Origin of the sequence: Yoonia vestfoldensis SKA53, from assembly GCF_000152785.1 — a bacterium.
GTDB lineage: Bacteria > Pseudomonadota > Alphaproteobacteria > Rhodobacterales > Rhodobacteraceae > Yoonia > Yoonia vestfoldensis_A.
Map to the genome: position 1 here is coordinate 56733 of NZ_CH672414.1, position 48599 is coordinate 105331.

The 48599-nt window shown below is 59.6% G+C and carries 51 protein-coding genes and 1 tRNA gene (1 of these 52 only partly in view); 21 read left to right on the top strand and 31 right to left on the bottom strand.

Annotation, left to right across the window (positions count from 1 at the left end):
- The 6 genes from SKA53_RS15465 to SKA53_RS00320 form a co-directional block, all read right to left on the bottom strand.
- Positions 1 to 88: the 5' portion of a hypothetical protein gene (locus SKA53_RS15465; protein ID WP_007204019.1), read on the bottom strand. It extends 80 nt beyond the left edge of the window; only the first 88 of its 168 coding nucleotides appear in the window; it begins with the start codon at positions 86 to 88; its stop codon lies beyond the left edge, outside the window.
- A gap of 4 nt (positions 89 to 92) precedes the next feature.
- A complete protein-coding gene (locus SKA53_RS00300; RefSeq protein WP_007204020.1) occupies positions 93 to 290 on the bottom strand; it encodes a DUF6447 family protein in 198 nt (65 codons plus the stop codon).
- Between the two features lie 47 nt (positions 291 to 337).
- The gene (locus SKA53_RS00305) at positions 338 to 541 is read right to left on the bottom strand and encodes a DUF6447 family protein (protein WP_007204021.1); all 204 of its coding nucleotides are present in this window, start codon (positions 539 to 541) and stop codon (positions 338 to 340) included.
- A 68-nt stretch (positions 542 to 609) separates the two neighbouring features.
- The gene (locus SKA53_RS00310) at positions 610 to 1491 is read right to left on the bottom strand and encodes a SapC family protein (RefSeq protein ID WP_007204022.1); all 882 of its coding nucleotides are present in this window, start codon (positions 1489 to 1491) and stop codon (positions 610 to 612) included.
- 228 nt (positions 1492 to 1719) lie between these two features.
- Positions 1720 to 3621 (bottom strand): beta strand repeat-containing protein, encoded by a 1902-nt coding sequence (locus SKA53_RS00315; RefSeq protein ID WP_007204023.1) that lies wholly within the window; start codon positions 3619 to 3621, stop codon positions 1720 to 1722.
- 91 nt (positions 3622 to 3712) lie between these two features.
- Positions 3713 to 4114, bottom strand: coding sequence for a helix-turn-helix domain-containing protein (locus SKA53_RS00320; RefSeq protein ID WP_131494560.1), 402 nt, complete (start codon positions 4112 to 4114; stop codon positions 3713 to 3715).
- 13 nt (positions 4115 to 4127) lie between these two features.
- Between SKA53_RS00320 and SKA53_RS00325 the strand changes: the two genes are divergently transcribed.
- A complete protein-coding gene (locus SKA53_RS00325) occupies positions 4128 to 5333 on the top strand; it encodes a site-specific integrase (RefSeq protein ID WP_007204025.1) in 1206 nt (401 codons plus the stop codon).
- A 75-nt stretch (positions 5334 to 5408) separates the two neighbouring features.
- Here SKA53_RS00325 and SKA53_RS00330 read toward each other — a convergent pair whose 3' ends face one another.
- Both SKA53_RS00330 and SKA53_RS00335 read right to left on the bottom strand, forming a co-directional pair.
- The gene (locus SKA53_RS00330; RefSeq protein ID WP_007204026.1) at positions 5409 to 5795 is read right to left on the bottom strand and encodes a type II toxin-antitoxin system VapC family toxin; all 387 of its coding nucleotides are present in this window, start codon (positions 5793 to 5795) and stop codon (positions 5409 to 5411) included.
- A complete protein-coding gene (locus SKA53_RS00335) occupies positions 5792 to 6031 on the bottom strand; it encodes a type II toxin-antitoxin system Phd/YefM family antitoxin (RefSeq protein ID WP_007204027.1) in 240 nt (79 codons plus the stop codon). The genes SKA53_RS00330 and SKA53_RS00335 overlap by 4 nt, the downstream gene beginning before the upstream one ends.
- Before the next feature lie 124 nt (positions 6032 to 6155).
- On the opposite strand from SKA53_RS00335, the gene SKA53_RS00340 reads away from it, so the two are divergent.
- The 4 genes from SKA53_RS00340 (at position 6156) to SKA53_RS00350 (ending at position 9864) form a co-directional block, all read left to right on the top strand.
- Positions 6156 to 6791 carry a hypothetical protein gene (locus tag SKA53_RS00340; RefSeq protein WP_007204028.1) on the top strand — a complete coding sequence of 212 codons (636 nt, stop codon included), beginning with the start codon at positions 6156 to 6158 and terminating at the stop codon, positions 6789 to 6791.
- A 136-nt stretch (positions 6792 to 6927) separates the two neighbouring features.
- A complete protein-coding gene (locus tag SKA53_RS15080; protein WP_110549045.1) occupies positions 6928 to 7077 on the top strand; it encodes a helix-turn-helix transcriptional regulator in 150 nt (49 codons plus the stop codon).
- Positions 7077 to 7961, top strand: a complete 885-nt coding sequence (locus SKA53_RS00345; RefSeq protein ID WP_242601224.1) for a primase C-terminal domain-containing protein — start codon at positions 7077 to 7079, stop codon at positions 7959 to 7961. The genes SKA53_RS15080 and SKA53_RS00345 overlap by 1 nt, the downstream gene beginning before the upstream one ends.
- A complete protein-coding gene (locus SKA53_RS00350) occupies positions 7954 to 9864 on the top strand; it encodes a DUF927 domain-containing protein (RefSeq protein WP_007204030.1) in 1911 nt (636 codons plus the stop codon). Before SKA53_RS00345 ends, SKA53_RS00350 begins: the two co-directional genes overlap by 8 nt.
- Before the next feature lie 211 nt (positions 9865 to 10075).
- Here the strand turns inward: SKA53_RS00350 and SKA53_RS00355 are convergent, their stop codons facing one another.
- The 7 genes from SKA53_RS00355 to SKA53_RS15365 form a co-directional block, all read right to left on the bottom strand.
- Positions 10076 to 10444 (bottom strand): HGGxSTG domain-containing protein, encoded by a 369-nt coding sequence (locus SKA53_RS00355; RefSeq protein ID WP_007204031.1) that lies wholly within the window; start codon positions 10442 to 10444, stop codon positions 10076 to 10078.
- 1594 nt (positions 10445 to 12038) lie between these two features.
- The gene (locus SKA53_RS00360; protein ID WP_007204032.1) at positions 12039 to 12308 is read right to left on the bottom strand and encodes a hypothetical protein; all 270 of its coding nucleotides are present in this window, start codon (positions 12306 to 12308) and stop codon (positions 12039 to 12041) included.
- Positions 12309 to 12312: 4 nt separating this feature from the next.
- A complete protein-coding gene (locus SKA53_RS00365; protein ID WP_007204033.1) occupies positions 12313 to 12510 on the bottom strand; it encodes a DUF6447 family protein in 198 nt (65 codons plus the stop codon).
- A 50-nt stretch (positions 12511 to 12560) separates the two neighbouring features.
- The gene (locus SKA53_RS00370; RefSeq protein WP_007204034.1) at positions 12561 to 12764 is read right to left on the bottom strand and encodes a DUF6447 family protein; all 204 of its coding nucleotides are present in this window, start codon (positions 12762 to 12764) and stop codon (positions 12561 to 12563) included.
- A 71-nt stretch (positions 12765 to 12835) separates the two neighbouring features.
- Positions 12836 to 13717, bottom strand: a complete 882-nt coding sequence (locus SKA53_RS00375; protein ID WP_040482713.1) for a SapC family protein — start codon at positions 13715 to 13717, stop codon at positions 12836 to 12838.
- Between the two features lie 79 nt (positions 13718 to 13796).
- Positions 13797 to 16526: a beta strand repeat-containing protein gene (locus SKA53_RS00380; protein WP_007204036.1), complete on the bottom strand. Its 2730-nt coding sequence runs from the start codon at positions 16524 to 16526 to the stop codon at positions 13797 to 13799.
- 178 nt (positions 16527 to 16704) lie between these two features.
- On the bottom strand, positions 16705 to 16983 hold the full coding sequence (locus tag SKA53_RS15365; protein ID WP_131494557.1) for a hypothetical protein: 279 nt from the start codon (positions 16981 to 16983) through the stop codon (positions 16705 to 16707).
- A gap of 103 nt (positions 16984 to 17086) precedes the next feature.
- On the opposite strand from SKA53_RS15365, the gene SKA53_RS00385 reads away from it, so the two are divergent.
- The gene (locus SKA53_RS00385; protein WP_007204037.1) at positions 17087 to 18292 is read left to right on the top strand and encodes a site-specific integrase; all 1206 of its coding nucleotides are present in this window, start codon (positions 17087 to 17089) and stop codon (positions 18290 to 18292) included.
- Between the two features lie 260 nt (positions 18293 to 18552).
- Entirely contained in the window at positions 18553 to 18849 is a 297-nt protein-coding gene (locus SKA53_RS15810; protein WP_431607682.1) for an HGGxSTG domain-containing protein, read from the top strand.
- 240 nt (positions 18850 to 19089) lie between these two features.
- On the opposite strand, the gene SKA53_RS00395 is transcribed toward SKA53_RS15810, so the two are convergent.
- From SKA53_RS00395 to SKA53_RS00405, 3 genes are all read right to left on the bottom strand, one after another.
- Positions 19090 to 19166: transfer RNA gene (locus tag SKA53_RS00395), tRNA-Arg, on the bottom strand.
- A gap of 60 nt (positions 19167 to 19226) precedes the next feature.
- Positions 19227 to 20627, bottom strand: a complete 1401-nt coding sequence (locus SKA53_RS00400; protein WP_007204039.1) for a sensor histidine kinase — start codon at positions 20625 to 20627, stop codon at positions 19227 to 19229.
- A gap of 15 nt (positions 20628 to 20642) precedes the next feature.
- Positions 20643 to 22061 carry a dihydrolipoyl dehydrogenase family protein gene (locus SKA53_RS00405; RefSeq protein ID WP_007204040.1) on the bottom strand — a complete coding sequence of 473 codons (1419 nt, stop codon included), beginning with the start codon at positions 22059 to 22061 and terminating at the stop codon, positions 20643 to 20645.
- Between the two features lie 308 nt (positions 22062 to 22369).
- Here SKA53_RS00405 and rpmH point away from each other — a divergent pair, with 308 nt between their 5' ends.
- The 3 genes from rpmH to yidD are packed head-to-tail and all read left to right on the top strand — an operon-like array spanning position 22370 to position 23131.
- On the top strand, positions 22370 to 22504 hold the full coding sequence (gene rpmH / locus SKA53_RS15085; RefSeq protein ID WP_007204042.1) for a 50S ribosomal protein L34: 135 nt from the start codon (positions 22370 to 22372) through the stop codon (positions 22502 to 22504).
- Between the two features lie 25 nt (positions 22505 to 22529).
- Entirely contained in the window at positions 22530 to 22913 is a 384-nt protein-coding gene (rnpA, locus tag SKA53_RS00415; RefSeq protein ID WP_040483032.1) for a ribonuclease P protein component, read from the top strand.
- On the top strand, positions 22910 to 23131 hold the full coding sequence (yidD, locus tag SKA53_RS00420; RefSeq protein ID WP_007204044.1) for a membrane protein insertion efficiency factor YidD: 222 nt from the start codon (positions 22910 to 22912) through the stop codon (positions 23129 to 23131). The genes rnpA and yidD overlap by 4 nt, the downstream gene beginning before the upstream one ends.
- Here the strand turns inward: yidD and SKA53_RS00425 are convergent.
- Positions 23128 to 23667: a DUF3833 family protein gene (locus SKA53_RS00425; protein WP_007204045.1), complete on the bottom strand. Its 540-nt coding sequence runs from the start codon at positions 23665 to 23667 to the stop codon at positions 23128 to 23130. The genes yidD and SKA53_RS00425 overlap by 4 nt on opposite strands.
- Positions 23668 to 23754: 87 nt before the next feature.
- Between SKA53_RS00425 and ttcA the strand changes: the two genes are divergently transcribed.
- The 4 genes from ttcA to SKA53_RS00445 all read left to right on the top strand — a co-directional run bounded on the left by ttcA (position 23755) and on the right by SKA53_RS00445 (position 27486).
- Positions 23755 to 24606: a tRNA 2-thiocytidine(32) synthetase TtcA gene (ttcA, locus tag SKA53_RS00430; protein ID WP_007204046.1), complete on the top strand. Its 852-nt coding sequence runs from the start codon at positions 23755 to 23757 to the stop codon at positions 24604 to 24606.
- A 161-nt stretch (positions 24607 to 24767) separates the two neighbouring features.
- Positions 24768 to 25676 (top strand): ROK family protein, encoded by a 909-nt coding sequence (locus SKA53_RS00435; protein WP_007204047.1) that lies wholly within the window; start codon positions 24768 to 24770, stop codon positions 25674 to 25676.
- Entirely contained in the window at positions 25669 to 26805 is a 1137-nt protein-coding gene (locus SKA53_RS00440; RefSeq protein WP_007204048.1) for an N-acetylglucosamine-6-phosphate deacetylase, read from the top strand. Before SKA53_RS00435 ends, SKA53_RS00440 begins: the two co-directional genes overlap by 8 nt.
- A gap of 72 nt (positions 26806 to 26877) precedes the next feature.
- A complete protein-coding gene (locus SKA53_RS00445; protein ID WP_007204049.1) occupies positions 26878 to 27486 on the top strand; it encodes a LolA family protein in 609 nt (202 codons plus the stop codon).
- A gap of 61 nt (positions 27487 to 27547) precedes the next feature.
- Here SKA53_RS00445 and SKA53_RS00450 read toward each other — a convergent pair whose 3' ends face one another.
- Positions 27548 to 28135 carry a transglycosylase SLT domain-containing protein gene (locus SKA53_RS00450; RefSeq protein WP_040482714.1) on the bottom strand — a complete coding sequence of 196 codons (588 nt, stop codon included), beginning with the start codon at positions 28133 to 28135 and terminating at the stop codon, positions 27548 to 27550.
- Positions 28136 to 28333: 198 nt separating this feature from the next.
- On the opposite strand from SKA53_RS00450, the gene hspQ reads away from it, so the two are divergent.
- Entirely contained in the window at positions 28334 to 28660 is a 327-nt protein-coding gene (gene hspQ / locus SKA53_RS00455) for a heat shock protein HspQ (RefSeq protein ID WP_007204051.1), read from the top strand.
- Positions 28661 to 28731: 71 nt separating this feature from the next.
- Positions 28732 to 29502 (top strand): peroxide stress protein YaaA, encoded by a 771-nt coding sequence (gene yaaA, locus SKA53_RS00460; RefSeq protein ID WP_007204052.1) that lies wholly within the window; start codon positions 28732 to 28734, stop codon positions 29500 to 29502.
- Here the strand turns inward: yaaA and SKA53_RS00465 are convergent.
- Positions 29499 to 30674 (bottom strand): acetyl-CoA C-acyltransferase family protein, encoded by a 1176-nt coding sequence (locus SKA53_RS00465; protein WP_007204053.1) that lies wholly within the window; start codon positions 30672 to 30674, stop codon positions 29499 to 29501. The two genes, yaaA and SKA53_RS00465, sit on opposite strands and share 4 nt — an antisense overlap.
- 129 nt (positions 30675 to 30803) lie before the next feature.
- Here SKA53_RS00465 and SKA53_RS00470 point away from each other — a divergent pair, with 129 nt between their 5' ends.
- The 5 genes from SKA53_RS00470 to selD are packed head-to-tail and all read left to right on the top strand — an operon-like array spanning position 30804 to position 37527.
- Complete coding sequence (locus SKA53_RS00470; protein WP_007204054.1) at positions 30804 to 31463, top strand: ABC transporter ATP-binding protein; 660 nt, start codon at positions 30804 to 30806, stop codon at positions 31461 to 31463.
- Complete coding sequence (locus tag SKA53_RS00475) at positions 31460 to 33841, top strand: ABC transporter permease (RefSeq protein WP_007204055.1); 2382 nt, start codon at positions 31460 to 31462, stop codon at positions 33839 to 33841. The genes SKA53_RS00470 and SKA53_RS00475 overlap by 4 nt, the downstream gene beginning before the upstream one ends.
- The gene (locus SKA53_RS00480) at positions 33831 to 34856 is read left to right on the top strand and encodes a lipocalin-like domain-containing protein (RefSeq protein WP_007204056.1); all 1026 of its coding nucleotides are present in this window, start codon (positions 33831 to 33833) and stop codon (positions 34854 to 34856) included. The genes SKA53_RS00475 and SKA53_RS00480 overlap by 11 nt, the downstream gene beginning before the upstream one ends.
- Positions 34849 to 35406, top strand: a complete 558-nt coding sequence (locus tag SKA53_RS00485; protein WP_007204057.1) for a pyridoxamine 5'-phosphate oxidase family protein — start codon at positions 34849 to 34851, stop codon at positions 35404 to 35406. Before SKA53_RS00480 ends, SKA53_RS00485 begins: the two co-directional genes overlap by 8 nt.
- A 24-nt stretch (positions 35407 to 35430) precedes the next feature.
- Positions 35431 to 37527, top strand: a complete 2097-nt coding sequence (selD, locus tag SKA53_RS00490) for a selenide, water dikinase SelD (RefSeq protein ID WP_007204058.1) — start codon at positions 35431 to 35433, stop codon at positions 37525 to 37527.
- Here selD and mnmH read toward each other — a convergent pair.
- The 10 genes from mnmH to SKA53_RS00540 all read right to left on the bottom strand — a co-directional run bounded on the left by mnmH (position 37514) and on the right by SKA53_RS00540 (position 48582).
- Positions 37514 to 38566, bottom strand: a complete 1053-nt coding sequence (gene mnmH, locus SKA53_RS00495; RefSeq protein ID WP_007204059.1) for a tRNA 2-selenouridine(34) synthase MnmH — start codon at positions 38564 to 38566, stop codon at positions 37514 to 37516. The two genes, selD and mnmH, sit on opposite strands and share 14 nt — an antisense overlap.
- A gap of 56 nt (positions 38567 to 38622) precedes the next feature.
- Positions 38623 to 39564, bottom strand: a complete 942-nt coding sequence (locus SKA53_RS00500; protein ID WP_007204060.1) for an aldose epimerase family protein — start codon at positions 39562 to 39564, stop codon at positions 38623 to 38625.
- The gene (locus tag SKA53_RS00505) at positions 39564 to 41465 is read right to left on the bottom strand and encodes a beta-galactosidase (protein ID WP_007204061.1); all 1902 of its coding nucleotides are present in this window, start codon (positions 41463 to 41465) and stop codon (positions 39564 to 39566) included. Before SKA53_RS00505 ends, SKA53_RS00500 begins: the two co-directional genes overlap by 1 nt.
- A gap of 40 nt (positions 41466 to 41505) precedes the next feature.
- Positions 41506 to 42327: an SMP-30/gluconolactonase/LRE family protein gene (locus SKA53_RS00510; protein WP_007204062.1), complete on the bottom strand. Its 822-nt coding sequence runs from the start codon at positions 42325 to 42327 to the stop codon at positions 41506 to 41508.
- The gene (locus tag SKA53_RS00515) at positions 42324 to 42929 is read right to left on the bottom strand and encodes a 2-dehydro-3-deoxy-6-phosphogalactonate aldolase (protein ID WP_007204063.1); all 606 of its coding nucleotides are present in this window, start codon (positions 42927 to 42929) and stop codon (positions 42324 to 42326) included. Before SKA53_RS00515 ends, SKA53_RS00510 begins: the two co-directional genes overlap by 4 nt.
- A 2-nt stretch (positions 42930 to 42931) precedes the next feature.
- On the bottom strand, positions 42932 to 43834 hold the full coding sequence (locus SKA53_RS00520; RefSeq protein WP_007204064.1) for a 2-dehydro-3-deoxygalactonokinase: 903 nt from the start codon (positions 43832 to 43834) through the stop codon (positions 42932 to 42934).
- Positions 43831 to 44589 (bottom strand): SDR family NAD(P)-dependent oxidoreductase, encoded by a 759-nt coding sequence (locus SKA53_RS00525; protein WP_007204065.1) that lies wholly within the window; start codon positions 44587 to 44589, stop codon positions 43831 to 43833. The genes SKA53_RS00520 and SKA53_RS00525 overlap by 4 nt, the downstream gene beginning before the upstream one ends.
- On the bottom strand, positions 44586 to 46670 hold the full coding sequence (locus SKA53_RS00530) for an alpha-galactosidase (protein ID WP_007204066.1): 2085 nt from the start codon (positions 46668 to 46670) through the stop codon (positions 44586 to 44588). The genes SKA53_RS00525 and SKA53_RS00530 overlap by 4 nt, the downstream gene beginning before the upstream one ends.
- 7 nt (positions 46671 to 46677) lie before the next feature.
- A complete protein-coding gene (locus SKA53_RS00535; protein WP_007204067.1) occupies positions 46678 to 47526 on the bottom strand; it encodes a carbohydrate ABC transporter permease in 849 nt (282 codons plus the stop codon).
- Positions 47527 to 47625: 99 nt separating this feature from the next.
- A complete protein-coding gene (locus SKA53_RS00540) occupies positions 47626 to 48582 on the bottom strand; it encodes a carbohydrate ABC transporter permease (protein ID WP_040482715.1) in 957 nt (318 codons plus the stop codon).
- Between the last annotated feature and the right edge of the window lie 17 nt (positions 48583 to 48599).

The following is a 48599-nucleotide window of genomic DNA, read 5'->3' on the forward strand; positions in this document are numbered from 1 at the left end:
GAGCAAACGCCATCGGTGAATAGGTCGACAGCATGGCTGCCGCCTCGATCATACCGACAGCCAATATCGCGGCGGTGATTGTATTCATCGCGCTACTTTGCCTCGACTTTGGCAAGCTCAGCTTTCAAGGCGGTGGCATAACCGAAGCGGGCAGTCTGATATGCGGAAATTTCGTTTTTCAGATGTTGCATCTGCACGTGTAAAAATTGGATGCTCGCTAATTGCGCCTTTCCGTTCACGCTCAGACTTTCCGTATCGTATTTTATTCCGTCTAAAGTAATTTTTACCATTTCTTCATTTCATATTTTGTTATAAAAATAATGCTCGTTTTGCAGGATCAGGCATTTTGCATTTCACGGCTAAATGCAGCGGTATAGGCCATGCGGGCGGTGTCGCAGACAGCCCATTCGTTGTTCAACTGCTGAATCTGCGCATCCACAAACTGGATATTGGCAATATGCGCGCGCGCTGCCTCGCTCAGATCTGCAATCATGTATTGCTTATCGTCGATCGTGATTTTGGCATCCTTGGTGTCAATCATCTGTCTCTTTCATTTCTTCAGGTCTATTCGCAGAATACGGCTTCACAAGAACCGTCATCGAGGCTGATTTAATCGCGGTGTTTGGAATTCACAAAAGAGGACAGGTCAAAGTCGCCTTCGTCGGCAACGACATTAACCAGATTGCGGTCATTGTCTGTTTCCAAACTGTCCAGATTATCATTCGCTTTGTGCCGCTGCAAAATACCATCGACGTCGATTTGATCTGACATCTCTGGCATCCGGTTTTTCACCTCGTCCAATTTGCGCGCAATCAGGCCCAGCGTTTGAATGTTTCCCATGCTGAGCAATTGGCAATACGCCACAGGCAGACCACCGGCCTTTTGAACGCGGGCCAAGGCTTCGGGATCGAGGCTATTTAACCGTGCCTCATCAATCCGGAACAGGCCGTCCACACGGCGTTCGCCGTCGGGGCCTTGCACGGTCAAAGGCCAGGGTTGGAACAGGTCTTCGGCGGCCAGCGCCGCGCAGACACGCTGGGTCACGGCACGGTTGCGGTATATCTGCTGCAGGAAATTCAGCGCGTCCTTCACCGGTTGCGCAGCCTCGCCCGCCTCGTCGAAAAACGGCTGGTCGAAACCCTCGCCCGCGCCGACCAGACCGCTGTCCATGTCGATGCACAGATGGAGCTGATCGACCTCGCCCTGCGCCAGTGCGAAAGGATAACCGCGATAGGCGGCGGGGGTATAGGAGGCGACCCATGTGCCGTTGACCACGAACAGGTTGCGGCCAGGTTCCAGCCCCTGCACAGCATGGGGAACAAACGTGTCGTTTTGTTTCATGAAGGCAATAGGAAGACACATGCAGGCTTTGGCCAATTCCGTCACCACAAGCGGAGCGACAGCATCCGTAGCGGCAAAGGCATAACTGTTATGACGCCGCCAGGCTTGCGCGGCAAAGCCGGATTTGGTGATCAGTTCATAACGGGGCATGGTGTTCCTGACGCTTTAAAATGAAAAACCCCGCACTGACGCACGGGGCTTTTACTTACCATGAGAAGGACCAAAACTCAGAAAACACCGGCGCCCAATGCGTTTGGCAGCAAATGAATGCTCAGTGGCACCGTCGGCTTCAACATCAAACCTGATGCTTGGTAAGATTGGTTTTTGGTGTTTGCGCCCGCCCCCGAAGGGGGCAGGCATAACGTTCTACAAACCGTGTTATGCGATAACGTCGGTCGCAAAGAGTGGGAGCGTTGTCACACCGGTCAGCTGGATGAAGATACCATTTGCTTCAACGTGGGTAAGAGCGTCTGCAGTTGTTTCGACGTATACATACGTATTGCCATTAAACACCGCGAACGACACGCCCTCGACTGTTGTGTTGGCTGCGACCATTGCAGTGGCAATTTGAGCATCTGTAGAACCAGCAGCGAGTGCAGTAACTGCTGCTTGAACAGCAGATTGCTGAGCCGACACAATATCGGTATTGCCGAACTGAAGTTTATCAGTACCAGCCACGAAGTCAGTTATTATATCCGCAACAGCAGCACCGTCAGCACCAGCGTTGTCGCCAGCCGCAAATGCAAACGTATCTGCGCCAGCCCCACCAGTCACTGTGTCTGTACCATCACCGCCGGTGATTGTATCATTTCCAGCACCACCAATAATCACGTCAGCCTGACCCGAACCAGTGATCGTATCAGCCCCAGAACCGCCCGTGATCGCCACACCATTTGTCGCAAAGGTCGCTGCGCTCAAAGTGTTTGTCCCTGTAGAACCTGACGCGTCGAGGGTGAAGTTCGAGGTCGCCATGTTTCCTGTTGTAAAGGAGTGGTTACCAGCACCAAACAACTTAACGCTTGTCAAGGAACCAGAGGTTGCTGCCGACTGTACAATCTCAGCCGCATCCACAGAGGTCACTTCAAGATTTTCCACACCGGCAAGTGTCAGGTTAGACGCTGCGCCGTTGATGTCTTCGTTAAGGGTTGAGTCACCATCACTGTATGTGATCTTGACGGTATCAATCTGACCAACCGTCGTAGCGCCCTTAACACCGATCGTAGTGGTAGCGTTGCCAGCGATCATAGTCACCGCAGCAGCCTGCGTGGCTGTCAAATCTGTCACACCGGTAGCTGCACCGCCTGCAGTGATCCCTACAGCAGTAATGCCGGCAATATTATCCAAATCAACGGACACGCCATCAGCTACGTTCAAAGTTTCAAAGTTGGTGTACTTTGCACCCAAGGTGGCCGAGGCAAGTTGAGCTGAGGCCGCAACGACAAGCGTGTCTGTCCCTGCACCTGCGTTTACAGAACCAGTCGTCAGAACTGCGGCTGTGGTGAAGGTATCATTACCTGCGCTGCCGGTAGTTGCACCGGTCACAAGCGTGCTAAGAGTTGCAACAACACCGCCAGTGTTTGCCGATGCAGTCACGGTTGCAAAATCAGCGTCCAAAGTTCCGAGCGTCACTGTACCAGCACCTGTGATTGTCAGGGTCTGCGCAGCAGCATTGGCGCCTACGGTCAAGCCCGTCGTTGTAAGAGCTGTCGAAGCATTAATAGTTACCGCAGTTGGTGTACCGGTTGTGGAGATGGCGCCAGTTGTGTTAGCAGCACCCGAAGATGTTATCGACAAAGACGTCAGGCCAGTACCGTCAACAGCGATTGCACCAGCGGTCACACCGCCTGTAATTGTCAACTCTCCGCTTGTTGCCGCAGCAACGTAAGTAGCCGTAGTGGCACCATTTGTCGCAACACCATTGCCGGTTACCTGAATGGCGGTTGTGTCTGCAAGGTTTGTGAGCGTCAAAGCGTCTGTTGACAGATTGTTATTGATCAACGTGACGCCAGGCAAGTTTGCGCCCGAAAGTGTGACGCCCGCGGTTGATACAGCACGGATTTCAACAGTCTCAACATTGGTTATCGCAGCACCGTTTGTCGCGTCTGTAATTGCCGTGGTCCCTTGAGTTGTGATTTTCAGGGTATCACTTCCAGCAGCACCATTGATGTTATCCGCTGCGTTGAGTGTGGAGCTTGCCGGTGTCTGAGCATCAACCAAGCCGGAAACGGTATCATCGCCAGCCCCGCCAACGATCGTATCCAGACCTGCAGTGAGCGACACAGTGTGGGTTTCCAGAAAAGTGATTCCGGAGAGTCACTTAGCGACCAAAAGACCGCATGTGATCCATATGACCAAATCTATACCTAATTTATCATTTTGGGTTAGACGTTTTTGGGTCGGATGCCACCTCATCGAACGACCCATCTGCGCCCATGCCAGCGGTTATCGCAGCCTCAATTAGGTGCAGCTTGTTATCGGGCACCGTAAGGCGGAGATCCCCCTCGATAGTCAGGTCAATCATCACGCCTGCACTACGGAACACACTTAAAGCATACTCTAGGTCTCCGCTGGAGATGGATCCCGCGGCTGTCTCCGCACGGGCCAATTTAGACTTCGATATCCCCATATCCTGAGCAAAAGTCACCTGCGACAGACCTAATATTGACCTACCAGCCCTCAGGGCTGCTGCCAGCTTGATGGTATACTTGCGCCTTGGGTGAAGCACTGGTATTGATTCTGGACTATCTGACCAATTATTTGCTTTATCGCTCATTCGGAGGCCTCTTATGCCAAAAGCTAGACTCGACTCCCAGTTTGTATCTCATGCCGACTGCCCAGAAGGCAAACGCAAACAAACCTATTTCGACACGTCGACGCGAGGGCTCTGTCTGGAAGTGCGTATCTCTGGTGGGCGGACCTATTACCTGCGCTACTCCGATGATCGCAGCAAGACGCGCTATATTAAGCTGGCCGATGCTGGTGATGTGACCCTGCCTCAGGCTCGGACATTGTGCGAGAGGATGCGCAACAAGATCGCGATGGGGGTCGACCCGCTCAAGGAGAGGGCTGGCAAGAAACTGGTCCCGACCTTTGAGGCCTTCGCTTGGAATAGCTACATGCCGTTCTCGCAAGCCAACAAGCGGTCATGGAAAACAGACGAGACGTTGATCCGCACCCACCTCATCCCCACGTTCGGCAAGAAACATCTAGATGAGATCACCACGGAGGATGTTCTCAACATGCAGCAGGCGGGCCTGAAGGCGGGGGCAGCGCCTGGATCCGTCAACCGGCGGCTCATCTTGTTGCGGTATATGTTCAACACGGCATGGCGCGACTGGAAGATCGCCGGCGTGAAGGAGAATCCGACACATGGTGTTCGTCTACTCAAAGAAAACAACAAAAAAGAGCGGTATGTTAGGGCTGACGAGATGGCACGACTTTATGCCGAAATCTGCAGTTCGCAGAACACGATGCTCAAACATATTGTCGCCTTCCTCGTGCTAACAGGGGCGCGGCGAAACGAAGTCCTGCACGCGACGTGGCATGACATCAATATGACAACGGGGAAGTGGCGAATACCTGACACCAAGTCTGGCTATGCCCGCCATCTCCCCCTCAATGACGGGGCTATGGCGGTCCTGCACCAGATGCGGGGCGTATCACGCTCCCATTTCATATTTGGGAACCCAAAGACGGGCAAAGCCTATGTTCACATCTGGTATGCTTGGAACACCGCGCGCAAAAAGGCTGGGTTACCAGACGTCCGCATGCACGATCTGCGGCACACATTCGCCAGCCTGCTGATCAACAACGGGCGTTCCATTTACGAGGTCCAAAAGCTTTTGGGCCACACGCAGATCAAGACCACGCAACGCTACGCGCACCTGACCCAAGAGACGCTGCTGGACGCGTCCAACATTGGCACAGCCGCTATGGCCGCCACGCTGGGGATGGGGCCACATGGCGATGTCATCGAGGGTCGGCTGTGCTGAAGCTCTAGCTGTGCACCCTGCAACGCGACCCTGACAGCAGACGGGCTGGGCAGAGATGTCCGGCCTTTTTTGCGATCACACATCCCACACTGGCCCACCATAGGCCTTCAGCTTTGCATCGTTACTGACCAGCACAAAGCCCTCTGCCATCGCCTGTGCGACAAGAATCCGATCAAAGGGGTCCGCGTGGATTGGCGGCAGGGTTGGCACGCGCAGTACATGCGCACTCTCGATTGCCAGTTCCGCGTAATCATTGGCCACAAGCCCAAGCCGTAGCTCTGCAACGTCGACCCGAAAGTCATCGCGCCCCAGTGACGCCTTAATGGCCACTTCCCACAAGCTCGCCACGCTGAAGTACAGGCTATTTCCAGTGTCAGCGATCATCGCCTGTGCCTTTGCCGACAATCGATCAGGCGTATATGCAGCCCACAACAAGATGTGCGTATCCAAAAGCAGCTTCATGCCTCAGTGCCCGCAAACATCTGTGCGATCTCGTCGGCAGACATCTCATCAAAATCTACTGGCACTGTCCCTTTGCCCGCAAGAAAGCCAAGCCGCTTTTGCAGCTGTCCTTCCAGCATGGTCACCTTGACCATTGGCCTGCCAGACTTGGCAATGACAAACGCCTCGCCTTTTGCCGCGGCCTCAACCAATTTGGACAGATGCGTCTTGGCTTCGTGGATGTTGATGGTTTTCATATGTGGCGCCTTAGTTCTTTAAACTTAGTTTATAAGCGAATACTGAAACCTGTCAACAGCGTCGGGATGTACCCTTGCAATGCGCCAGTTAAACGACGCATCGGACACGAACCGCAGAAGCAGAATGGATTTGAAGATGCCAAAAAAGGTTTCGCCTCTAAACAAGCGAAAGGGGTTCGTGGGAATAGACCCTGACCAATCCCTTAATGAGATCTTGGAGTTGATCAGTGACCGGCCTTGTCCAGCAGTTTGTAGCAAATTCTACCCAGACCGTGGACATTTTTACATGCTACATCGCTGGCTAGCATGCCTTCTTTTGGAGGAGGGGCTTCACGAGAGGAAGGCCACCCCTGAACTCGAGTTGGCGCAAGAACATCTTTGCCATGCATTGCTGTGTCTCGCCAACAATAAGCAAGCTGATTATTTATCGCCTGACAGGAAATCTGGGCCGCGACATCACGATGATAATGTCCGCGAAGCGACCCTTTGTGCCGCGGCTCGGTTTAACTATGCACAACTCATTGGCTTGCATAAAGGCGTAGAACGTTGGTGGGCTACGATTGTCCGAAAAAGTGACCCTTTATACAAGCTACCAACGAATCTTGGGAAATTAATCGGAAACGTGGAACAGGGTAATAGTATTGCCGATAAATCGACCTTGTTATCATTTTATGCCTGCTTCATCGACGCCACGCCAAATGAAGCTGAGCAACACTCACTGCTCCTAAAGGAGCATGTCGAACGCATACTTCTGCCATAATAAAACCTAGGACATACGGATTCTCGTAGGTTTAACACGCTCTCATACTGCTCTCATCGACCAACTTCGAACATGGAGAGCGAACATGGCCCATCATAGGACCTTACCACCCGAACTAATCCTCAGTGCCGAGATAATGGCACGGGTTCCTTATTCTTCGAACCACCTGCGCCGCCTCGAAGCGCAAGGTGACTTCCCCAGCCGCGTACGCATCGGCGCCAATCGCGTCGCATGGCTGCGTGATGAAGTGGAGCAATGGCTCACCGAGCGGATGGAGGGACGGTGATGGAGTTCGAAATCAATATGCAGCTGCTTTCAACACCAGCGGATCTATCTCTGCGAGATAAAAAAGCACTTGCTGCAGCCAGTTGGGTCAGGATGGGTATCGACATCATCCTTGTGGAGCATGGCATACCCATTAAGGATACACGCTCGCGCGCCGAACGCATGTCCCCAGTCGACACCTACTTTTACGTCTTGGAACAGCCAGAGCAAATAAACATCGCGCTAAGAACTGGGCCCAAAACAGGTCTAGTAGCGCTGTCAGTGTATACCGATGCGCCCGGTGTTGGTCTGCATACACTGGAGGAGCGTGGTTTCTTTTGTCCACAGGATGACCCCCTTATTCGCCACGAAACTATTACGCGGGGGCAGTCGCAGGGACGGTTTCACACTGTATTGTTTTACAGTGGTAAAGATCAGTTCTTGGAAACTGGACTCGATGACCTGCCTGGGGTTTATGTACGTTCGTCAGGTGAGCTGATCTTGCTGCCTCCTCATGAACTCAATTTCGACAGTGAGTTCGGGCTTGTCGCAAGGTCAATATATGAGTGCGACGATATACTTGCACCGGTTGCTATACCGTACCTGCCTGACGGTCTGCGCAAAATGATCCGTGCGGCTGAGCGGCAAGCCCTGGCCGACAAGCGCAAGCCAAAGCTGCGTGGTGGCGTTCTGCCAGAACTCTACACGCCCGTCGCAGAGGGAGGGCGCAACAATGCGCTGGCGCGGCGGGCTGGCTTTCTTCTCGGTGTTCGCAAGCTGACAGAGGAGCAGACCCTAAAGGAGTTGCTTGATATCAACCAGCGATGCTGTCAGCCGCCGCTTGGACTTTGCGAAGTAAGAAATATTGCCCGCTCTATCGCAAAAAAGCACCACCGCCATGGATGACCGGACATCACTCGTCGCGCAGCTTCGAGCTGACAGCGAGGCCGCGCGGCAGGCTGCGGAAGTGGCTGAGGCCGCGCTCGAAGCGCAGCGCCAATACGCAGATTTCGGAGGGGCCTTACACATGCTCAAGGTGACTAGAGAGAAGCAGGCCATACCTGTCCGCTTATGCAACTTCACCGCAGAAATCGAGCGTGAGGTCGTCAAAGCTGACGGCCTCACAACCGCCCGACACTTTACGGTGTCGGGCAGAATGGAAACAGGGAATCCTTTGCCCACCATCGATGTCCCTGCCTCCGAATTCGACCGTCTCGAATGGCTCGCCACAGAGTGGGGGGCCAGTCCCCAGATTTTCGTGGGCAGCCGATACCGAGACCATGTTGCAGCCGCCATCAAAGAACGGTCTGATCCCGAGCTGGTACAGCTATGCCAGCACACAGGGTGGGCTAAGTTTGACGATGAGTTGCTGTACTTGACGGCCTCGGGTGGTATCGGGACCGAAGGGCTGAACGAAGAAGCAAGGTGCGAGCTGCAAGGGTCGCTAGCCGATTTCAGCCTGCCAGCGCCTGCTGATCCTCGCACCTTGGGTCTTGCGGATCTGTTGGGCGCATTCCGCGATGTACAGAAGGACGGCGTGGGGCTTGTACTGCTTGGCGGTGTCATGCGCGCCACGCTGTGCCATTTTATGCCCGCAACTTTGTCTATCTATTTGCAGGGCACGACTGGCACATTCAAGTCGGCCTTCGCCGGCGTGCTGCAAGGGTTTTGGGGCATAAAGTTCGATGGTGCAAATCTCCCTGCAAACTGGTCGTCTACTGGCAACGCGCTCGAGAAGACGGCCTTCTTGGCAAAGGATGCGCTACTCATCGTCGACGATTTTGTCGCCCGCGGTACACGGCACGAGGTTGCTAAAACTCATGCCAACGCAGAGAGGCTTCTGCGCGCGCAAGGCAATCAAGCAGGCCGCAGCCGCATGACGTCAAAGGCCGAACTCAGAAATGCCTTTCATCCGAGAGGCATCATTCTTGCGACCGGTGAAGACATCCCGAATGGGCATTCGTTGCAGGCCCGGCTTGTGATCGTCAATGTGGCGAGGGGGGCGATAGACACCACCGTATTGAGTGGGCTGCAAAAGCTCGCTCGAGACGGCGTCCTCGCCAAAGTCATGGCAAGCTTTGTCCAATGGCTGGCAATGGAGTCAAAGCGGAATGCGCTTCATGAATTCATAGGCATGGCGCTGGAAATCGATCGCGAGAATATAGGCGCCAGTGGACACGCAAGGACACAGGACAACTTGGCCAATCTTCTGATGGGGCTGCGCGTGTTCCTTGACTTTGCAGACGATGCTGGTGAGATCAGTTCCCAAGTAACCCAAGGGTTTATGGATATCGCCAAAGACGCAGCATGCACTCTCGCAGACCTCCAGGCAGCGATTGATCATGAGGCTTCAGACGCCCAACGCTTCGTGGATCTCATGCGTGCGGCCGTCTCCAGCGGCAAAGCACACATCGAGCGCAGCAGTGGTGGCAAACCTGACAATGCCAGGGCTTTGGGCTGGCGAGACGTGGACATCGGCCAGTCCGGCATACGCACAGAGGCGATGGGAACCAGGATTGGATGGGTTGATGGCGAAGAGCTATACCTTGATCCGACTGCGTCCCTCAGTGTGATCAAGGCGCTTGCATCTGGCCTCGACAACCATCTTGGGTCTTCCGAGCGCGCGATCGCCAAGAGCTTGCGCGAGGCTGGGCTGCTAAGCCGATGCGATAAATCACGCAACACAACTAAGGTCAGTGTGCTTGGTGCTAGGCGGTCGGTATACGTGTTTCGGATGGCAGATATCTTTGATTTGGACAGCGCGTCGGCCAGCCCCATCGGTTACGACGACGCCGATATACCGTTCTGACCTCGAACTGCCCCAGTTGCCACAGTCGCCACGGTAATATCATACCACCCCCTAAAAACTGTTTATCCAGACAATCAGATTTCTAGGAAGGTTATGTACATTACTGTGGCAACCGTGGCACTACCCCATAAGGTATTGTTATTACAAGTATATCCGTGAAATGATTAACTGTGGCGGACTGTGGCAACCGGGACAGGCTGGTATCGTCTAACTACTTGTCCGGTTTTGGTTCGAACATTTCCCGCCAATCCTTGGCCAAGAGGCCCCCTGCTATCGCTTCCCGTTCGATGTCCCTCAGCTCCGCACGGATCTCGCGCCCGACCTGCGCCCGCCGCTTGGCTTCCGCCTTGGCCTCGGTCGTGGACCGCCCGTGCTTGAGGTGCAGAGCGCTCAGTCTCGCCCGCCCTTCCGGCGTCTTGGCCCCTGTCGACTTGCCACCGTGCATACGGCAGCGCGCCTTGCCCGTGACTGCGGGATTCTTGCAGGGCGTACCGGCCCGTGTCTTGGCGCCACATGCCTGTCCGGGCCAATCAGGGCCGAACTGCCACATCTGCGCTGCCTCTTTAAAACTTATGCCCATGTGTTCACCTCCATTGCCAAGCAAGGTCCGAGGACCACGGACCCACATCCTCGCCCCCCTGCACCCCATCCAAAGATCCAAGGTCCGCGGTTCTCGAACCAACATCACAAGCAAGGGCAGCGCAGGGCTCGCGGATCTCGGCCTTTTAAGAACGGGCACCAGGTCCACCGTATAGGACCGCAGCGTCTCTCAGTGCGGCCGGCAACAGAACCAGGTTGCGAGCTGCGCGGATCGTAAACCTTGGACCTCGAGATCCGCTTGAGAGGGGAAGTGCTGCGGCCCTACACGACTGATATATTATAACATACACGCCGATCAGGCAAGCACCAGGGGACAAGATGCGGGGTTTGAGGTTCGATTACCGTGGTCCGCGGATCAGGATCGCGGCGGGGGACAGCGCGGCACGCGGCCATTGGTTTTCGCTCCTTCTAAGGAATCGCGCCAGCCAGCCACGACACCAGCTTAGCTTTTGCCACCACCCCACCAACGCAATGGGGGTAACTGGAGCCTTTCCATCCCTACGAAAACGCCGCCAGACGGACCCCCACCCCCCTTTTTTGGGGGGGCCTTGCTGTAGGCAAGCACCTATCTAGTTTGGTCGCCAAATTCTGTTGGCTGTTTTTTCATTTGGCTTGTTGTTGGCATACAAGTCATCACCGTCTGCTCCGGACTGCCCCGCTGTATCGGCACAACGCAGCGAAGCATGACCAAGGACCGAGGTGCGAGGTGCGGGTGCCGCAGGCCGTGGACAAAGGACCGAGGGCCGTGACGCCTTGGCCCACCACACCGTGGAATGTGGGCCTCTCCTGTCGGGTCTTTGGCCTTCGACTACGGTCCGTGTAAAGTGGCACTTGGTCCTTGGTCCTTGGTCCTTGGCTGACACACCGTGCAACGCGGACCTGGGACCTCGGTCCCCACTTCCTGCTTCGTGCAACGCGCACCTCGGTCCTTGGATCCCCCCAATCAACACAACCCCTCTGCGGCTCCATCTGCTTGTAATACTATAACAACTATGCTTCCGCAGCAAGCATGCGGTGCGGCCAAGGTCCGTGGTGCATGCCGCACGCTGGGACATACAGGGCGCTGTGAGGAGGCCTGATTGCTGGATAGCTTGGGATGGGTAGCTCACTGCGGCCAGCGGGCTTGAGCGGAGTCACAGGCGGGCTGTGCGGGGGCTTGGCGCGTGGGGCGCCCATCTGAACGCAGGCCGCACAGGAGGGCCTAGGGCGGGGCGTAGAGGGGCTGTGCCACTGGTGGGCCAGTCACCGCGGGCAATCGGCGCGGGGACTCTCAGGGGGGCAGCCCTCTAGCGTGCTGGGTGGGGTGTTGGTGCTTGGACCGGGGACATCGGCATTTGGGGGGCGGGCCTTGGACCTCGGACCACGGGGCATGAGGGGTGGGCCTTGGGCCTCGGATCTTGGGGTTAGCGGACCATGGGTCATGAATCTCGGACCTTGGTCCTTGGTCCTGTGAGCCTAGACCCGACGATACAGCTGAGCCTCGCCTACAAACGCCGTACAGCGCCCTGAGGCCGGAGACCCAGCGTCAGACGCGCAGACTCTCCAGAAATAGCTCCAGAGGGCAGATGCACAGATCAGTATGCGCTCCACTGCGAACACTTTGGCGCGGGCCGGTCGCCTGCGACACTGGAGCCGTCAGCGGTACAGGCCCGCACACGGCCAGCATACGCGTGAATGAACCACAGTTTGTCCTCTAACAGCGGCATGGTCAGCAGCGCGTCTGTACCAGTCGCAGGCGTAGGCGCGGGCTGGGTCTGCGCAATCGCCATCGGTGAATAGGCGGACAGCATGGCTGCCGCGCCGATCATGCCAGACGCCAATATCGCGGCTGTGATTGTATTCATGGCGTTACGCTGCCTCGATTTTGGCAAGCTCGTTTTGCAAAGCGGCGGCATAACCGGCACGCGCTGTTTGATACACGGCAATTTCGTTCTTAAGCTTCTGCATTTGCACTTCGAGGAATTGCAGGCTGGCCAATTGGGCCTTGCCGTTCACGCTCAGGTTCTCGGTGTCATAATCGATGCCGTTTACGGTGATTTTGGCCATGGTGCTCTTTCTATCTGTCTATGAGGGTATTCACTGCGCGTTTTGCAAGATCAGGCTTTAGCCAATTCGCGGCTGAACGCAGCAGTATAAGCCATGCGTGCCGTATCGCAGACGGCCAACTCATTATTAATTTGCTGAATCTGCACATCTACGAACTGGATGTTCGCGATATGTGCGCGCGCTGCTTCGCTGAGGCCAGCAATCGCATATTCTTTCTCGTCGATGGTAATTACAGGTTCTTTAGTTTTTTTCATTTAGCTCTCTCAATTTATGTGGTTTTGTTCACGACCTGCGGTGCGATCTGGTCGCTTTGCTGCCATGACGGTTAATCGTTTTGCTTGGGATTCACAAACGCTGATAGATCAAAATCACCTTCGTCTGCAGCAATATTCACGACATTATCGTTTTCGATCGGTTCTAAGGTCTGTTCTGGCTCGGAGGATTTATGCCGCTGCAAAATGCCGTCGACGTCGATTTGATCTGACATCTCTGGCATCCGGTTTTTGACTTCCGCCAGCTTCCGCTGAATCAGGCCCAGCGTCTGGACATGCGACATACTGAGTAATTGGCAATACGCTACGGGCAGGCCACCGGCGGCATGAACGCGATGAAGCGCGTCAGGATCGAGGCTGTTCAACCGCGCCTCGTCGATGCGGAACAGACCCTCGATATTGCGTTCGCCATCTGCAGTTTGCACTTTCAGGGGCCAGGGCTGGAACAGGTCTTCGGCTGCAAGGGCTGCACACACACGCTTGGTGACAGCACGGTTGCGGTGGATCTGTTGCAGGAAATTCAGCGCGTCCTTGACCGGTTGCGCGGCCTCGCCTGCGTCGTCGAAAAATGGCTGGTCGAAACCCTCGCCTGCGCCCACCAGACCGCTGTCCATGTCGATGCACAGATGGAGTTGATCGTCTTCACCTTCTGTCACCGCGAACGGGTACCCACGATACACAGCAGGGGTGTAGGGTGCGACCCATTTGCCGTTGACCACGAACAGGTTGCGGCCCTGTTCCAGCCCCTGCACGGCATGGGGGACGAAGGCGTCTTTTTGTTGGATGAAGGCGATGGGGAGACACATGCAGGCCTTGGCCAGTTCCGTCAATACTAACGGCGCAACGGCATCAGTAGCAGCAAAGGCAAAGCTACTGTGACGCCGCAGCGCTTGAGTAGCAAAGCCTGATTTGGAGATCAGCTCATGACGGGGCATAGTCTTCCAATTTATCAGTTCAAACGAATAAGGGTCGCCCTTGGGGGCGACCCTAGAAATGTTATAACTAGTCTACAAATTATGCAAAATTTGCAGCGACCAGGTCAGTAGCGTTTGTCACATCAGACAAAATAGCAATCAAAGTGATATCGCCGGCATCGATAAGAGCACCACCTGGATCAGTCTGCGTGTAGATGTGTGTCTGATCGTCGCCCTGAACGGCGATGATGGTTTTCGCACTATTATCGTCAGTTGACAGATAAACTGCTGTACCAAACACCAAGTCGAAGTTAGCGGCACCAGCCGTACCGAAATTCAGCCCAGCAATGTTACCAGCGTACTCCACTCGCTCTACGTGAAGGTCGTCCAGGGCGCCATCACCCGTAGCATTAGTCGCGCTATCGAAGTTTGCCGCCGTAAACGCAGCGCCGATAAAGGCGCTAATATCCATCACATCCCCACCCGTACCAGCGGTAAAGCCTACAATGGTATCTGCGCCACCAGCCGATGCCGATGCAGCTGTAGCAGTCAGAACAACAGTGTCCACGCTTGACCCAAGAGTAATCACATCGTCACCTGCACCACCGGTAACTGTCAAAGCACCAGTACCAGCCGTGATTGTGTCAGCTTGAGCGGTACCAACTACGGTGTTAGCCACGGTACTACCAGTCACATTGACGCCAGAGACTGTAACACTAGACGCATTGACATTCTCAAAGCCAGTTTGCGCCGCAGAGTTCGCTGCACCCGACACGTTAGTGATCTGGTCGGTAGTGCTAGCCAGATTGATTACGATGTTCGAAGTCGATGCTCCACTGATGACGAGCGTATCAGTGCCAGCTCCAGCAGCGATCGTGTTACCAGCATGGCTTGTGGTGACCAAGTTAATGCTGTCGTTCCCTGCACCCAGAGTGATGACGGCACTACCATCGCGGGCAAGCGAGGTAAGTGTGATCGCACCAGTTACACCCGAGGCATTGAGGACGTCGAGCGACGTTGTATTGGTTGCTGACGAGATAGTAATATCGCCTGCACCAGTCAGTGTCAGATTATCAAGGGTCGTTGCCGAAAGAACTGCCACCGTGATGTCGTCAGCGCTGTCGTTGGTTGCGAGCGTGAGGTTATCGTAGTTGGCAGTCAGGGCCGCATTAAAGTCAGCAGCACCAGCCTCATCCGAGAAAGTTACTGTCAGATCAGTATCGCCAGTTATGCCACTCAAGATTACCACATCAGTGTCTGCAGCAGTTGTATCCTGGAGGATTACAGCGGCGCTCGACGCAATATTGCTAACGGTGATATTCTCGTCAGTGGCATCGAGATCAACGGTAACCCGCTGAAGGCTTGTGGCGTTCCGAAGGTCAATAGAAGATGCTGCGCCTGTCGTCAGTTCGAGTGTCAGACGTTCTACGTCGATATTGACCTCACCTGCTGCGCCTGTGAAGTTCGTCACAACCAACGTGTCTGTGCCGCCATTGCCGATGATACTGTCATCGCTGTCCAATGAGCTAGTACCGAGAGTAAAGGTATCGTTTCCGGAACCGCCAGTAATGATCTGATCGCCCTCGTCGTTTGTGACGGTCAGGGTCAACGCGCCTGTGAAGGCCGATGCATCAATCTTTGATGTTGCAAGAGGCGACGCCGCCTGCTCTTCCATGTCAACGGCTGTCAATGTCAGAGCCTGGCTACCCGTGATCACGATGTTCTGGGCAGTGGTGGCCGAGAAGGTTGCGACGGACGACGCAACAGTACCAGCAGTGGCGATGTTGATTGTCTCATACTCGTTTGCGGTAACTGCCAGAACTGTCTCACCTGACAAAGTCAAGTTGAGCACATCTGTGGAACCACCAACACCGGCCTTTTGGGTCACGGTAAGGCTTACACCATCGTTGGCGTCGTTCACTTCTGTTTCGGTGCTGTCCGTCATCGTGATTGACTGAGTTGAACCAGCGTTAGAGACAGTAACCAGCTCTGCATTTGTGCCGTCGTTGGTGTCGGCAACGCGAATATTGATAGATGCCGTTGCAAAAATGCTTGCATCAACGGTATCATCGTTCGCACCAGTACCGGTGTTGCGGAGCTCTACGACTTCAATACCAGTGATGCCAGCCACGTCAGCAGCGGTCGTCATCGAGTCATTAATCCGCAGTGTATCTGTACCTGTGCCACCCGTGATTGTGTCGAGCGACGTGATATTCGCCATGTCCACAATAAAGGTATCGTTTCCCGTACCACCAGTAACAGCGATGTTTACGGCGCCGTAGCCACCCGTCACAGACGTGCCTGTGAAGGCGCTCATGTTCAGAGTTGTTGTAACGTCGTCGATGTCAGTCAGCGTCAAGGTGCCGGAGCCTGTAACGTTCACAGTAGTTGCAGCGGCCGTTGTCAGCGTTGCGATAGTCGAGACGCCGGAGTTTGCTATGTTCACTGTTTCGATACCAGCGAGCGTAACGACACCGTTGGTTGCGTCGGTTGTTGTGAGGCTCTGAACGTCTGCTGTTCCGGCAATAGTCGACGTATTGTATGCAACGATAACGTTACCGGCAGAATTGTAGGACAAGGTCAGGTTTGCGATATTATCGGTATTCGTGAAAGTTACACTGGACGACGAACCCGTCACGCGCAGATCGGTCTCACCGGTCACGCTCCCGAGGTTCAAAGACAAAACGTCCGTCGCAGTGGCGCTGTTCGAGGATGCACTGATCGTCTCGACGCCAGTCACCACGAAACCACCGAGTGTAGCTGCTGCCGACGAGAACACTGCCAGGACGTCTGCACCCGCGCCACCAGTAACGCTGTCGCCAGCATTCAAAGTCGTGTTGCTTGCCGAGATCGAGTCCGCACCAGTCCCACCAACAATGGTATCAAGACCTGTAGTGAGCGACCAAGCTCGACAGTTTCAAAAGTTAAGTATTATTTGACATCGAGCAGTCCTTAGACCCCCAATATTTTATCGGACCTAATTTATACCTAGTCCATCAGGTGTGGTTTTATGGCCTGTGTTCAGGTGGGGTATACTCAATCACTTCATCCGTGGCCACATCCGCATACATTGCCGCTGCAATCAAATGCAGTTTGTCATCGGGCAGAGTGAGACGGAGATCGCCCTTTATTGTCAGGCCAATAACCACGCCTGCGCGGCGAAATACGCTTAATGCATAGTCTGAACCTTCACCGGCTATGGATCTCGCGGCTGTTTCTGCTCGCGCTGACCTGGACTTCGAGATGCCCATATCATGAGCAAACGTGACCTGAGAAATACCTAACATTGACCTACCGGCCCTGAGGACTGCGGCCAGCTTTATGGTGTACTTGCGCCTCGGGTGAAGCGTTGGTGTCGTATCTCATTTATTACTCATTTGGAGGCCTCTTATGCCAAAAGCTACACTCGACACCCAGTTCGTATCCGACGCCTTCTGCCCAGAAGGCAAACGCAAAGAGACATACTTCGATACGTCGATGAACGGCCTATGTTTGGAGGTGCGTATCTCAGGTGGGCGGACGTTTTATCTGCGCTACCGCGACACCCGAGGTAAAACCCGCTACGCGAAACTGGCTGACGCACAGCATGTGACCTTGCATCAGGCCCGGACGCTTTGTGGCCGCATGCGGAACAAGATTGCGATGGGCATCAACCCTTCGGCTGAGAAGTCCATCAAGCGGCAGGTCCCTACTTTTGGGGATTTTGCGCAGGACCGCTACATGCCGTTTTCACAGGCCAACAAGCGGTCATGGAAAACAGACGAGACGTTGATCCGCACCCACCTCATCCCCACGTTTGGCAAAATGCATCTTGATGAGATTAGTACCGAGGATGTTCTCAACATGCAGCAGGCAGGCTTGAAGGCGGGGGCAGCGCCTGGGTCGGTCAATCGTCGGCTGATATTGTTGCGTTATATGTTCAACCTGGCATGGCGCGACTGGAAGATCGCAGGCGTTACAGAAAATCCGACACACGGCGTTCGTCTGCTCAAGGAGAACAACAAGAAAGAGCGGTATGTCAGGGCTGAAGAGATGGCCCGGCTATATGACGAGGTCTGCGGCTCACAAAATATCATGCTCAAGCACATTGTCGCCTTCCTCGTGCTAACAGGCGCACGGCGCAATGAAGTCCTGCACGCGACGTGGCATGACATCAACATGACAACGGGAAAGTGGCGCATACCTGAAACTAAATCTGGCTATGCACGGCATGTCCCCCTCAATGACGGGGCTATGGCGGTACTGCAACAAATGCAGGACGTGTCACGGTCGCAGTATATTTTCGGAAACCCAAACACGGGCAAACCTTATGTCCATATTTACTACGCGTGGGACATAGCACGCAGGAGAGCGGGGCTGCCAGACGTCCGCATGCACGATTTGCGACACACGTTTGCTAGCCTGCTCGTCAATAATGGCAGTTCACTCTATGCAGTACAAATGCTTTTGGGCCATACGCAGATCAAGACCACGCAGCGTTACGCACATCTGACGCAAGAAACATTGCTGGACGTATCCAATATTGGGACGGCCGCAATGGCCGCCACGCTCGGGAGGAGCCTACACTCCGATATCATTAAAGGCCGGCACTGCTGAAGCGTCGTAACCTACAGTGCGACCATTGCGGCAAGCGGGCCAGGCAGAAATGTCTGGCCTTCTTCGCGATCAAACATCCAACACCGGCACACCAGAGGCCTTCAGCTTTGCGTAATTGCGGGGGATCGCGCAGCCATCGCCTGCGCCACACGGATCCGATCATGCGATCAGCATGGATGAGAGGCGACATGATGAAAGCTAACAAAGTATCACTATTTCTGGTACCATACGGCGATGTTGGCAGGCGGGAGATCTGAGCCGTGGCAGAACCCTTCACCACCAGTTTCGGCGCTGTAGCTGCGCGCTGTCAGGCCAAGAGCAAGCGCAGCGGTGTGCAGTGCTGCAAGCCTGCGATGCGCGGCAAGGCCGTGTGCAGGACGCATGGGGGCGCGTCTACGGGTGCAAGGACCCAGCAAGGCCGAGAGCGTTGCGCGCAGGCCAAGACCATACATGGCCGGGAAACACGTAAGATCAGGCGTAAACGGGCAGAGACGCTCAGGGAGCTGCGTGCGCTTGAGGGGGCCATGCTGGCCCTTGGTATGATCCACACACCGTGACCAGTTCCATATGCAGCAGAACGCCTCACCGTTCGTGTGGAATCGTTTGTATAGGTGAAAAGGGGTGTCGTGTTGCGTCAGGGGGGTACCCCTAGGGTGGGGTCTGGCGGTGTGCATTTATTTTTGTGTTGGAGTGGGGTACTGACGCAAGCGCAAAAGCACTTTTGGGGACAAAACTGGGGACAAGGAAGGTCATCAGCCCAATTATTCGTGTAATACCATGCATTTAAGTAATTTTACTGGCGGACTGGGGAGGATTCGAACCCCCGACCCCTTGATTCGTAGTCAAGTACTCTATCCAACTGAGCTACCAATCCGCGTGAGGCTGGATTTAGACTCAGGGGCTGGATGATGCAAGGGGCAAAACGGAATTCTTGTTATTGCGCGGTATCGGCCAGGGCAAGGTCGGCTTTGGGCAGCTGGATCACAAAGGTCGTGCCCCGTGCGCCGGTGTCTCGCAGTTCCAGCCGCCCGCCATGGCCGCGGATCAGATCGGCCGCGATCACAAGGCCCAGACCCGCGCCACCCTTGCGCACGCCGCCCTGGAACGGCTGGAACAGGTGTTCGCGGGCTTTCTGGGGCATCCCCGGTCCGGTATCGCGCACGGTTAGCCGCCAGATCAGTTCATCTTCGTCCGCGTGCAGGCCGATCTCGCCGGGCTCTCCGGTGGCCATGATCGCCTGACGGGCATTGCGCACAAGGTTAAAGATCACCCGGTACAATTGTTCGCCATCCGCGCGCAGGGTCATCGTGGCGGGGATGTCTTCGGCAAAGGACAAAGGGTAATCGCCCGCAGCGAGCCTTTCGCTGTCGATGACATCCTCGACGATGCGCGACAGGTTCACGCGGGTCAGCGCCGGTGCTGGTTCATCGACCCGCCCAAAGGCCAGCGTCGTTTCGCACAGGTTCACCGCGCGGGTGATGGAATTCACCAGCTTTGGGGCCATCCGTTTGACCAACGGGTCGTCGGACCCGCCGATCCGGTCGGTGAACAATTGCGCCGAGGTCATGATATTGCGCAGATCATGGCTGACCTTGGCAACAGCCCCGCCAAGCTGCGCCAGCCGTTCCTTTTGCCGCAATGCGCCGGTCAGTTGGGTCTGCATCATTTGCAGCGCCACTTCGGCGTCGCGCAATTCGCGCACGCGTGCGGTGGGGGTGATGATCTGGCGGGCATCTTCGGGGGCCTTGGCATAGCTTTGCATATGCGCCACGACGCCCTTGATCGGGCGCACCAGCAGGATCTGCACCGACAAAAACAACAGACCAGCCGTCATGACCGAGATAAAGGCCGACAGGATCAGGATATTACGCCCGTACTCGCGCATCGCCGCCTGCATCGGGCGTTCGTCCATTGTGATCTCGATCAGCTGGCCGCCGTCGCGCACCGGATTGCCGATCACGCGGATGATCCGGTCTTCTTTCTGGACCAGCGTACCCAAGGCATCCGCGATCAGCGTCACCCCTGACGGCGCGCGCATGTCATAAGTCGCGGCAATCGGCGCGGGCAGTTTCGACGACAGCGCCAATTGCCGGATTTCGTCACGCCGCAGCACGACGTTATAGACCTCGGCGTTTTCCAGCAGCTCTGCTTCCAATGCGGGGCTGATCATGGCGTCCACTTCGACAGCCAGCGACGCGATCTGCGCCCGTTCCAGCCGGGCGCGCAGGTAATCTTCGCGGAAACGCGCGACGGATGGCACGAAAATAAAGATTTCCGCGATCATCACAAAGATGATTGTCAGGATCAGAAATCGCCCTGAAAGAGAATTGACCATCGTCCCTCGCTGAGGTCAGGGCAACCAGCGCTGCACCAGACCGACAACCCGCTTTACCTTGGGGTTTTGAAAAAGTCTTGGGCTAAAATAGGCACCTGCCGCGCGTTTGTTAACCTCGCCCACGGTGGGATAAGGCAGAACAGTCTGTGCGATGGCGGACATTTTCATCCGGTTGGCGATAGCCATGGCCCAGATGCCGATCAATTCGCCAGCCAAATGCCCCGCCATCGACACGCCGACAGGGCGGCCGCTGACCACCATTACCTTGATCAGCCCCTTGGTCTTGCGTTCGGCGATCAGGCGGTCGTTGTGATGGAAATCGAACCGCACCACTTCGAGCCTTGATCCAAATTTCTTTCGCGCCTGTGCTTCGGTCAGGCCGACCTGTGCCAGTTCGGGATCGGTATAGCTCGCCCAGGGGATATGGTCGGTCCGTTGTCTGGACGGCAGCGCGAACAGCAGCGACCGGATCAGCACGCTGGCGTGGTAACCTGCGACATGGGTGAATTGCAGCCCGCCCGCCACATCGCCTGCGGCATAAACCCGCCGATTGCTGACGGATCGCAAGTTTGGGCCGACCTTCAGTCCTTGGCGGTCATAGGCAATGCCGCCTTTTTGCAGATCAAGGGTGTCGGTATTCACCTTGCGCCCCACCGCGATCAGCAGATGGGTGCCGGTGACATCGCCTTTTGCCGTCTGCACGGTGATCTTGCCGTCTTTCTGGCTGATCTTTTCGGCCTGCGCGTCTTCCATGATGACCACGCCTTCGGCGCGCAGGCTGTCCAGCACGATGGCGGCGGTTTCGGGATCATCCTTGCCAAAGGCTTTTGCGCCTTCAACCACGGTCACGTCACAGCCCAGCCGCCGGTGTGCCTGCGCCAGTTCCATGCCAATGGGCCCGCCGCCGATGATGATCAGGTGGTCGGGCTTTTCGCGCAGATCAAAGATGGTTTCATTCGTGTGATAGGGCACATCCGCAAGGCCCGGGATCGGCGGGACCAGCGGGCTGGACCCTGTCGCCACCACGAAACGCCGCGCGGTGATGATCGTGTTGCCCGCCTGCACTTGGGTTTTCGAGATGAAGCGCCCGTAGTCCTGAATGACATGCACGCCCAGCCCTGTGAACCGCTCCACGCTATCGACAGGCGCGATGGTGGCGATCACGTCGGCCACATGGTCCTTGGCGGCGGCATAATCGACCGTTGGGGCAACTGCGCCGATCCCGTATGGCGCGCCATGCCGCATCATATGGGCCTGCTTGGCCGAAGCGATCAGCGCCTTGGACGGCACGCAGCCGTAATTCAGGCAATCGCCGCCCATCTTGTGCCCTTCGATAAGCACGACGCGTGCGCCCATCTGGACCGCCCCCGCCGCGACCGACAGCCCGCCAGAGCCCGCGCCGATGATGCAGATGTCCGTTGTGATCCGGTTCATGGGTCAGATTCCTTTATTGCCGCACAGGACCGTCATCGGAACCGGGTAATGCCTACGATACCATGGCCGGCCGCGTGACCTGTGTGCTGCTTGATGGCGTGTTCCAGGGGGCGGGGATAGCCACTTCACGTGGCATTGATGCAAAGCAGGCGGATGTTTCAGTCTATGACCCAGAAAGTTGCGCGAAGTTGCAGGCTGGCACCGCAAGCGCGTTGACAGCATCCCATGCCCCCTCTAAGGAGCAGGTCTGACATGTAATACGGCTTCGAATCCCGTTCAGGATTTGGCCACCAACCGGAGGACACGCGATGAAGCGTACGTTCCAACCATCCAACCGGGTTCGCAAGAACCGTCACGGCTTTCGCGCGCGCATGGCGACCAAAGCAGGTCGCAAGATCCTGAATGCACGTCGCGCCAAAGGCCGTGCAAAGCTGAGCGCGTAAGCGCTCTTCTTTCGTCTTGAGCGTTTTGAAACCGCCGGCTGAGCCTGACACGGGCGCTCCGGCGGTTTGCGTTTGTCTGACGGTTCTGACCAAGCGCGCGGATTTTGTGCGGGCATCCCATGCGTTGCGGCAGGGCACGCCCGGTATCCACCTGCAAGCCCGCGAACGTGCGCGGGGCGAGGCTGCGGGGATACGCGTTGGTTTCACCTGTTCCAAGAAAGTCGGCAATGCCGTGGCCCGCAACCGCGCCAAACGCCGCCTGCGCGAAGTCGCGCGGCAGGTGCTGCCGGAACAGGGCCGTGATGGCTGGGATTATGTGCTGGTCGGGCGGCATGATGTGACCGCGTCCTTACCATTCGACGCGCTGGTCGCGGATCTGCGCCGCGCCTTGCGCAAAGTGCACGCATGACCCCCTTTGCTTACATCCTTTCCTTGCCAGTCCGCGCCTACCGGCTGATCTTTTCGCCATGGGTTGGGTTCAACTGCCGCTATCATCCGACCTGTTCGGCCTATGCGCTGGAAGCCTTGGAAAAACATGGCGCTATCAAAGGTGGATGGTTGGCGTTCCGGCGGATCCTGCGCTGCCACCCCTGGGGGCGCAGCGGGATCGACAATGTGCCGGATTAATCCAGCTTCTCGAATGAAATTGTGACCGTGCCGATATCAAACCCGAAGCGTTTGACATAGGCCAGATTAAGCAACCGGTCATCGGCCAAAAGCCACATCCAGTCGTCAAAGGTCACGCGCAGCGTCTCGGCGGTGCCATCCGCTGACGGCACCGGCAGGTCGATTTCATATTGCCAGTTGAACCTGTCGCCTTGTTCCAGCCCTGTCGCCGTGCCGATCACGCCGGGGGCGGTGCCGTCCCATGTGTCATCGCCGGTTTTCACCAATGTCCAGATACGCTGTTCGGTGGCTCCGTCCTCATATGTGAAATCTTCGACCAGCCGCAGGCGTTCGCAGTCCCAATCGCCCGCGATGGTCACAACAAAACTGCGCCGCACGGTGCCGAGGATGTCCTGAAACTGGCCGTGGGCGACCAGATCACCGTCAAAGAATTCCTCAAGGTTCAGCTGCCGGTCGCTCAGGGCAGGGTCGTCGAATGACGGCTTGCCCGTGCAGGCGGCCAGTAACATCAGGGTCGCGAGGGTTATCAGGCGCATTATTCACTCCGTCTTTTCATTGATACGTCCGGTGGACCTGTTCGGATGCCTCTAGGCAGCGTTCCTGCAATCTGGCATAGCGCAACTATGCTGGATGAAACCGAAATACACCCGCTGTTCGAGGGCGCGCCGACCACGACGGAGTTCAAGAAACTGCGCAAACGGATCGTGCGCCAGACCCGAGAAGCGATCACCCAATACGGGATGATCGAACGTCGCAGTGACGGGACCGTGCCGAAATGGTTGGTTTGTCTCTCGGGCGGCAAGGACAGCTATACCCTACTTGCGGTGCTTTACGAGCTGAAATGGCGTGGCCTTCTGCCGGTCGATCTGTTGGCCTGCAATCTCGATCAGGGTCAGCCCGGATTTCCCGCAACCGTCCTGCCGGAATTCCTGGCGCGCATGGGCGTGCCGCACCGGATCGAATATCAAGACACCTATTCCATCGTGATGGACAAGGTGCCAGCGGGGCGCACCTTCTGCGCTTTGTGTTCGCGGCTGCGGCGCGGCAACCTGTACCGCGTGGCCCGCGAAGAAGGCTGTTCCGCCGTCGTGCTGGGCCATCACCGCGACGACATTCTGGAAACCTTTTTCATGAACCTGTTCCACGGTGGTCGTCTGGCGACGATGCCGCCGAAACTGGTCAATGAAGAAGGTGATCTGTTCCTCTACCGCCCCCTTGCCCATGTGGCCGAAGTCGATTGCGAAAAATTCGCGCAGGCCATGCAGTATCCGATCATTCCCTGCGATCTGTGCGGCTCGCAGGATGGGCTGCAGCGCCAGCAGGTCAAGCAGATCCTTGATGGTTGGGAACGCAACAGCCCCGGGCGCAGGCAGGTGATGTTCCGGTCGCTGATGAATGCGCGCCCGTCGCATCTGCTCGACCCCAAGCTGTTTGATTTCGCCGCATTGACGCTGGATGCGCCCCACAAGGATTAGCCTGCGCCGCTGCCAACACCACGGCTTTTCAGCACGGATCATCCAAAGCTTGTCAGATTTGCCTGCTTTGTTTGCCGTGCAGGCCACGCTTGCCGCGCGGGCGGCTTTGCGTCATCACTCTTGCTCATGAATGCTGGTTTGCTTTGCATAGGTTTGGTCCGATGATGGCACTGGGCGTCGATCTGGGTGGCACCAAGATCGAGGCGCAGGTCTTTGCCGATGATTGGCACCTGCATGAGCGCAGGCGCGTGGCGACGCCCGCCAGCTATCCGGCCTTGGTGCATGCGCTGGTCGATCTGGTTGGCTGGGCCGATGGTCTGGCTGACGGCCCTGTCAGCGTCGGCATCGGTGCTGCTGGCATGATCAACCCGCGCAACGGGCGCGTGCTGGCGGCAAATCTTGCCGCCCATGACAAGCCGCTGCCCGCGGATCTGGTCGCTGCGCTGGGCCGGCCTGTCCGTTATCTCAACGACAGCCATGCGCTGGCCTTGTCCGAGGCGGTCTTTGGCGCGGGCCAGCCTTTTGCATCGGTTTTCGCGCTGGTGCTTGGGACCGGTGTTGGCGGCGGCCATGTACGCGACGGGCGCTTGCAGACGGGGTTTTCTGGTACTGGCGGCGAGGTTGGCCATCTGCCCGCCCCCGCGCATCTGGTGCAGGCGCATGGCTTGCCTGTTGTTGATTGCGCCTGCGGGCGGCGGGGCTGTATCGAGACGCTGATCAGCGGCGCGGGCCTTGCCCGCATGGCCCATGCGATGACGGGCGAAACGCTGAGCGCGCCGCAGATCATCGCGGCACGCGGCGATGATCCGCGGATGGCGCAGCTTTGGCAGGTCTGGTGCGCGCTGACAGCTGATCTGGTGCAGACGCTGATGCGCACGCTTGATCCTGATTGCATCGTGCTGGGCGGGGGGCTGTCGGATATTCCTGTCGTGGTCGATGATCTGACCCGCGCAGTGGGGCAGGCGGGGTTTGCAGGCTTTGACAGCCCGGTCATCCTGCGCGCGGCGGGCGGGGCTGCCAGCGGCGCACGTGGCGCGGCCTATGCTGGTTGGCAGGTGGCGGATGGCTGAGGGCTGGATCATCCCGACACAAGTGTTCGACAATGGCACGCTGCAATCGGGCCTGGCAGTGCAGGTTGTGGATGGGCGCACCACCGATCTGCGGGCTGTCGCCGCAGTGCCGCCCGATGCACCGCGGCAGGCCGTACCGGGTGTTCTGACCCCCGGCTTTGTTGATCTGCAGGTCAATGGCGGCGGTGGCGTTTTGCTGAACCACACGCCCACATGCGCAGGGCTGATGCGCATTGCCACCGCCCACCGGGCCTTCGGGACCGTTGCTGTGATGCCGACATTCATCACTGACGCACCCGAGGGTCTGGCCAAGGCGGCACAGGCCGTGATCGCGCTACAGGCGCTGGGCGGGCAGGGCGCGCTGCATATCGAAGGCCCCCATATCGCCGCGGCCCGTCGCGGCACCCATGCTGCAAATCACATCCGCCCGCTTGATGACATCACATGGCAGATCCTGTTCAAATTGCGCGCCGCCGGTGTGACCGTGATGATCACCCTCGCCCCCGAGATGGTGCCGGTTGACCAGATCGCCGCATTGGTCAGGTTGGGGGTGATCGTGTCGCTTGGCCATTCGGACGCGACAGCCGAACAGGCCAATGCCGCCTTTGCAGCGGGGGCGCGGTCGGTCACGCATCTTTACAACGCGATGTCGCAGATGCAGGGGCGTGCGCCCGGACTGGTGGGGGCCGCGATCAACAGCAACGCCTATGTTGGCGTGATCTGCGACGGGGTGCATGTCCGCGACGATATGGTGGCGCTGGCTTGTCGCGCGCGGCCTGTCGCGGGGCGGATGGTGCTGGTCTCTGATGCGATGCCGACCGTCGGCGGGCCGGATCATTTTGATCTTTACGGCCAGCGGATACAGCTGCGCGATGGGCGTCTGGTCAATGCCGAAGGCAATCTGGCAGGCGCCCATTCCACCATGCTGTGGGGTTTGCAGCGGTTGGTCGGGCAGGTCGGGCTGGGGCTGGAACAGGCGCTGCATATGGCGATCAGCGCCCCTGCGGCGCTGCTGGACAAGCCGCATCTGGGGCGCATCACGGGCCGGTTCGCCGCGGATCTGTTTGCGCTTGACGACGGGCTTGCGCTGCAACCGCTATCGGAAAACATCGGGCATGATATCGCCTAGCGCGGGTCTGTCTGCTGTTGTGGCGGATATCCAGAGGGTGCAAAAGCCCTTCATCCAACAAAGGTACCGCATATGAAAACGCGCATCATTCCCTTTCTTGTGGCCTTCGCCATGTCGGTCCATGGGGTCGGTGTCTCGGCGCAGCAGCTTAGCCTGCCGCAGATCTCTGACTACCTGAACCAGTTGCAGACCGCGCAGGGCGGGTTCACCCAGGTCAACGGCGACGGGACCCTGTCCACCGGCCAGATCTATATCAAGCGGCCGGGTCGTATCCGGTTCGAATATAATCCGCCGCAGGAATCGCTGGTCATGGCAGGTGGCGGGCAATTGGCGATCTTTGATCCACGCTCGAACACCGGGCCAGACAGGTATCCGCTTAGCCAGACACCTCTGAATGTCATCTTGCAGCGCAATGTCGATCTGACAGCGGCGCGGATGGTCACCGGCAGCGTGTCTGACGGCACGATAACGACAGTCACCGTGCAGGACCCCGACAATCCGCAATATGGCGATATCCAGCTGGTCTTTACCGCCAACCCGGTCGAATTGCGCCAATGGATCATCACCGATGATCTGGGCAATCAGACCACGATGGTGCTGAACGACCTGACGACTGGGGCGCCGATCGGGGATATCATGTTCAACATCGCCGCCGAAATGCGCAGACGCGGGTTCGAATAAGACGCGCGCGGCGCGCTCAACGAACTTTGTGCCATCATTGGTTCGGTCGCGCAGGCTTGGCTCAGCGCCGACGACAACTGCGCAATTGCGCGTCATACATCACAGCGCGGGAATCCACCTCGCTTGCGATGCGGATCAGCCAGCCTTTGGACCGCCAGGTGCCCCGCAGATAGCCCTGCCGGCCGTCGTGATAGGCCAGATACTGGTTGCGCGTATCATATAACGGCACGCCGGTTTGCTCTACTGTCTTGGTCATGTACCAGCCCATGAAATCTGTCGCATCGCGGATATCGTCGCGCTGCGCGCGCGACCTGCCGACATCGCGCTGATATTCGCGCCATGTGCCGTCCAGCGCCTGACTATACCCCAGCGCCGAGGATTGACGGCCAATCGGGATTACCCCCAGCGCATAAGTATGCGGCGGGCGGATATCGCCGATGAATTTGCTTTCCTGATAGACCATCGCCATCATCGTCGGCACGGGAACGCCATATTTCCGTTCAGCCGCTTGGAAAGCGCGGAAATAATGCGGCCTTTCGCGTGCGATGCTGCATGCGTCGTCAAGATTGCGCGGCGCCGAGAAATTTCCCGAGCCGCCGCAGCTGCCAAGAAACACCAAGAGTGCCAGTGCGCGGAGATATCTGCTCATTCGCCCGTCGCCATGTTTTGTTTTTTTACACTCTAGCGTGTTTGGACCGATCTGCAAATGCCTAAGGCGGGCCAAGACCATCACTTTTTCACTGGAAATGCGCATAAAGCCATCAGCAACCGCCGTGACCGTGACCTGTCGTCAGCCGTGGACTCTGGCGTGGGAAATCCCGTATAACGGCACAAAAGGGCCGAAATCATGCTGAAAAAGCAAGCAAAGTATCATCTGGGACAGATCGTCCGCCACCGCAAACATCCGTTTCGCGGGGTGATCTTTGACGTGGATGCCATGTTCGCCAATACTGACGAATGGTACAATGCCATCCCCGAAGACAGCAGACCTCTGAAGGATCAGCCCTATTACCACCTGTTGGCCGAGAACGAGCAAAGCTTTTATGTGGCCTATGTGTCCGAGCAGAACCTTGTCGCGGACCATTCGGGTGAACCCGTCGATCACCCCGATCTGGACGATATGTTCGGCCCGTTCGAGAACGGGCATTACCCGCATCAATTGCAACTGAACTGATCTGGCGTGCCGGTGCTGGTCATCGCGCGCAGGCATGTTACATCCTTGCGCAAAGCCGAAAGGACGCTGTTATGCTTGTTGTGATTTCCCCTGCCAAATCGCTTGATATGACGCCAGTGCAGATCCCTGCCAGCGCGCCTGCGTTTCAGGACGATGCCCTGCGCCTTGCGAAAACCGCGCGCGGGCTGAGTTTGGGTGAACTGAAAAGCCTGATGACGATTTCGGACGATCTGGCCCGCCTGAACCGCGACCGTTTCGCAGCCTTCGCCGCTGACCCCGCGCCTGAGGCGGTGAAACCCGCAGCCCTTGCCTTTAACGGCGACACCTATCAGGGGCTGGAGGCGAAAACCCTGTCCATTGATGATCTGCATTGGGCGCAGGACCATCTGGGCATCCTGTCGGGGCTTTACGGCCTGCTGCGCCCGCTGGACGCGATCCAGCCCTACCGGCTGGAAATGGGCAGCAAGTTGAAAACGCGGCGTGGTGCGTCGCTTTATGATTATTGGGGCGACACCATCGCAAAGGCGCTGAACGCGCGGGCGGCGGATGTGGGCGCCGACACGCTGGTGAACTGCGCCAGTCAGGAATATTTCGGCGCGGTGGACCGCAAGGCGCTCAAACTGCGCGTCATCACCCCCAGCTTTATGGAAGTCAAAGACGATAAACCCCGTATCGTCAGCTTTTTCGCGAAACGCGCGCGCGGCGCGATGGCGCGGTTCATCGTCGAAAACCGCCTGACCGATGCGGAGGCGATCAAGGATTTCACCAGCGGCGGCTATGCCTATGACGCGGATTTGTCGGATGGCGATACATGGGTGTTCGTGCGGGATTATCCGGCCTAAACCCGTTCAATCGCCAGCGCGATACCCTGCCCGCCGCCAATACACATCGTGATCAGCGCACGTTTGCCGCCGGTGCGGTCCAGCTCGTACATCGCCTTGACGGTGATGATCGCCCCCGTGGCACCTACCGGATGCCCCAGTGCAACCGCACCGCCATTGGGGTTCACGCGGGCGGGGTCAAAGCCCAGCTCCTTGCTGACCGCCAGCGCCTGCGCGGCAAAGGCTTCGTTTGATTCGATCACATCGAAATCAGCCGCGGCCAGCCCCGTCTTTTCCAGCAAACGCCGCACGGCGGGGACGGGGCCGATACCCATCACCTCGGGGCGCACACCGGCATGGGCATAGCCTAGAATACGAAACCGCGGGGTCAGGCCCGCTGCCTGCGCCGCATCTGCGCGCGCCAGCACGATCGCTGCGGCCCCGTCATTCAGGCCGGACGCATTGCCCGCTGTCACAGACCCGTCTTTTTCGAACACCGGGCGCAGGGCGGCGAGTGCCTGTGGCGTGGTGGCCTTGGGATGTTCGTCGCGGATGAAATCGACCATGTCACGTTTGACACGGACCTGCACTGGAGTGATCTGACTGTCGAAATAGCCCGCCGCAATGGCCGCTGCCACGCGGTCCTGGCTTTGCAGCGCAAAGGCATCCTGTTCGGCACGGCTGATCCCATGTTCGCGGGCGACATTTTCCGCCGTGATACCCATATGGCCGGTGCCGAACGGGCAATTCAGCGCCCCCAGCATCATGTCCTGCGTACGGATATCGCCCATCTTGGCGCCCCAGCGCTGGTCTGGGATGATAAAAGGCGACCGGCTCATGTTTTCGGCCCCGCCAGCAAGGCCGAAATCGGCATCCCCCAGCATCAGCGATTGCACCACCGAAATGATCGCCTGCACCCCCGACCCGCAGAGCCGGTTGACGTTCATCGCAGGCACACTGTCGGGGATCCCTGCCTGCATCGCGGCCACACGGCTGAGATACATGTCCTTTGGTTCGGTATTGATGACATGGCCAAAGGCCACATGGCCGATCTGGGCCGCTGCCACACCTGACCTTTGCAGCGCGGCCTTGGCCACCACAGTGCCCAGATCAATCGGCGTTGTCCCCGCCAGCGCGCCGCCGAACGTACCGATGGCGGTGCGTGCGCCGCCCAGAATGACGATGTCGGTCATGGATGCCTCCCCCTTTGTGTGGCGCAAGCTTAGCGCAACAGCGCGTGCGCAAAAGCCAGAACGTCGCGGCACGGCAGATTTGCCGCCGCAGGGCGTTTCCTTTGCTGTGTTGCGTGTTAATTCACGCGCATGACCTTGTTGATCGTCGACACCCTGACCAAGACCTATGCCACGGCCGATGGCCCGTTCCCGGTGCTGCGCGGCGTCAGCCTGACGTTGGAGGCAGGCGAAAGCCTTGCGCTGACCGGCGAATCGGGCAGTGGCAAAAGCACGCTGTTGCACCTGATCGGCGGGCTGGATCGCGCGGATGCGGGCCGGATCATGCTGGACGGGCAGGATATCGCCCGCCTTGATGACGCAGGCCGCGCGGCCTTGCGGCGCGGCACGGTCGGCGTTGTGTTCCAGCAGTTCAACCTGATCCCCAGCCTGAAGATTGCCGACAATATCGCGTTTCAGGCGCGGCTGGCGGGGCGGCATGACGCTGCATGGTGCGCGACCTTGGCTGATCGGATGGGGCTGACAGATCATCTGCGCAAATATCCCGAACAGCTGTCCGGCGGCCAGCAACAACGCGTTGCTATCGCGCGCACGCTCGCTGCGCGCCCGAAACTGGTGTTGGCGGACGAACCGACCGGTAACTTGGACGAAACCACCGCCGCGACGGTCATGGACCTGATGCTGGCACTGGTGGCCGAGACCGGCGCGGGCCTCTTGATGGTCACCCATTCACTTGTGCTGGCCGCCCGCCTGCAACGCCGCCTGCATCTGCGCGCGGGTCAGGTGGCATGACGCGGGCGGCTTTTGCAGCACTTTTGTCGCATTGGGTGCGCAATCCGGTGCAATTGTTCACGCTGCTGGCGGGGCTGGCGCTGGCGACCGGCCTTTGGTCCGGCGTGCAGGCAATCAATGCCGAGGCGCGCGCCAGCTATGATGCCGCCGCCAGCACGCTGGACGAAGGGCGCTATGACCGGCTGGTCGCGCGCGATGGCGCGGCCTTTGGGCAGGATGTGTTCGTGATGCTCCGCCGCGCGGGCTGGCTGGTCAGCCCGATGCTGACGGGCGATCTGGACGGGGTGCGGCTGATCGGGATCGACGCGCTGACAGCGCCTGCGGGCATGGGGCCGGTCAATCTGGGCGGGGATGTGGACCTTGCGGGTTTTCTGACGGGGGGCGATCAGGTCTTTGCCAATGCCGCCACTGCACCCCGGCTGGGTGCTGTCACGGTGCTGATCACCCCCGATCTGGCCGATGACACCGCCGTTGCCGATATTGGCACGGTGCAACGGCTGCTGGGCCGCGCAGGCCGGATCGACAGCCTGCTGGTGCTGCCTGACCAACCTCGCAACCTGCCGCCACTGGCCCGGATCGCGCCCGACCTGACCTTGCAACCCGCCCAAGGCAGCACCGATATCGCGGGGCTGACCGACAGTTTCCATCTGAACCTGACGGCCTTTGGCCTGTTGTCCTTTGCGGTGGGTATTTTCATCGTGCATGGCGCGATTGGCCTCGCGTTTGAACAACGGCGCGGCATGGTGCGGACCCTGCGCGCGCTGGGCTTGCCGCTGAACCGGTTGATCGGGCTGATGCTGGCGGAATTGCTGGTCTTTGCGCTGGTGGCAGGGGTGATCGGGGTCGCCTTGGGCTATGTGATCGCGGCGCTTTTGTTGCCCGATGTCGCCGCCACCTTGCGCGGGCTTTACGGTGCGGATGTGTCGGGCAATCTGCAACTGCGGCCCAGTTGGTGGGCCTCTGGGCTGGGGATCGCTTTCGCTGGCACGTTGCTTGCGGGGGGATCGGCGCTTTGGGGGATCGCGCGGATGCCGCTGCTGGCGGCGGCGCAACCGCGTGCGCTGGCGATGGCGGCAGGACGGCGGGCCAGCTTTCAGTTGGGGGCGGCACTGGTGTTGCTCGCCGTGGCCATTGTGCTGGGTTTCAACGCGGATGGATTGGTCACGGGTTTTGCCTTGCTGGGGACCTTGCTGATCGGGGCCGCCCTTGCCTTGCCGCCGGTGCTGAATGGCATGCTTGCCTTTGCCAGCGGGCGCGCGCGCAGTGTGACCGCGCAATGGTTTTGGGCCGATACCCGCCAGCAATTGCCGGGTCTGTCGCTGGCGCTGATGGCCTTGATGCTGGCGATTGTGGCCAATATCGGTGTGTCCACGATGGTGTCGAGTTTCCGGCTGACCTTTACCGGCTTTCTGGACCAGCGGCTGGCATCCGAGCTGTACATCAGCACCGATAGCGCCGAGCAGACCGCCGCACTGGTGGCCTTTGCCGAAGGTGCGGGGGCCGCGGTCCTGCCGATCCAATCCGCCGATCTGCAGATCGCAGGCCAACCGGCCGAGGTGTTCGGCACCCGCGACCATGCCACCTACCGCGACAACTGGCGCTTTTTGCAAAGCACGCCCGACGCATGGGACACAACATTCGCCGGGCAAGCGGTGGTGATCAACGAACAACTGGCGCGGCGCGGGGCGCTGGGCCTTGGTGATATGGTGACCATCGGCAGCCTGACCCTGCCGGTTGAGGGGATTTATGGCGATTACGGCAATCCTATCGGGCAGGTCGTGCTGGCGCTGGATGCCTTTGCGCAGGAATTCCCCGCCGTCGAGCCGCGCCGGTTCGGCCTGCGTGTGGCGGGTGATCCGGCTGATTTCGTGGCCGGTCTGACCGCCGCCACGGGTATTGGCGCGGGCCAGACCATTGACCAAGCGGAGATCAAGGCACTGTCGCTGGCGATTTTCGAGCGCACCTTCACCGTCACCACGGCGCTGAATATCCTGACGCTTGCGGTCGCGGGTTTCGCCATTCTGATGAGCCTGCTGACGCTGGCCGCGATGCGGGTGCCGCAACTGGCCCCCGCTTGGGCAATGGGCATGACGCGGGCCGCGCTGGGGCGGCTGGAACTGTTGCGCGCGGTGATGCTGGCGGTACTGACCGCGGCGCTGGCGCTGCCTTTGGGTCTTGCGCTGGCTTGGGTTCTGCTGGCGGTCGTGAATGTCGCGGCCTTTGGCTGGCAATTGCCAATGTATCTGTTTCCGCTGGATTACGCACGGTTGGGCGGGTTTGCGCTGCTGGCCGCTGTTCTGGCCGCTGGCTGGCCCGCATGGCGGCTGGCGCGCACGCCGCCCGGTGATCTGCTGAAGGTTTTTGCCAATGAACGCTAAAGCACTGATCCTGTGCCTGCTGCCGGTCACCTCACTGGCGCAAGGCTTTGCAGGGCTGGGGACGGAAGTGGACGGCTTTTCCACCCCCGCCCCTGACCCCGTGTTCGATTTCCCCGCCGATCACGGCGCGCATCCCGATTACCGGATCGAATGGTGGTATCTGACCGCCAATCTAGAGGATGCCGACGGCACGCCCTACGGGTTGCAATGGACGCTGTTTCGCTCTGCCTTGGCACCTTACGAGGCCGACGGCTGGGACAGCCCGCAACTCTGGATGGGCCATGCGGCGGTCACGACCGAAACCGCGCATTTCGTCGCCGAACGGCTCGCGCGTGGCGGGATCGGGCAGGCGGGTGTCGTGGCTGATCCGTTCAGCGCATGGATCGACGATTCGGCGCTAGAGGGCGATTGGCGGACCCTGCAGATGCGTGCGACGGGCAGTGATTTCAGCTATGATATGGCGCTGAGCGCGACCGGCCCTTTGGTGTTTCACGGCGATGGCGGCTATTCGGTGAAATCGGCGGCGGGGCAGGCGTCTTATTACTATTCACAACCGTTTTTCGATATTTCCGGCACGCTGAACCTGCCGACAGGTGATGTGCAGGTGACAGGCAGCGCGTGGCTGGACCGTGAATGGTCGTCGCAGCCTTTGGCGGATAACCAGACCGGCTGGGATTGGTTTTCGCTGTCGTTCGATGACGGGGCCAAGCTGATGGGCTTCCGGCTGCAACAGACGGATGGGATGCATTATACGTCGGCCACATGGATCACGGCGGAGGGGGAAACCACGCCTTATGCGGACGGCGCCTTGCAGGTGGAACCGTTGCTGACCAATGCAGCGGGCGTGCCGGTCCATTGGCGTTTGACCTTGCCTGCGCGCGGTGTCGATGTGACGGTGCAGGCGGTGAATGACGACGCATGGATGACAACCTCTGTGCCTTATTGGGAAGGGCCAGTGACCTTTGCAGGCACGCACCAAGGCCGCGGCTATCTGGAGATGACAGGCTATGACTGACTGGTTCACCACGCTGGACGGCTTGCGCACGCGGGCTTGGGGGATGCTGGCGCGTGGCGTGGCCGATGCGCGCCATCCTTGCCGCTTGCCCACGGTCTGCACGACCAGCCCCGATGGCTGGCCCGAGGCGCGCACGATGGTGCTGCGATCCGCCGATCAGGGCGCTGCGGTGGTCACGCTGCATACCGACCTGCAATCGGGCAAGCTGGCCAGCCTTCAGGTTAATCCGCGTGTGGCGCTGCATGTCTGGCTGCGCCCGCAAGCCTTGCAGATCAGATTGCAAGCCGAGGTGACGGTGCAAAGCGGGCCGGATGTCCGCCCGCTTTGGGATAAAATCCCCGATCATGCGCAGCAAAGCTATGGCGTGACCCCGCCCCCCGGTGCGCCCATCGGGGCGGCGCTGGAGTATGTCAAACAGCCTGACCCCGCGACCTTTGCCGTGTTGTCCTGCCGTGTGATGCAGATCGACCTTGTGCATCTGGGCGACCAGCACCGCCGCGCGGCCTATTCACGAAGCGATGATTGGGCGGGCCAATGGCTATCGCCGTGACGGCGCGCGCGCTAAGGGCGTTGCATGGATAAATACCCTTTCACCCGTGACCTTGTGCTGATTGGTGGCGGTCACACCCATGCGCTGGTTTTGCGCAAATGGGGCATGAACCCGCTAGCAGGCGTGCGGGTGAGCGTGATCAACCCCGGCCCGACGGCGGCCTATTCGGGCATGTTGCCGGGGTTCGTGGCAGGGCATTACAGCCGCGATGATCTGGATATCGATCTGGTCAAACTGGCGCGTTTCGCAGGCGCGCGGATGATCAACGGGGCCGTGACGGGCATTGACCGCACAGCACGCACCGTCACCGTGCCGGGGCGGCCACCCATCGGCTATGACGTGCTGAGCATCGATGTCGGGATCACATCGCAGATGCCCGCGCTGGACGGGTTCGCCGCATATGGCACCCCCGCCAAGCCTTTGGGTGCGTTTGCACAGGCCTGGGACGATTACCGCGCCCGCGCGAAAGCCCCGAAAATTGCCGTGATCGGCGGTGGTGTCGCGGGGGCGGAACTGGCGCTCGCTATGGCGCATGCTTTGCAGGGCAAATCCCCGAAACTGCATCTGATCGACCGTGGTCGCGCGCTGGCAGCCCTTGGCGACAAGGCGCGCCAAAAGATGTTGGTGGCGCTGGCCGGCTATGGCGTGGAAATCATCGAAAACGCGGAAGTGACGCAAGTCTTTCGCGAAGGCGTGTTGTTGCGCGACGGTCGCCTGATCCACAGTGATTTCACCACCGGTGCGGCAGGGGCCAAACCGCATGACTGGATCGCGGGCACGGAGCTTGATCTGCAGGATGGGTTCATCAGCGTGACCGCGCAATTGCAGACCAGCGACAGGGCGGTTTTTGCCGTGGGCGATTGCGCGCATATGGCCGCCAGCCCGCGCCCCAAGGCGGGGGTCTATGCCGTGCGGCAGGCACCGGTGCTTTTTGACAATCTGCGCGCAATCCTGTCCGGCGGGCGGTTGCGCGATTACAAACCGCAGCGCGATTACCTCAAGCTGATCTCTTTGGGGCAGAAATCGGCGCTGGCGGAAAAGTTTGGGACGGTCTGGCAAGGGCCATTGCTCTGGCGGCTGAAAGACCGGATTGATGCCAAGTTCATGGCACGCCTTGATGATCTGCCTGTGATGCCCCCCCCACAGCTACCGAAAATCGCGGCAATCGGCTTGCGCGCCGCCTTGGGCGACAAACCGATGTGTGGTGGCTGTGGCGCCAAGGTAGGGCGTGCAGCCTTGCAGCAAGTGCTGGGCGATGCTTTTGGCGATGATGCGGGCCTGGTGCAGACGGGGCAGGTGATCACCACCGACCATCTGCGCGCGCTGGTGGCCGATCCGGTGCTGATGACGCGGATCGCTGCCATCCACGCGCTGGGCGATATCTGGGCGATGGGGGCCACCCCGCAGGCCGCCACTGTGCAAATCATCCTGCCGCGCATGGAAAGCGCGTTACAGCAGCGGACCATGGCCGAGATCACGGCAACCACCACTGCGGTCATGTCCGAAGCGGGTGCGCGGATCGCGGGCGGGCATAGCGCGCTTGGCGACGAGCTGACCATCGGGTTCACGATCACGGGGCTGGTGGACAGGCCGATCACGCAGGCGGGCGCACGGGCAGGCGATGCGCTGATCCTGACCAAACCTATCGGCAGCGGCACGATCATGGCGGGTGACATGGCTGGGCAGGCGCGCGGGGCGGATGTGATCGCCTGCCTGGACCTGATGGTGCAATCGCAGGCGAAGGCCGCCGCGATCCTGCACGCGGCCCATGCGATGACCGATGTGACGGGGTTCGGCCTGTTGGGTCATTTGCGCGGGATCTGCGACGCCTCTGGCACGGGGGCTGTGCTTGACTGGGCGCAGGTGCCGGTGATGGCGGGGGCGGCGGTGCTATCGGCGCGTGGTGTGCGCTCGACGCTGTTTGCGGATAATCAGGCAGGCGCCGGGGTGGTCGAAGGGGCCGTGCCGGACCTTGCCTACGACCCGCAGACGGCGGGCGGTCTGCTGGCCGCGGTGGCGGGCCACAGCGCCGATGATCTGTTGGGCGCATTGACACGCGCGGGCTATACTGCCGCCATCATCGGGCAGATCACTGATGGGTCGGCGATCAGCCTGCGTTGACCAGCGGCAGGATCGCCGCGACCAGCCTGTCCTGTCCGGCATCGTCCAGCGTGTCGCTGTGCAAATCGGCCAGCATGTCATGGGCAGCGATTTTGCGTGATTTCGCATAGGCGGGGTCGTAATGCTGGTCCATCAGCGCAGTGGCGAAACCCGTCAGATCGCCCGCGTGCAGCAGGGCCATCCAGCCATCCACCACCTGATGCCCGCGGATGTAGCGCAGCGGTGCCAGCCGGCGCGCCATGTCGTCGGGGTCGGCCGCGATATCGGCATAGGCCCGCGCCAGAAAGCTGGCCCGCGCGGCAAGCGGCGCGTGCAGGGTGATCCGTTGTGCCGCAGTCATTGCGGCCCAGAGGGACGGTGGAATCACGAGGCTGCCGATCTTGCTGCTTTCGGCCTCGATCAGGACAGGGCGCGCGGGGTCGAGCCGGTACAGCGCCAGCGCGATCTGCGTCTCAAAGGCGCGTTGCGATGGCTGGCCCTGTGCTGCACCGCCCAACAATGACCCGCGATGGTTGGCCATGGCTTCAAGGTCGATGACCTGCACGCCCTTGGCGGCCAGCCGCGCCAGCAGCGCCGTTTTCGCCGTGCCGGTATTGCCATCAAGCAAGATGACCCTGTGCGGCACCGGCCTGTCGTAAACCGCCCCCTGCACCAGCCGCCGGAATGTCTGGTAGCCGCCCTGCACCGTGTCGGTGCGCCAGCCGATCTGGCCAAGGATCGAGGCAAACGACCCCGACCTTTGCCCCCCGCGCCAGCAATAAACCAAAGGTCGCCAGCTGCCGTCTTTGTCTGCCATCGCCTGCGCGATATGGTCGGCTACATTGCGCGCGACCAATGATGCGCCCAGTTTGCGCGCCTCGAACGGGCTGATCTGTTTATAGATCGTACCGACCCGCGCGCGTTCGTCGTTGGACAGCGCAGGCAGGTTGATCGCGCCCGGCACATGGTCCAGCGCGAATTCGGCGGGCGAGCGCACGTCAATCACGGTGTCGAAACCGTGTTTGATCAGATCGTCAAGCGTGGCAAAAGCGATAGGCATGGCGCTGTCTAGCGCGGTGCGCGCGCCGAGGTAAGGGGCAAGCAGCGTGGTTTGGCCTAGCGTGCAAAGCTCCAGCGCGTGATCTGCTGATATGTCGCGCCCGCCGGCAGCTTGATCTGTGGAAAATGCGTGTGGTTGGGGGCATCGGGCCAGTGCTGCGCCTCGATCGCCAGCGCGTCATGATCGGGCCGCCCGTCGAAAACCTGCATCCCCGGCAGTGTTGTGGCCATCACCATACGGACCCCGCCTTGCCCCGTCAGCCACAGCACATCGCGCAGCGGTTCTTCCCCGTCAGACAGGCAGAAATTGTGGTCAAGCGGTGGTGTTTGCGCGTCCAGCACCGGCCCGTGGCGCAAATCCATACCGGTGCCGGTGACATCGGCAACATCGCCTGTCGGACAAATAGCATCGTCAATCGGCAGGTAATGATCCGCAGCGATCCGCAGGCTGTGGCCTTGCCATGTGCCTGACCCGTCAAGGTTCCAATAGCTGTGATTGGCGAAGTTCATCAAGGTCGTGCCATCGCTGGTCGCTGTGAGCGTCAGCGTCAGCGTGGCAGGTGCGCTCAGCGTGAATTGCGCGGTCACGCGCCGCCGCCCCGGCAACCCCGCAAAACCGTCGGGCATATCAAGCGAAAGGGTGGCAGAGGCCGCGGTCGTTTCGATCACGTCCCAGACCTGCGCGTGGCTGCCTTCGGACCCTGAATGCAGATGCGCCTGTCCGTTGTTGCGTTCCAGCTCGTACATCATCCCGTCCAGCCGGACCCGCGCGGTGGTGATCCGGTTGGCCACTGGCCCGACAATGGCCCCGTGATAGAGCATCGCACCTTCGTAATCGGCCAGATCGTCCGACCCGACCGTCAGCCCGTGGTCGATGCCCGCCAGCCGCAGATCCTGTATCCGCGCGCCATAAGTGAGCAACGTGAGCGTCAGATCGCCCGCGCGCAGCGGGATCGCATGCACGGTTTCGCCCCGCGTGGTGGTGCCGAATATCTGCATCACAGTGCCTCCCAATGCACGCCGGCCGCTGGCACGATGGTGCCGCCCCAAGCCTGCGCTCTGGGCGCATAGTTGAACACGAACCGATGGGTGGCGGTATCCCTGATCCGCAAACCTTCAGCCAGTTGAAAGCTGGGCAGGTCCAGCGCATCGCAAAGCCCGCCGATGATCGCGTCAAATGTCGCATCATCGGGCCAACCCGCCAGATAGCGCAGATGATCACCGCCCATGATCGCGGGCTGGCCCGATTTGGTGGACAGATGCACGGGGGCGGTCCCTTCGAGATGTTCGAACCAGTGCCGGAATATGCCGCCACCCTGTAGCTTGATCTTGGCATCAGGGGGGATGCTTTCGGTCAGCACGACCGACAGATCGGTATCGGGCAGGTCGGGACCAAGCGGGGTGGGGATGCTCAACTCGTCGGTCTTGGTATCACTGCGCGGGCCGATCAGGGCGATGCCGTCAAAGCGGGCCAAGGCTGCGCGCAACGGATCAGAGATTTTCATCAAGCCGGGGGCCAGTACCAGTTTATAACCCGACAGATCGGCGCAATCGGGCGGCAGGATGTCGATGTTCAGCCCCGCCCGCCGCAGCGCGCGATAAGCGGCAAAGGCCAGACGGAAGGCATCGAAATCCGCGCCCTGCGGCTGGGTGTCCCAAGCCCAGGCGCTTGCATAATCGAACACCAGCGCTGCTTGTGCTGTTGCTGTGCCGACATCGGGTAGCTTGGCGATTTCATCCGCGACCTGCCGGCATTCGGCAAGCGCGGGCGCGGGCCTGCTGTCGGGGCGCAAAAGCCCTGCATGGTTTTGTTCCTGCGCGAAAGGGGCCTGCCGCCAGCGGAAATAGCAGACGGTTTCGGCCCCGTGGGCAAATGCTTCCCACGCCCAAAGCCGCGCCATGCCGGGCAGCGGGGCAGGGTTGTAAGGCGCCCAGTTTACCGGGCCGGGTTGTTGTTCCATGACCCAGAGCCGCCCCTTGCCCACCGCGCGATACAGATCGTGATGGAACGCTTGCATATCGGGGTGGCCTTGGCGCAGGAAGGTGGCCTTTTCTTTCGCCGTGCCTTCCAGCCGGTCGGATAGAAAGCCGATCGGGTAACTGTCCCATGACGCGATATCCAGATCGTCTCCGACCTTCCAATGGTCGAATGTGGTGATCCGGCCCATGTAATTATGGATCAAGGGCGCGGATGTATGGCGGCGGAGTTCATCGGCCTGCACTTTGTTGAAGGCGACGACCTGATCCGAGCTATAGCGCCGAAAGGCCAGCACATGCGCGGGGTTGGGTTCGGTCACGGTCAGGTTGGGCAGGTCGATCTGCGCGAAGCTGTCGTAATCCATCGACCAGAACACATTGCCCCAGGCACGGTTCAAGGCGGCGGGCGATTGGTATCTGTGTGCCAGCCAGTCCTGAAATCCGCGCCTTGCGGCGTCCGAATAAGACAGGGTGGTGTCGTGACAATCATATTCATTGTCGATCTGCCATGCCGCGACATAGGGGTTCGCCCCGTAACGTTCGCCCATCAGACGCGCGATCCGGCGGCATTCATTGCGGTAGCCCGGATGGCTGAAATCATAATGCCGGCGTGATCCGAACTTGCGCGCGCGCGCCTGCGCATCGACGGCCAGCATGTCGGGGTATTTGTCCAGCATCCAGCGTGGCGGGGTGGCGGTCGGCGTGCCAAGCACCACTTTTAGCCCCGCCGTGCCCAGCACGTCGATGGCGCGGTCAAGCCAGTCCCATGTCAGCGTGCCGGGAACGGCTTCCATCCGCGCCCAAGCGAATTCGCCGATCCGCACCCAAGACAGGCCCGCCGCAACCATGTGCGCCGCGTCCTCGGTCCATTGATCCTGAGGCCAATGTTCGGGGTAATAACAGATACCAAGAGTGCGGTGCATAGGTCAGTCCTTGAGTATTTGGAACAAAGCGAAAGCAGGGTTAAAGGAGTACCTGATGTTCCGCCTGCCCCTTGTAGGGGGTGGGTGTGGCATATGTCCGGCCTTGATCCGGCCCGTCCAGCCCCGTGGCGGCAGAGGTGCAGAACAGGGTCGACAGGTCATCGCCACCAAAGGCAGGGCAGGATGTCTGCGTGGCGGCAAAGCTGTAGCTGTCGATAAAGGTGCCATCGGGCGCATAGCCTGCGACGCGCCCTGCGCCCCATTGCGCGTTCCACAGGTTGCCTTGTGCATCGACGACGGCGCCATCGGGGCGCAGATCTGTGGCGCGCAGGTCGATATGCAGCACAGGGTCGCCTTGTGGCCAGCCATCTGCATCCAGCGCTACGCGCATGATCTTTTGCGTGGGCGTGTCGGTGAAATAGGCGGTCTTGCCATCAGGCGCGAAACAGATCGCATTGCTGATCGTGACGGGGGCGAACAGCTGGCGCAATTCACCTTTGAAATAGCGATAGATCGCGCCTGCGCCGGGCTCGGCGTTGATCCCCATGGTGCCGATCCAGAAGCCGCCCTGCGGGTCGGCGCGGCCATCGTTGGAGCGGGTGTGGGGGCTGTCCGCCTCCAGCGGGCAAAGTGGCGTCTGGCTGCCGTCGCGCAGATCAAAGCGGATCAGCGCGGTCTGGCTTGCGATCAGCAATATGTCTGCGTTGACCCAGCCCGCCGCCGAGACATATTCGTCAAACTGCCACTGCCGTGCCTTGCTTTGCAGCCGTTTGCCAAGGATATCAAACCAGAATAATTCGCCGCGCAACGGGTGCCAAAGCGGACCTTCGCCAAGCGCGCATTGTGTGTCGTCAAAGATCATCCTGCGGCCTTGTCATAGGCGGCGACGATGTCATGGGCGCGGGTGCTAACCTCGGCTGGTGTCAGTCCGGGTTGGTAAAGTGCTGTTCCTATGCCAAAACCATCGGCAGATGCGGCGATCCATGTTGCAAAATTGCTAGTGCTAGCGCCACCTACGGCATAAACCTGCGTGTCTTTGGGCAGTACGGCGCGGATTGCCTTGATCCCGTCAGGGCCGATCAGGCTGGCGGGGAAAATTTTCAGCCCGTCTGCGCCCGCCTTGAGTGCGGCGAAACATTCGGTTGGGGTCATCACCCCGGGCCAGCTTTGCAGCCCTGCCGTTTTGGTGGCAACAATGACGCGGGGGTCGCAATTGGGTGATACGATCAGCCGCCCGCCGGCCTGTGCGACGCGCCCGACATCAGCGGTGGACAACACCGTGCCCGCCCCGATCAACGCGTCATCGCCAAAGGCGCGCGCCATGCGTCCGATGCTGTCGAACGGCTCAGGGGAATTCAGCGGCACTTCGATCTTTGTGATGCCCGCGGCGATCAAGGCGGCGGTCACGGCTTCGGCCTCGGGGGGGGTGATGCCGCGCAGGATGGCGATCAGGGGGCGGTGCATCTTTATCCTTTCAACTGGCGGTAAGCGGCGGTCAGACCCGCAAGGGTCGCAGCCTCTGCATTCACCTGCGTTGCAGGCGCACCATGCTGTGCCAGAGCCGTGACGTAAAGCCGCGCAAGTGCGCCTGCGCCGATCACGGCGATCTGCTGGCCCAGCCAATAGGGTTTGGCCGCGGCAAGTTCGGCCCCGATCAGCAGCCCTGACAGCCGTGCACGGGCGGTGGCCCCGGGCAGGTCGTGCAACAAGCCTTCGGCACGCAGCGAAAACAGCCGGCCGGCCAGTTTTTCGGGCCGTCCGTAAGCATCGGCAAGGCCGGTGTCAAAGGCCGCATCATCCCAGCCATCTGTTGCGATGGAATGGCGCAGCACGGTCTGGGTGGTCAATGTGGCGAACAGCTCGCCTGTCATGAAGGTCTGGAAACTGACAATCTCGCCCGCGCTGACATGAACCCATTTGGTATGTGTGCCGGGCAGGCAGATCACACCGTCCCACCCCTTGTTCTGGGCCAGATAGCCCGCGATCTGTGTTTCCTCGCCGCGCATGACATCGGCGGGGTGAAGCTGTTTGATGCCGGGGATGACATGGACGGCAAGGCGTGGATCATCGCTGCAGGCGGGCGCAAGCGGGCCGCCCAAAGGGGCGCAGGGCGTGGCGGCGTAAGGCGCCTCGACCCAGCCTTGGCGCGATCCGACCATGCCGCAGGCGATGACGGGGGTTGGCCCGTGCAGCCACGGGCCGACCAGCGCCAGCAACGCGGGTTCAAACCCCGCGCGGTCCAGCCGGCCCATACCCCTGTCGGAACTGGCCTGCGCCAGTAATGTGCCGCTGGCCGATATCGCCCAGGCGCGGACATGCGACGTGCCCCAATCGACGCCGATCCATGCGGGAGTGATCGTTGCGGTCATCCTGTCGTCACCACGCCGGCATCGACGACCATAACCTGCCCCGTCATCATCCGCGACGCGTCAGAGGCCAGAAACAGCACCGGCCCGACCATATCGGCGGGCATGATCGGCTCTGGCAGGCATTGCCGTTCCAGAAAGGCGGCCTTGGTTTTAGGCGTGGCCCACATGGTTTCTTGTTTTTCGGTAAAGACCCAGCCGGGCGCGATGGCATTGACCCTGATCCCGCGCGGCCCCCATTCGCGCGCCAACGACCGTGTCATGCCCGTGATCCCCGCATTGGCGGTGGTATAGCCGATCATGCCCGCCGCCCCGAACAGATAGCTGATCGAGGAAAAGTTGATCATCGCGCCCTGCGGTGCCATGACGGTCGCGGCTTTCTGGCAGGCAAAGAAATAGGCCTTCAGGTTCACGGCCTGCATTTCGTCCCAATAGGCGGGGGTGATGGTTGCGGCCTCGTGGCGGGCGTCGTTGGCGGCATTGTTAACAAGTGCCTTTAAGGGGCCATGCGCATCGGCGGCCTTGGCGATGGCGTCTTGCAGGGCATCGGTATCGGTAATGTCGCATGGAATGAACAGCGGGCGGTTGGCGTGTTTGGCGGCCATCTGATCCACGAAGGCGCTGGCATCGGACCGTCCGACAAAGGCGACCTTGGCCCCTTGGGTAAGAAACCCATCGGTCAGTGCCGCACCGATGCCGTTGCCGCCACCGGTGATAAAGACAGATGCCCCGGTAAGATCATGAAAGGTGGCGGTCACAGGCTTTCTCCTTGCAGCACCCAGATCCGGTCGGGGAACGACCATGGCAATGTCACGCCGTGCTGCATCAGATAGGTGCCCGATGCAACCAGCGACCCCGATTTGAGCAGCGGCGCACCGCGTGACAGGCCGGGGGCCTCGTCTCGATTGACCAGCGTGACGCGGTAACGCGCTTGCCCGTCCAGTCCGGTCAGCCGCAAGGGGCGCGGCACGATCTGCGTACTGGTTGCGGCCTTGCCTGCAAAAACCACGAAACGGGCCTTGTCGCGCGCCAGTTGCTGTTCGGCGATCACGGCGGGATCGGCGCTGTCCAGCCGCAGGATATCGGCGCTGTGCAGCCAGTGGCGGTTTTGCTTCCACCAACCTGTGACCTTGCTCAGAACAGCGGCTTCATGGTCGGTCAATTCGCGGGGGTCCATCTCGAACCCCATATGGCGCTGGGCGGCGACCCATGCGCGCAAGGACATGTCCAGCGTGCGCCCCGAGGTGTGGCAGATGCGCGGGCCGACATGGCTGCCGGTCACGGCCATCGGCAAGAACAGGGCGGCGTCATGCTGGATGCGCAGCCGTTCCAGTGCGTCGTTGCTGTCGGATAGCCAGACCCGCTGCGTGCGTTGCAGGATTCCGAAATCGATCCGCCCGCCGCCCGAGGCGCAGGATTCAATCTCGACGGCTGGGAAATCTACGCGCAGCCGGTCGAGCAGCGCATAGGTCCCACGGGTCTGGGCGGCATCGGGCATCGGCAGCACGCGGTTGTGGTCCCATTTGATGTAATCAATCGGATGATCGGTCAGGATCGCGGCGATCCGGCCATACAGATATTCGCGCACCGCAGGCAGCGCCATGTTCAGCACGAGTTGCTGGCGCCCACGGGTCTGGTCGGCACGGCCAAGCACCCAACCCGGATGCGTGCGGTATGTGTCGCTGTCCTCGTTGATCATCTCGGGTTCGAACCACAGGCCAAAGGTCATGCCCAGCCCGTGGATATGGGCGATCAATGGCTGCAGTCCTTGGGGATATTTGCGCGCATCCACAATCCAGTCCGACAGGCTGGTCGTGTCGTCGTCGCGCCGCCCGAACCAGCCGTCATCCAGCACGAACCGTTCCGCGCCAAGCGCGGCAGCACGGGTGGCGATGTCTTTCAGGACAGGCAGTTTATGGTCGAAATAGACCGCTTCCCAGCAATTGTAATGCACAGGGCGCGGGGTATCGGGCTTGGGCCATGTCACGATCCGGTCGCGCAAATGGCGCTGGAATGCCACAGCGCAGCCGTTCAACCCGCTGTCGGAATAGTTAATATACAAAGGCGCGGTGCTGAAATGTGTCGCCGCTTGCGTGTCCGACCCTGCGGCATGGCCCCACTGGATTTGTCGGCGGCCATCGGCCAGTTCCTCGGCGATCATGCGATGCCCGCCGGACCAGCCATAGTGAAAGGCGTAAGCCTCGCCTTGGGTATTCGTCGCCCCGTGGCATGGCACGATCAGGCCGGGGAAATGCTCATGCCCGCTGCGGCCTGTGCGGCTTTCGCGTAGCCGGATGCCCGCTGACCATGGCGTGTGCGCCAGCTGGAATTCACCGCACCAACGGCCCGAGATGTCGATCATCGTCTCGCTGTGTTGCGGGGCGGGCAGGACGGGTGCTGCAAGCCAGTCCAGATATACCGGATATTCCGCGTTCAGCGCCGTCTGGCAGGTGATGATATGGGTTTCAGGGTCGGACAGAAACGTGCAGATCAGGTCCAGCCCGTTGTCTGCATCGCGGTAGGTCAGGCGCAGGTCGGTGGCGGTTTGCACCGCATCCACAAGGCTGAACATCGCCAGCACAGGCGCGCCGCCCGCATCGCGCAGGATCAGCCCGGGCTGGCCGGGGAAGCTGCGGCTTGCCTCGGGACACAGTGACAGATCGGGGTTTTCGTCGAGCATCCCGCCCGTGATGTCGATGGCATGGGCGGCATGTAGCATGGCAAGGTCTTCGTCAGCGGGCAGTGGCGCGCCCCAATAAACGACCTGCGGCAGGCGGGTATTGCGGGCCGCCAGCACAAGTGTCTGGCGTCCAGTGTCGATCCGGTAGGTATGTGTCATGGTCTTCTTACTTTACAGCCCCCAGCGTGAGGCCCGCGATAAAGTGTTTCTGCATCAGAAAAAACATCAAGACTGGTGGCAGGGCGGCCACGATGGAACCTGCGCTCATCAGATGATAGGCCGCGCGATATTGCGCGTTGAAACTGGTGATCCCTGCGGTGACAGGCTGGCTTTCGGGGCCTTGGGTCAGCACGACGGCCCAGAAATAATCGTTCCAGATGAAGGTGAAGATCAGCACCGCCATCGCCGCGATCGCGGGTTTCATCAGCGGCAGGACGACATACCAGAAGATGCGCCATTCGGCGACGCCCTCCACGCGGGCAGCCTCGATCAGCGCAAAGGGCAGGGCGCGGATGAAATTGCGCATGAACAGCGTGGCAAAACCTGTCTGGAACGCGATGTGGAACAGCACCAGACCGGTTTTGGTGTTATAAAGGCCCATATCCACCGTCAGGTCGCGCACCGGCACCATCAGGATTTGGAAGGGCACGAAATTGCCCGCGATGAACATGAAAAAGATCAGCAGATTGCCCTTGAACTTGTACACGCCCAGCGCAAACCCTGTCATGCAGGCCAAAGCAACGGTGCCGATCACCGTGGGGACCGTGATCATCACGGAATTGAGCAGGTAGCGCGGCATCGCGCTTTCGAAAAATACCAGCCCGTAATTGGTGAAACCTTCAAAAGACGACGGCCAGCCCCAGTAATTGCCGGATGTGAAATCGACATCGGGCTTGATCGAAAAGATCATCACTGCGATCAGCGGCAAAAGCCACAAGATCAGCGCGACAGGCAAAAACGCCTGATAGCTGAGGCGCACCGTGGGGGATGATTTCTGGACCGGTGTCGGAAACATATCAGCGCCTCGCCGTCCCGGGCTTGACCCGGGACCTGGTGAACGGTGTCGGCGTGAGGTCCCGGATCAGGTCCGGGACGGGGGGCTGTGGGGATGTCATCAGCGTGCCTCTTTTTCGTCTTGGTACATCGTCCACAAAAAGTAGGAGATGAAGACCAGCATGATCAGGAACAGCACCACCGCCACGGCAGCGGCATAGCCATATTGCAGCCCGCGTTCGGACAGGGATTTTTCGAAAACATAGAATGACAACACGCGGGTGGACCCGAACGGGCCACCGCCGGTCATGATCGACACCAGATCGAAACTGCGCAAAGCGCCGATGATCGTGACGACAAAGGCGATAAAGGTCGCAGGTTTCAGCTGCGGCAGGATCACATGCCACAGCATCTTGCGGCCCTTGGCGCCGTCCAGGCGGGCGGCCTCGACCTGTTCGGGGTCCACCGCGTTCAGGCCGGTCAGATACAGGATCATGCAATAGGCCGTCTGCGGCCAGAGACCCGCCACGATGATCCCGTAGGTCGCCGTATTCGGATTGCCCAGCACGCCGCCGCTGATTTCAAACCCGAACCAGCCGGTCACGATCGTGAACAGCCCGTTATTGGGCAGATAGAACCACGAAAACACCAGACCGACGACAACCTGACTGATGACAAAAGGGAAAAAGAACAGGGATTTATACAGCCTTATACCGCGCACATTCTGGTTCAGGAATAGCGCGATAAACAGCCCCAGCGGGATTGCCAGCAAATACAGCACCAGCCAGCGCAGGTTGTTCCACAGCGAGATCTGAAAATTCCGGTCGGCGCGTTCGCCGTTCAAACCGAACAGCTTGTTATAGTTTTCCAGCCCGACATAGGTGCCGTTGGTGTCGATATCGCCCAGGCCGTTCCAGTCGTACAGCGACATGCCGAAACTTTGCCAGATCGGTGCGATGACATAGACAACAAAAAACAGCACGCCAGGCGCAAGAAACAGCCACGGCGTGATCGCGATTTCGTTGCGCTTGTACCAGCCGCGCGGGGGCTGGCGGTCGCTGTCAGCGGAAATACTCATGCGCCGGCCTGTCTGTT

Coding starts and splice junctions, on each gene's coding strand:
- SKA53_RS00300 (WP_007204020.1), bottom strand. CDS start 290: ATGGTAAAAATTACTTTAGACGGAATAAAATACGATACGGAAAGTCTG.
- SKA53_RS00385 (WP_007204037.1), top strand. CDS start 17,087: ATGCCAAAAGCTACACTCGACACCCAGTTCGTATCCGACGCCTTCTGC.
- SKA53_RS00365 (WP_007204033.1), bottom strand. CDS start 12,510: ATGGCCAAAATCACCGTAAACGGCATCGATTATGACACCGAGAACCTG.
- ttcA (WP_007204046.1), top strand. CDS start 23,755: ATGCTGGATGAAACCGAAATACACCCGCTGTTCGAGGGCGCGCCGACC.
- SKA53_RS00335 (WP_007204027.1), bottom strand. CDS start 6,031: ATGAAAACCATCAACATCCACGAAGCCAAGACGCATCTGTCCAAATTG.
- SKA53_RS00440 (WP_007204048.1), top strand. CDS start 25,669: ATGGCTGAGGGCTGGATCATCCCGACACAAGTGTTCGACAATGGCACG.
- SKA53_RS00515 (WP_007204063.1), bottom strand. CDS start 42,929: ATGCACCGCCCCCTGATCGCCATCCTGCGCGGCATCACCCCCCCCGAG.
- mnmH (WP_007204059.1), bottom strand. CDS start 38,566: ATGCCTATCGCTTTTGCCACGCTTGACGATCTGATCAAACACGGTTTC.
- SKA53_RS00325 (WP_007204025.1), top strand. CDS start 4,128: ATGCCAAAAGCTAGACTCGACTCCCAGTTTGTATCTCATGCCGACTGC.
- SKA53_RS00340 (WP_007204028.1), top strand. CDS start 6,156: ATGGATTTGAAGATGCCAAAAAAGGTTTCGCCTCTAAACAAGCGAAAG.
- SKA53_RS00330 (WP_007204026.1), bottom strand. CDS start 5,795: ATGAAGCTGCTTTTGGATACGCACATCTTGTTGTGGGCTGCATATACG.
- SKA53_RS00320 (WP_131494560.1), bottom strand. CDS start 4,114: ATGAGCGATAAAGCAAATAATTGGTCAGATAGTCCAGAATCAATACCA.
- SKA53_RS00345 (WP_242601224.1), top strand. CDS start 7,077: ATGGAGTTCGAAATCAATATGCAGCTGCTTTCAACACCAGCGGATCTA.
- rpmH (WP_007204042.1), top strand. CDS start 22,370: ATGAAGCGTACGTTCCAACCATCCAACCGGGTTCGCAAGAACCGTCAC.
- SKA53_RS15365 (WP_131494557.1), bottom strand. CDS start 16,983: ATGTTAGGTATTTCTCAGGTCACGTTTGCTCATGATATGGGCATCTCG.
- SKA53_RS00505 (WP_007204061.1), bottom strand. CDS start 41,465: ATGCACCGCACTCTTGGTATCTGTTATTACCCCGAACATTGGCCTCAG.
- SKA53_RS00510 (WP_007204062.1), bottom strand. CDS start 42,327: ATGATCTTTGACGACACACAATGCGCGCTTGGCGAAGGTCCGCTTTGG.
- SKA53_RS00435 (WP_007204047.1), top strand. CDS start 24,768: ATGATGGCACTGGGCGTCGATCTGGGTGGCACCAAGATCGAGGCGCAG.
- SKA53_RS15080 (WP_110549045.1), top strand. CDS start 6,928: ATGGCACGGGTTCCTTATTCTTCGAACCACCTGCGCCGCCTCGAAGCG.
- SKA53_RS00450 (WP_040482714.1), bottom strand. CDS start 28,135: ATGAGCAGATATCTCCGCGCACTGGCACTCTTGGTGTTTCTTGGCAGC.
- SKA53_RS00425 (WP_007204045.1), bottom strand. CDS start 23,667: ATGCGCCTGATAACCCTCGCGACCCTGATGTTACTGGCCGCCTGCACG.
- hspQ (WP_007204051.1), top strand. CDS start 28,334: ATGCTGAAAAAGCAAGCAAAGTATCATCTGGGACAGATCGTCCGCCAC.
- yaaA (WP_007204052.1), top strand. CDS start 28,732: ATGCTTGTTGTGATTTCCCCTGCCAAATCGCTTGATATGACGCCAGTG.
- SKA53_RS00535 (WP_007204067.1), bottom strand. CDS start 47,526: ATGTTTCCGACACCGGTCCAGAAATCATCCCCCACGGTGCGCCTCAGC.
- yidD (WP_007204044.1), top strand. CDS start 22,910: ATGACCCCCTTTGCTTACATCCTTTCCTTGCCAGTCCGCGCCTACCGG.
- SKA53_RS00485 (WP_007204057.1), top strand. CDS start 34,849: ATGACTGACTGGTTCACCACGCTGGACGGCTTGCGCACGCGGGCTTGG.
- SKA53_RS00500 (WP_007204060.1), bottom strand. CDS start 39,564: ATGCAGATATTCGGCACCACCACGCGGGGCGAAACCGTGCATGCGATC.
- SKA53_RS00475 (WP_007204055.1), top strand. CDS start 31,460: ATGACGCGGGCGGCTTTTGCAGCACTTTTGTCGCATTGGGTGCGCAAT.
- SKA53_RS00305 (WP_007204021.1), bottom strand. CDS start 541: ATGATTGACACCAAGGATGCCAAAATCACGATCGACGATAAGCAATAC.
- SKA53_RS00375 (WP_040482713.1), bottom strand. CDS start 13,717: ATGCCCCGTCATGAGCTGATCTCCAAATCAGGCTTTGCTACTCAAGCG.
- SKA53_RS00405 (WP_007204040.1), bottom strand. CDS start 22,061: ATGAACCGGATCACAACGGACATCTGCATCATCGGCGCGGGCTCTGGC.
- SKA53_RS00370 (WP_007204034.1), bottom strand. CDS start 12,764: ATGAAAAAAACTAAAGAACCTGTAATTACCATCGACGAGAAAGAATAT.
- SKA53_RS00480 (WP_007204056.1), top strand. CDS start 33,831: ATGAACGCTAAAGCACTGATCCTGTGCCTGCTGCCGGTCACCTCACTG.
- SKA53_RS00470 (WP_007204054.1), top strand. CDS start 30,804: ATGACCTTGTTGATCGTCGACACCCTGACCAAGACCTATGCCACGGCC.
- SKA53_RS00520 (WP_007204064.1), bottom strand. CDS start 43,834: ATGACCGCAACGATCACTCCCGCATGGATCGGCGTCGATTGGGGCACG.
- SKA53_RS00530 (WP_007204066.1), bottom strand. CDS start 46,670: ATGACACATACCTACCGGATCGACACTGGACGCCAGACACTTGTGCTG.
- SKA53_RS00310 (WP_007204022.1), bottom strand. CDS start 1,491: ATGCCCCGTTATGAACTGATCACCAAATCCGGCTTTGCCGCGCAAGCC.
- SKA53_RS00465 (WP_007204053.1), bottom strand. CDS start 30,674: ATGACCGACATCGTCATTCTGGGCGGCGCACGCACCGCCATCGGTACG.
- SKA53_RS00350 (WP_007204030.1), top strand. CDS start 7,954: ATGGATGACCGGACATCACTCGTCGCGCAGCTTCGAGCTGACAGCGAG.
- SKA53_RS00445 (WP_007204049.1), top strand. CDS start 26,878: ATGAAAACGCGCATCATTCCCTTTCTTGTGGCCTTCGCCATGTCGGTC.
- SKA53_RS00355 (WP_007204031.1), bottom strand. CDS start 10,444: ATGGGCATAAGTTTTAAAGAGGCAGCGCAGATGTGGCAGTTCGGCCCT.
- selD (WP_007204058.1), top strand. CDS start 35,431: ATGGATAAATACCCTTTCACCCGTGACCTTGTGCTGATTGGTGGCGGT.
- SKA53_RS00400 (WP_007204039.1), bottom strand. CDS start 20,627: ATGGTCAATTCTCTTTCAGGGCGATTTCTGATCCTGACAATCATCTTT.
- SKA53_RS00540 (WP_040482715.1), bottom strand. CDS start 48,582: ATGAGTATTTCCGCTGACAGCGACCGCCAGCCCCCGCGCGGCTGGTAC.
- SKA53_RS00360 (WP_007204032.1), bottom strand. CDS start 12,308: ATGAATACAATCACAGCCGCGATATTGGCGTCTGGCATGATCGGCGCG.